Raw genomic sequence first — 57,671 nt, forward strand, 5'->3', positions numbered from 1 at the left:
GGCACGCCAGCGAATTTCAACGAAATCCGCATGGAAGACAAGAAAGGCGCCGAGCAGCTGTACATCCATGCCGAGCGCAACCAGGACATCGTGGTCGAGGTGGACGAAAGCCACTCGGTGGGCCATGACCGCAACAAGAGCATCGGCCACAACGAAACAGTGACCATCGGCAACAACCGCCTGCGCATCGTCAAGCAGGAGGACATCCTCTCCGTTGGCCAGCGCAAGACCGACAGCATCAGCCAGAGCTACGTCATCGAAGTGGGCGAGAACCTGCGCCTGGTGTGCGGTGAAAGCATCCTGGAGCTCAACGCCAGCGGCCAGATCAACCTGAGCGGCGTGCAGATCAGCTTCTACGCCAGCGGCGATGCCGAGTTCAACACTGGCGGCGTGCTGCACCTGAACAACGGCGGCGGCCCCGGTGCCACGCCGGACGGCCAGGGCGTCAAGGGCAGCATCGACGCCAACATCAGCGCCGCGTTCCCCAAGGGCTAACTTCGAGATTTATGCGCCATGACCTACCGCCTCAATGAATTCCAGCTCCAGCTGCCGCCCAGCGAGTTGCTGGACGCGACGATCAACATCCTCAAGTTCCCCGAACTGGGCACCTCCTTGATCGTCAGCCGCAGCCTGCTGGCCGACGGCGAGACCCTGCAAAGCAACCTCGACGACCAGCTCAAGCGCCTGGAAAAACAGGTCCAGCAACTGCGCTGCCAACCGGGCGCCACCGTGCGCGTGGGCGCCAACCAGGAAGTCGAAGCCATTGAATTGCGCAGCCAGTTCAACAAGGGCAACGAAAAGGTCTTCCAATATCAGCTCGCACTGGTACTGCCCGGCACTCGCAAGATGCTTGCCTTGAGCTACGTGAAAGCCGAGAAGCTGGGTGATGCCGAGGCGGCGCATTGGGCGACGATCAAGGGGTCGCTGGTGTTCGACACCCAACCCTGACCCTTGTGTGCGAGCTTGCTCGCGATAGCGGTGGGTCAGCTTGCATGGATGCCGGATAACGATGATGCAGCCCCGGCTGCTGTCGACGTACAACCCTACCGGCAACACACTGATTCCTTTGGCAGGTTTCAACATGGGACTGGAAGACGAATACGTGGGCGATGACGGTTGGCGAAGTTTTGTACGCTTGTATGAAGAGGATTATCTCGATGACAACGCGCGTACGTTGGCCAAGGCCATGGATGAGCACCTTGATTTGGCCGTCGTGCTTTATGGTAAAAGAGGGCTCGAAGAAGGGTTGTGGTGGATGGAGCAAAAAGTGCCCGCGCTAGGTGATCTACGCCCCACCGATTGTCTCAAGAAACCAAAGCTGATCAAGCGCCTGAAAATGGCATTAATGGGCATGCCGTAACCCACAAGGACACCGGCGCAATGGAAGGCACCAAATTGCTTGAACCCACGATCATCCGCCCCCCTACCCGCCTGAGCAACGTGCATGTCTGACGCGCTCTGGGCCGCCCGCCTGGGCGATGCACTCAACCACACCTCAATGATGGCCGACATCCTAGGCGGCGTGCTGGAGGTGGCGGCCAATATCGCGATCACCGCCCTGGCGACCGCCGCAGTGGTCGCGGCCACGGGCATCACCGTCGCCACCGGCGGCCTGGGCTGCTTCGTCCTGGGCCTGGTGGTGGGCACCGTCGTCGGCCTGGCCATGAGCAAGACCGGGGCCGACAAAGGCCTGAGCAATTTATGCGAGGGCATCGGCAACGCCCTCTTTCCGCCCACGGTGCAGGCCAACATCCTCACCGGTTCCAAGGACACCTTCACCAACAACATCCCCTCGGCCCGCGCCGCTGGCGCTGTGGTTTCCCATGTGGCGCCAGCCGGCACCGAACTGGAAATGCCCGAGCCGGAAGAAGAAGCCGAAGCCAGTTACCTGGACATGGCCGGGAATTTCTTCTCGCAGATGTGGCGCCCCACTGTCGCCTCGCCCGCCCCCGGTACGGAGACCCGACCGGAAGACCTGGTGATCTGCACCAAGCACCCACCCATGCCACCGCAGTTCATGGCCGAAGGCTCGGAGAAGGTCACCATCAACGGCCAGCCCGCCGTGCGCAGCGGCGACCGCAGCACCTGCGATGCGACGGTGGTGTCGGCTGGACTGATCTCGCCCAACGTAACCATTGGCGGCGGCTCGGTGGTGGTGCGCGAGATCCGCAGCGGCAAGACCCCGGGCGTGGGCCTGGCGGTCACCGCGCTGCTGATGCTCAAGGGTGGCAAGGGCAAGTTCTTCAGCAAACTGCCGTGCATGCTGGTGGGCGGCGCGGTGTCCATGGCCGCCAGCAGCGCGGCGAACGCGGCCGCCAACGCCGCCATGGGTTCGTCGAACCCGGTGCATGCCGCCACCGGGGCCAAGGTGCTGGGCGCTGACGAGGATCTGGATTTCGTCTTGCCCGGCATCCTGCCGATTGACTGGCAGCGCGTCTACAACAGCCGTGACGAACGTCGCGACAGTTTGTTCGGTGCCGGGTGGAGCGTAGCCTACGAAGTCCAGGTGGAAATCCAGCCTCATCCCGAGGGCGGCGAAACCCTGATCTACACCGACGAACAGGGCCGGCCCATCGACATGGGTTCCATCCCCTTGGGCGGCGCGGTGTTCAGCGCTGGCGAAGGCCTGGCCGTGCGCCGCCATGTGAACGGGCAATTGCTGATCGAAAGCGAAGACGGCCTGTACCGCTTGTTCGAACCTTCGCCAGCCAACCCATCACACTTGCGCCTGAGCCAACTGGGCGACCGCAACGACAACCGCATCCACCTCGACTACGACGACGCCGGACGCCTGGTACGGCTGCGCGATACCTTCGACTTGGTGCACGTCGAGCTGATCCGCGCAGGCGAACGCGTCACCCACATCGAGCGCCTCTACCCCGACCAATCGCGGGAAGTGCTGGTCAGCTACGCCTACGACGCGGCGAACATCCTCGCCGAAGTGCGCGACGCCAGCGGCCAGGTGCAACGGCGCTTCCGCTACGACGCCGGGCAGAGGATGGTCGAACACCAATTACCCAGCGGCCTGCATTGCTTCTACGACTGGGCCCTGATCGACGACCAGGAATGGCGCGTGGTCCGGCACTGGACCGACGAAGGCGACGCCTACCAGTTCGACTATGACCTCAAGGCCGGCATCACCCGCATCAGCGACAGCCTGCAACGCGTCAGCACCCGGCAGTGGAACAGCCAGCACCAGATCACCCAATACACCGACAACCTCGGCCAGACCTGGCTGTTCGAATGGAACGATGAGCGCCAGATGCTCAGCGCCACCGATCCACAAGGCGGCCAGTACCAATTCAACTACGACGACGCGGGTAACCTGATCAGCGAAACCGACCCATTGGGCCGCAGCGAATCCACCCTCTGGCTCGAACACTGGGCCCTGCCGCTGGTGGACACCAACGCCGCCGGCCACAGCTGGAAGTACCGTTACGATCAACGCGGCAACTGCACGACGGAAATCGACCCGCTGGGCCACGTCACCCGCTACCGCTACGACACCCACGGCCAGGTCGTGGAGATCATCGACGCCACCGGCAAAAGCAAAAAACTGCGTTGGAACCCGTTCGGCCAACTGGTGGAACACATCGATTGCTCGGGTTACCCGACGCGCTTCAGCTACGACGCGCGCGGTTACCTGCACACCATCACCGACGCCCTCGGCGAGCGCACCCAGTTCAGCTACGACGCCCAAGGGCGGCTGCTCGGCAGCCAATTACCGGACGGCCGCACCGAACACTACCAGCGCGACACCGCCGGCCACCTCATCGGCTACACCGACCCGGCCGGGCACACCACGCTTTACCAACACAACCGCCGCGGCCAGGTCCGCCAACGCACCGACGCCCAGGGCCGGCAAGTGCAGTTCACCTACGACAGCTTCGGCCGGCTGCAAGCGCTGACCAACGAGAATGGTGAAAGCTACCGGTTTGCCTGGGATGCAGGGGATCGGTTGGCCGAACAACAAGACCTGGATGGTAGCGCCAAGCGCTACGACTACGACCGCCTCGACAACGTCGCGGCAGTGACGGCGATGCCCGCGCCCTACGGCACAGGCCTGGCGCTCGTTCCCGAAACACCGCCGGCACCCATCGTCCATCGCCTGGAACGCGACGCCGTAGGCCGGCTGATCGCCAAGGTCACCGACGATGGCCGCACCGAATACAGCTACGACCCGCTGGACCAACTCACCGCCGTCACTTTCACCGACCTGCAGGGCAACGCCCAGACCCTGAGCTTCGCCTACGACGCCCTCGGTCAATTGCTCGCCGAAAACAGCGCCGCCGGCAGCCTGCAGCACCACTACGACGAACTCGGCAACCTGATCCAGACCCAACTGCCCGATGGCCGCTGGGTCAACCGCCTGTACTACGGCAGCGGCCATCTACACCAGATCAACCTCGACGGCCAGGTCATCAGCGACTTCGAACGCGACCGCCTGCACCGCGAAGTGCTGCGCACCCAAGGCCAGATCAGCACCCGCAGCGAATACGACCGCAGCGGCCGCCTGCGCACGCGACAACGCCGCCACAGCAGCCAACCCTCGCTGCTGCCGGCGGCGGTGCAAAAACACTTCGAGTACGACCCCGCCGACAATCTCATCGGCAAACTCGACCAGCAACCCGCCGCACAACAGCGCCAGCTACTGCACTACGACGCCACCGGCCGCATCATCGCCAGCCAGGACAGCCTGCACGGCCAACGCGAGACCTTCACCTACGACGCCGCCGCCAACCTGCTGGACGGCCCGGCCCCCGGCGCCGGGCTGGTGGTGCACAACAAACTGCTGACCTACCAGGACAAGCGCTACCGCTACGACGCCTTCGGCCGGCTGATCGAAAAACGCAGCGCCAAACGTGGCGTGCAACACTTCGCCTACGACGCCGAAAGCCGCTTGATCGAGGTGCGCAACGACGACGGCAGCGTGGTCAACATGGCCTACGACCCGCTGGGCCGGCGCATCGCAAAAACCGAGCACGACAACCACGGCTACCCGCTGGGCGAAACCCGCTTCACCTGGGACGGCCTGCGCCTGTTGCAGGAACACCGCCACCAGCAAACCAGCCTCTACCTCTACGAAGACGACGGCTACGAACCCCTGGCCCGCGTCGATGGAAGCGGCCCGCTGCAAAAGATCCGCTACTACCACAACGACCTCAACGGCCTGCCGGAACAACTCACCGAAGCCGACGGGCACAACGTTTGGCAGGCCACGTATCGGGTGTGGGGCAATACGCTGGAGGAAGTGCGCGAGCCGTATTACATCGAAGAGCAGAATTTGCGGTTCCAAGGGCAGTACCTGGATCGGGAAACCGGGCTGCATTTCAATACGTTCAGGTTTTATGATCCGGATGTGGGGCGGTTTACTACGCCGGATCCGATTGGGTTGGAAGGTGGGCTCAATCTTTACCAATACGCTCCGAACCCTATCGGTTGGGCGGATCCATGGGGCTGGGCGTATGCCGGGGTAGATTTCACTGGAAGCAGTGATCTGTATCCGATTAAAGGCGCACAAAAAAATATCGTGACTATCAAGATGCAAGGCTCCAGGTCGCGTGACTTTACTCAAGCCTATAAAGAATCTGGTATTCCAAGGAGTGCGAAGAAGGACTACACCTGGCACCACGTTGATGACTTCGACCCTAAAACGGGTACTACAACGATGCAGCTTGTCAGGAAATCTGCACATGAAGCCACCTATCCCCATGGCGGCTCAGTTGCGCAATATGAGAAACATTTCAAGGTTAATTACAACAGCAGCGAATCAGTCCTAGCAGCGTCTAAGAAAGGCTGGCTCGCCAACAAAGTTCCCAACACCAAAGTCAAACCTGGGCGCTGCTCATGATTGGAGATTTCGATGCTTGAAAACAAATTCTCAGAGTACGAAAAGGCCATTACCCCAGCGGATCTGGACCAGCTGGAGTCCGTCATCGGCAAGAAGCTACCGGCTCCCTTTCGAAACCATTACCTCAAGTACAACGGCGGCATGCCGGAACGAGCTTATTGGGTCAGCGAAGACTTTTTCGACCCCATCGAAGTCGCCTCTTTCAGGCCGATTACCTATGGTGAACCCACGCTGCTGTCCACCTACCAGTTGATGCTGAAGAAACAAGTACTTCCTGCACATCTCCTTCCTTTCGCAGACGACCTGGGCGGCAATTTCTTTTGCTTGAACCTTGATTCGGGAGCCATCAGTTATTTCACGACTGACACATTTGATAGTGACCTTAGCCCAGAAGAGAACCAGGCTGAATCCGAGAAGCCTATTTGCTCGAACTTCCTCCGTTTTGTTCAAGGACTAATCGATGAGGACGATTTGGACGAGGAATAAAGGAGCGAACGCCACAGGGTTTGATCGAAACGCAGATCCCGTGGCGAGGGAGCTTGCTCCCGCTGGGCGGCGAAGCGGCCCCAAAAGGAACGTCACATGAAAGACTTGGCAGATGAAAGCCCGGCGCTGGCAGACGAAATAATGCGCATCATGGCGTCGGGTAATGAGCTCGATGAGCAAAGCAAAAAAAATGAAGCTCAAGCCCTGTACCAAAAAGCTTGGGACCTGCTTCCTGAACCGAAGCTGGAGTGGACACCTTTGTCAGCCTGGGTCACAGGTTCTTTTTTCAACCTGCATTTCGACAATGGGGATTTCGCGGCTGCTAAAGACTGGGCACAAAAGACCTTGGATGGCCGGGAGTCGGACATCGATACAGGGCCGCTGATTAACTTGGGAATGGTCTATTTTGAGCTGGGAGACCACGCGCAGGCTTATCGGTACTTTGATGACGCCTACAGCTTCGGCAAGGCTCGCGCCTTTCAAGAAAGACCCAAAAAATATCTGAAGTTTTATTTGGAAAAAAAGGCCTGACCAAAGCATGGCTCTAGAGCCCTCACGGCCATTCGGCGAAACCTCAAGCCAGTGGGGCAAGGTCGAGCAGGATTTAAAGAAGCGCGGCTATGCGTTGTACTTCGGGGTGTGCGAGGGCGAAGAGAGTTTCTACAACATCACGCGGGTCCCGTCGGACAACCGTGTGCTTGCAAGATATCTGCGGGATGATCCTTGCGGCGGAGAAAAGGGCAAGGCATTGCTCGAAGGGTTTCGTTAACGAATCGTCTCTCCCGCAGCATGGGCTAGCCGATCCAGTCGGTACTCCCAGGGTCGCACCTCTGCGTCCACTCAATCCAAAACGAAGAAACAAAACGAAGCAGAAAAGCACGCCCTGGATTACTACCTGCTACCGAAGCCGGAAAAATCCGAAAATGCATCCAAACCGGGCCAGCTATTCACCGTGGCAAAAAACACCGACAACGAATGCCTGCTCGCCAACCTCAGCGAAAACCTGGCATCCGCCGACGCGATGATCAGCAACCTGGCCTTCGACCTGGAAGGCCCCGCCGCCACATCGCCCTCGGCGTCCAACAACTGATTGAACTGAGGTCATTGCTGGCCAGCCGTGTGCTGGATAACGTCGACCCACGCTAGCCGCTCCAGCATCAATCCCGCTGGGTGGCGAAGCCGCCCCAAAACGGCCGGCGCATTCCTACAGACAAACCGCATCAGCCGATTTACGACGGCTGCGCCGCCGAGCGGGAGCAAGCTCCCTCGCCACGGATCCTGGGGCATTACGAAGGTTTGTTTATTCTCCCTCCGCAACGCTTCCACCCAGCTACGAATCCTTGCGCCATTGCCTACAACTACGCCAGAATCCGCCCGCTTGTGCGCCTTGCCTATGGGTTCTATCGTTTCCCTGCCACTGCCCATCAGTGGTCGGGTTTAGTAGCCCGAGGTTGTGTCAGTAGGATGCATAAGCTCTCCATCCAAGCAGGTTCCTAACCTGTCCTTGATGGTGGCTGTGCGCAGGGCGCTTCGGCGCGCCGGCAATGCTGATCTCCCCGGTCTACTAACCTGCGTACAGCCGCCACCCTTCTTTTAGTAGGGAAGAGGTTGCGGCTTAACCATGGAGTATCAGCACATGTTCAAGCCTACCCCGAATCCTCCCGAAGCAGATCGCAGCTCTGCGCCCACCAAATCCAAAACGAAGAAACAAGACGAAGCAGAAAGGCGCGCCTTGGATTTTTACCTGCTACCGAAATCGGAAAAATCCGAAGATGCATCCAAACCGGGCCAGCTATTCACCGTGGCAAAAAACGCCGACAACGAATGCCTGCTCGCCAACCTTAGCGAAAACTTGGCATCCGCCGACGCGATGATCAGCAACTTGGCCTTCGATCTGGAAGGCCCCCGCCGCCACATCGCCCTCGGCGTCCAGCAACTGATTGAACTGAGTTCATTGCTGGCAAACCGAGTGCTAGATAACGTCGACCCACGCTAGCCGCTACAGCATCAATCCCGTGGCGAGGGAGCTTGCTCCCTCGCCACGGATCGCCTACACCTCAAAAGCAAGCATGTAACCCGCTGCTCCCCACGATGAATCTCTCTCTAGCCACAGACAGCAACCGGCCAGAAGCGGACGGTCTGGCCTTTAAATAAATACGTCGCCTTTTTCGAGTTGGTTGAGTAAAGACCTAATGCGGCGCATTGCTGATTGGGCTTCAAAAAGAAATGGACAGTTCAGATTGCACTCTCCTCCAAAGCATCGTTACCAGACGAACAGAACTCAATAAAAGGCCCGCAGAATTTCTTGAGTTGGCAGCGTATTGATCTACGCTGATCTCTGCACGTATGCATCGCCATTCCACTCGCAATATCCGCACGGACACTACACCTGTATGGCGGCGCATTCGATCGTTAACGGCGTATGGGGGGAATCGGTGATGGCGAAAAACGTCTTGGTGACAATTTGGGAGCGCAATACGAAAGAAACGCAGTGTCGGCTTTCTGATGACCAGACGCTGCAGGTAAAAATTCAAAATCGGATGGCCTGTATTGAAGGAATGATTGGTCAGGCCGAGAAGACATGGCCGTCATACCATAGTTGGCTTGAATCCTTACCAAACCAAGCTGGTCTGTCTCCTGCAGATTTCGATCTACACCTCTTTGTTGCGCCCGAGTATTTGTTCGCTAAATCGGCTCCACGCCCCTACATCAATGAGATGGACAAGGAAATAGTCCGAGCCTGTAGTACCGCTTTGGCGAGCTCCAACAGCAAATTGATTTTGATCCCTGGCACTGTGCTGTGGGCAAAGTCCATGATTAGACCCGAAGGTCGTAAGTTTAGACGCGGTACTGAGGAGGAGAAGACCACTCCGCGGGATTTCTCAAAGCACCGTGAGCCAACAGATTTTGGGCTGAGGTTTGCTCCGCAATCAGCACAGCGGCAGTACCAGAAGTACCGAAATCAGGTGTTCAATGCCATTGACCAATGGACCTTAGAGGACCCTTCTCCAGAACGGCATATGGCGCGCAACACTGCATTTGTTTGTATGGGGGATCAGGTCGTAACCCAGCATAAACGCTTTGAAAACATCGGGCTCTATGGTCTGGAAGAACCGGATAATCAGTCCGATTGGACCGACCTTATTTTCGTTCCGGGAACCAGCGCGCCAATTCCGCTCAAGGAAGGTTTGAGGCTGGGGTTGGAAATATGCGCTGAGCATGCTTGCAAACCTGCGCTTATGTTTTCAGGCGGTGGCTTGGATTTCCATGTATTGATATCTGCCAGTATTGAAGTGAATCCTGCGGCGGTTGCTGCAAAAAGGGGAGGCTACGTGATCCACGCCGACTCTTCAGGGGCAACCGTATACGAAGTCGGAGCCGGAAAGGCATTGAGTACTGTTGGATGTAGCTACCAAGTGGACGTTTATGATTCAGGCGCGCCGGCGGGGACTGCAAAAACTTACATGTGCATGGTGTGATACTTAGACACTAATACGGTGCCTAAAGGGGGGGGCAGTTAATAGTTACTTTGCGAGAAATTAAGTTTGTCACCTTTACCCCAGGATAACTGCTATCGGCCGATAGCGGCCTTAGGGTAAGGGCAGCAGTCGGCCAATAGCGGACAGTCGTGACCGTCAACTTTTGTCCGGAAGCGGGCGTTTTCGAGCGATTGCCTTCCCCTGATTGCAGCGTCATAACGGGTAGTGATTCCAGTGATTCGCCTTGGTTAGCCAGAAGGGATCCACAACAGCGCCCCAGCGATTTAGCTGCCCGGCCTATGTTCAGCCTACGTTTCGCCACGCCACATAGTTTCTGAGGTTCGATGGTTTACCTAATTGAAGGCTTGCCAGACCAACTTATTTTCGCCAGTAATTTCTGAGCAATCGCGTCAGTGAGGACGCACCATGTCCGCTAAGACTTTTGTATGGCATTATGATGGCAGAGCCGGCAGCCACGGCAGCTTTTCGGGTAGGAAACACTGCAGCGTCTACAACGGGGGTCAGGACGCTGCTCGCTGCCGCCTTATCTTGAAAGGCCATTATTAAGCGCATTTAACTCGGACGTTAAAAAGATGCCATCAGCTCCACAAATTGAAGCTCGAGATTTCTACAAAAATATGCCCAGCTTAAATCACGAGACTGGCGACATATGGCACAACCTTCCGGGATTCGGTCTTCCGAACAAGGTAAAGGTTACCGGGATCGTAATTTCCCCAGCATGCGACCTAAGCCAAAAAAAAACTGAAACAGCTACCGTCATCCCGATCATCCCAGTTAGCGAATATCTTTACAGTAAAGCGTTTTATGGCGAGATTTGGAATGAGGTATTTAATCGCTTAAAACCTTATGGTTCAGAAGAACATCCACCTGCTGACCGATTTTCGCACCCGCCAATCCATCTGCTCGAAAAAGCTCTTAAATCTATTGAGGGTGATAAAAAACAAATCGCTTTTCACGCCCGTCTAACCGAATATAAAAAGTACATCGAATATACGCAAGCACCTCTTGACGAAAGAAGTAGTGAGCGACCAAGCGTCGAACTTATACTTTCGGAAAAGAGATATGGCGAGATTCTAAAGAAGATATTCTGTAACTCTTTTAAATCAGATATACATTTCTTTCCCGCCTACGGTAACCTCAGTGACTTCGCAGCCATCCCCTCTCACTCTGTAGCTTTGTTTCGATACGTATATTCAATCCCTCTTGAAATCCTGGACGCTGCACAGTGTTCGCGAGATGAGTGGTGGAGCGAAGATTGTAAGCGCATGAGCGTAACCGCACCTATGATTGAGCACTTTGATGCATGTCCTTTAAAAGTTTCCACGCTGAAAGATGACTTTCTGAGCGATATGATCTCCAGGTATCTTGGCATGTTCATGCGATTGGGGTCGCGAGACTTTACTGCTACCTCGCTTGATAACTTTGTTAAAGAAATAAAGGAGCTTTAATTATGTACCTGGCTTTAACTCAAGGCATGGCGGAATGGTTACTTCCTAAAATCGGGGTAATTGAAAAAATTCACAACGCTTTATTAGAAATAGCTCGAAACCCTAAAGCCCTCGCGGGTGCAATTTTTCTGGAAGGCCCCTTTCGATTAGCGGCGAATTCGGAGGGAACACTTCTCTCCCTATGGCACTCAGACTATCTTAGTGGAACTGGTGAAGAGTCACTTGCGCTAATAAAGCTATCCGGTGATACGTCTATTTTTTCAGAGCTTGAAATTAGTAAAGAGTCGTTTGAGCGCTCCATATATCTTGCAAATCAGCGACTACAAGGGCTCCTCGTTGAAGGTGCATTCATGCACCGAAAGCATGATGAGAATATACACACTATTTTAGCCGGTCGCGGAACAGATGCCCGACAGTATAGCCTTGGATATTACGATATTATCAGCGGGGGGGATGAATCCTCTACTCGCACTTTGATTTCGGCCGGTCCGAGCGACAGTTTCCGCGCCGTAGTAAAATGCATCAATATTGAAATGAGGTCTTTAGAAGCACTTAGACAACAAGCCAATGCCCTAATAAACAACAGCAAGCTCGAAAAATCTAACGCATATGATACTCTTGATCTACTGGCTGCGAGCGTCAAAGGTTATTTTGAAGAAACCATAAAGCAAGATGACTTTTTTCATGCGCAAGTGAACACAAGTGAATCCTCCATTACGAGCGATGAGGTCTATAAAACTTTAAATTTTACCTTCAAAGACTGGGTCAAGATAGATAGCCCGTTAACCGAGGCCCAACGAAAAATACTAACCCCCGACGCACTTGACAAAAATCCAATTCGAATACTGGGTCCGGGCGGATCCGGAAAAACACTACTAATGCAGCTGCTTGCGTTATTCAAAGTTATCAACTCCAAAGTTCAGGGAAACGCATGTAAGATACTTTATATCGTCCACAGCGATGCGATGCGAGCCAAAGTCATCCAAAAGTTTGATGTGCTATCAAGTGAAAATCCTGAGCTTTATAAAGAGCACATAACCGTTACCACTCTTTCAGAATACTGCAGGATTAAACTTGGGTTAGAGTTGGAATCTATTTTAGATCCTGATGCCACAGATGCTAAGCTGTACCAACTCCAGCAAATACTTGAGGCGTTAGCCTATGAAAAATCCTCATATGAGAAACAGATCGCTTCCAGCAGCCTGTTAACCACAGTCTACCAGAACAAAAACTTAACTGATGTATTTGCCAAACTTGTCCTTGCGGAGATCTCAATTGCCATTAAGGGTCATGGATATGAGCAAGATCGTCGTCGCTACGTAGAGTCCGAACGCAGTCTTAGTCGATTTCACGGAATTCTCACACGCGACGAGAGAGATTTCGTATTCAGCTTATTCGAATGGTACCATCGTGAAGTTTTTGAGAAATATGGGGCGCTTGATCCTGATGATATTGCGCTCTCACTATTTGGTTCTATCAAAACCCCAGTCTGGAGGCTGCGTCGAAAAAGCGAAGGCTTCGATTATATCTTTGTAGATGAAGCACAATTATTCAACGAAAATGAAAGACGTCTATTCTCCCTTCTTTCTAATGAAAAGATGTCCCACGTCCCTATAGCCCTAGCTTTAGATGAGGCTCAGTCTTTTTATGGACAATCAAACGCAGGGCTCGCAACACTTGGCATTAAAGACATTTCAAATCAGAGCCTTGATTCAATAAGACGCTCTACAGTAGAAATTGCCAAATTAGCATTTTTTGTCATCCAGAGAAGCACCAATCTTTTCAGCAGTGATTTTCCTGACTTCACGTCAATTGAAAGCTTTCACACGCCCGCCAAGGATAAGAAATTTGGAAGACCTGCTCTCGAAAAAGAGACTCCCGACTCCCGAGACTTCGGACGATTTATTTTCCGCCGCGTACGTGAAATGCGCGCCGACAACATTCGACAAATCGCAATCATCAGTCACACTGAAAGTTACTGGAGCGCGATTGAAGATGAACTATCCAAGTCCGACTTACCATTTCAAGTGCTTCGTGAGAGAGGAGAGAAGATCAAGACGGATCAGCCAGTAGTAGTGCTCTGTCGACCTGCCCAGGTTGGCGGACAGGAATTTGACGCTGTCATTATCGTTGGATTGGAAAAAGGAGCTCTTACAGTTAAGGAGAATCCAGCCCTTGAATCTGCAATCGAGCAACAGATGATCCGAGAGACTTACCTGTCAATCACTAGGGCAAGGTATAAGGTGATATTCGCAATCTCAAAATCTGCAACAGAAAATGAGATCCTTAGCGACGCAGTGACAGCTGGATTAATTACAAAAAAATAAGACCGCTGAAGCAACACTCAGCTCTTTGTGCATGAGAGCTGGGTGGTTGTTAAAAGATGAAGGATTCATCTAGGTAGTATCCGAGCTACTAAAAGTGTTCGAATAATCTCGGGACCTCGTCTTCCATGGGGCGAATCTGCCGTTAGCGAGTGGCTGGTTTTGGCCGACAGCGGTCGCTTGCCGAGGTCCGCTTCTGGCCGGCTAGCGACGGCCTGACTTCGACCGTCGCTATGCATGATCAAACCTCAGTCTGTTCCGCTATCTCCAGTGCGTCATCAACCTCAATCCCCAGATATCGAACAGTGCTCTCCAGCTTCGTATGGCCGAGCAGCAACTGAACCGCCCGTAGGTTCTTCGTTCTGCGATAGATTAGTGATGCCTTCGTACGTCTCATTGTGTGAGTGCCATACATGGCTGAATCAAGGCCTACGGCTTTCACCCAGCCTTTGACGATACGAGCGTATTGACGAGTGGATAGATGGTCTGAGGTATGCAGCCGGCTAGGAAAAAGGCAGTCCTCGCTGCGTAGTTGTGCCTGATGTATCCAGGCCACGAGAGCTGACCGTGTTTGCTCAGTGATCTCAAACTGCACTGGCCGCTGCGTTTTCTGCTGCATCACCATGGCTCGTGATGATACGTGCTCGCCATGGGCGACATCGCGCACGCGTAGCTTGGTTAAGTCGCAGGCTCGAAGCTTACTGTCGATGGCCAGATCGAAGAGGGCCAGATCCCGGGTTCTTTTCGCAATTTGAAGTCTTACTCGGATGGCCCAGATATCTCTCAGTCGGAGTGGGGCTTTCTGCCCGACTAGTTTTCCTTTGTTCCAGGGCTGACAGCTGCGGGTAGCGATGATGTTCATGACAAGTCCTCCACGTGTGGAAAGACAAGGATGGCTAATCAGAGCGACGGCCGCTAACCGGGGGGACCGGTCATTTATTTACTCTCCCGCCCTTCCCCCCTGGGTACTCTGATAGCTGCTACTTTTTCCAAACGTCCTAAGCCAGCCTCTTCCGGGCAAACCGCATTCACCGACCTGCGACGGCTACGCCGCCGAGCGGGAGCAAGCTCCCTCGCCACAAGATCACCGCCTCGCCATTGAAACAGCCCATGCCCCAACCCCGCGCACACCCGCGCCAACAAGGGGCGATTTACGGTCAAACCTTTTGGCCATTTCGATCCCCTTTTGGCCTCTCCTGCCGTTCTCTGAAACGTCGCGCGCCGCAAGACTGTGAGCAACCGAATCAGCCTTGCGGAGAACAAAAACATGCTGACGATCTACTCAGACGACCACCACCTTCACCACGGGCGCTGCGAGTTGATGGATGGGCAATTGATGCCCTGCTTCGAGATGCCGTCCCGGGCCGATCATGTGTTGCAGCGGGTCAAGGCGCGGGGGCTGGGGCCGGTGGAGGCGCCGCAGGATTTTGGGTTGGGGCCGATCCAGCGCATTCACAGCGCGGCGTATCTGGAATTCTTCAAAGGCGCCTGGGACCGTTGGGCCAAGTACAACCGCGACGGCGATTTGTTGCCCTTCACCTGGCCGGCGCGAACGCTGCGTTCGGTCATCCCCACGAGCCTGCACGGCCAGTTGGGTTATTACAGTTTCGACGGCGGTGCGCCGATTACCGCCGGTACTTGGCAGGCGGCCTACAGCGCCGCGCAAGTGGCCCTCACCGCCCAGGCGGACATCCAGCGCGGCGCGCGCAGTGCCTTTGCGTTGTGCCGCCCACCGGGGCACCACGCCGCTGGCGATTTGATGGGCGGTTATTGCTACCTCAACAACGCCGCCATCGCCGCCCAGGCCTTTCTCGACCAGGGCCATCAGAAGGTCGCGATCCTGGATGTGGATTACCACCACGGCAACGGCACCCAATCGATTTTCTATGAGCGCAGCGACGTGTTGTTCGCGTCGATCCACGGTCACCCCGAGGCGGAGTTTCCGTTCTTCCTGGGGTATGCCGACGAGCATGGCGAGGGCGACGGCGAGGGCTTCAATTTCAACTACCCTTTGCCAGCCGGCTCCGGCTGGGACACCTGGAGCGCGGCGCTGGAGCAGGCCTGCGGGCAAATCCGGGGTTACGACGCCGATGTCATCGTCGTGTCCCTGGGTGTCGACACGTTCAAGGACGACCCCATCTCGCAATTCAAGCTCGACAGCCCGGATTACCTGGCGATGGGCAAGCGCATCGCGGCGCTCGGCAAGCCGACGCTGTTCGTGATGGAAGGCGGCTACGCGGTGGCAGAAATCGGCATCAATGCCGTGAACGTTCTTGAAGGTTTCCAAAGCGCCCCATGAGGAATCACAGCATGAATAGACTCAAGCGTTTTATGGCTCCAGCCGTGTGCGCCGCGCTGCTTTGCGGCGCTGTCCAGGCCGAGGAGCGCACCCTGCGCGTCTACAACTGGTTCGACTACATCACGCCCAAAGCCTTGGAGGATTTCAAGGCCCAGAACAGCCAGGTCAAGCTGGTCTACGACATCTTCGACACCAACGAGGCCCTGGAGGCCAAGTTGCTGACGGGTAACTCCGGCTATGACGTGGTGGTGCCGTCCAACGTGTTCCTGGCCAAGCAGATCGAGGCCGGGGTGTTCCAGCCCCTGGACCGCAGCAAGCTGCCGAACTGGAACCACCTCGATCCGAAGCTGATGAAGCTGATCGAAGCCAACGACCCGGGCAACAAGTTCGCCGTGCCCTACATGTACGGCACCATCCTGATCGGCTTCAACCCGGACAAGATCAAGGCCGCCCTGGGCGACAACGCGCCGGTGGACAGTTGGGACCTGATCTTCAAGGACGAGAACATCAGCAAGCTCAAGCAGTGCGGCGTGGCGCTGCTCGATTCGCCGTCGGAGATTCTGCCCCTGGCCTTGCAGCACTTGGGCCTGGACCCCAACAGCAAGAAGCCGGCGGACTACGCCAAGGCCGAAGCGCTGATGATGAAGATTCGCCCGCACATCACCTATTTCCACTCGTCCAAGTACATGGCCGACATCGCCAACGGCGACATTTGCGTGGCAGTGGGTTACTCCGGCAGCTTTTCCCAGGCGGCCAACCGCGCCAAGGAGGCCAAGAACGGCGTGAAGGTGGACATGCGCCTGCCCAAGGAAGGCGCGCCGATCTGGTTCGACATGCTCGCCATTCCCAAGGGCGCCGCCAACCCAGGGGACGCCTACGCCTTCATCAACTATTTGCTGCAACCGCAGGTGATCGCGCCGGTCAGTGACTTTGTCGGCTATCCGAACCCGAACAAAGACGCGACCGACATGGTCGACCCGGCGATCCGCAACAACCCCAACCTGTACCCGACCGAGGCGGCGATGACCACGCTCTATACCTTGCAGCCGTTGCCAAGGGACGCCGAACGGGCGCGGACGCGGGCCTGGACGCGGATCAAGTCCGGCCAGTAGCTCTGCCTGTAGCAAGGTTTGTCTGGCCCGGGGATAGGGTGGCCTCTTACCCGGGCTGACACTGCGCCCTATACATAGTTACCACCCTCCCTGTTTTGCCGCGCCCTAGCATGGCGTTCCCGAAGCGTTCGGCTTTGGGCATGCCATGTATCGCGAGACAGGGAGACTCAGATGACCCAACCCTTAACCCCTACACCCGCCGCACCCGACGCCAGCGTTGGCGACGCGGTGCTCAACCAGTTGCTCGCCGGCCCGACCTCGCCGGAGGTAGCCGCCGCCCTTCTGCGCAGTGCGCTCAAGAAGCTCTATCCCCATTTGCATCTGGACCCGAACAATACTGTGATCGGTGAACCGGACTGGGAAATCGTCGACGGCCAGATCGTTGAGCGGCCCACGCGTTACCAGACACTCAGCAACATGCTGGCGGCACGGATGAACGAGGACTATGCGACGCTGCTGATAGAGGGCTTTCACTTTCTGACCCACCTGCCACTGACGACCCCCGAGGTGCACCTGCCGGTGCGCATCGCTCAGATCGGCAGCCTGATCAATGAACTCGCGCCCGTCATGGTGTCCGCCTGCCAGGAACAGCAACTGGCGTACTGGAACGCCACGATCGGCACCGCGCCGCCGCGCTGGCATGAGCTCTCCAGCCTGCTGCACAGACTCTGGGACGTTAAGCAGGTCAAGGGCTGGACGGACTCCGACTGTGCCATGGCCAGGCAACTGTTCCTGTACCCCGACCTGCAGGACCGCAAGGCCAACGACCCTTATGACACCCATGCGTACCTGATCGACATCGATGAGGTGGATGGCGACAAGTTGACACGCATGGTCGACAACTCCCTGGTGGTGCTGATCGGAACCGTCGACAAAAAACAGACCATCCTCGCCTACTCGCTGCGTCGCAGCTACGAGAAGTTCGACTCGCTGCAAGCATTCGGACAGACCCTGCCTGATCATCTGGGCAACGTGGAGGGCAAGAGGATCCAGTGGCGCTTCTTTGAGCCCGAAGGCAACATTTTCGATCACAAGGCCTGCGGCTTGATTGCCACCCAGGTACAGATCCTGGGCTCTCCCGAGATCCTGAAAGGGTTCATGACCGACGAAAGCGAGCAGCCCGCGCTCAGAGGCACACAGACCGACACCGGTCCTGATGCGGCCTGGTACGAGAAGCAGATGCCTGACTGGCTCCAGCAAGCATCGACGTCCGACCAGATCCTGTTCGCCCAACACATGAAGAACCTGTCCGCGCTGAGCAGCTCCCATGCCGGCAAGACCTACCTGGACGATATTCCCCCCATCAAACACTATGCGCTGAACGCGTTGAAACAACAGATGCAATCGGAGCATGCCGACGCCGCGACGCTCGACCCGCAACGGATCGAACTGCAAATCCGCAGCCCCGTCGTCTGGGGCACCTTCGTTGTTCCCGGCAAAATCGAGATCACGCGGCTCAACCTCGTCGACCTGGCGCTACAGAACCTGATTGCGCTGCCCCTTGGCGACAAGGTGGTCCGGTCTCTCGACGGCGACAAGCTGCCCGGATGGATGACGGTCGATTACGTCGAAAATCTGGTGACCAAGGTCGATATCGGTCGCGTTTATCCCGAACTGGTCAAGAGCAAGCTACTGGGCGATACCGTCGAATCGACCCGCCGGGAAAATCTTTACACGGCTCAGCTACGCATCCAGTTACCCATGCTGGCGCTGGAGAGCAAGATTCGCGGCGATTGCAACATCGACGAGCGCGGCTACCGTTACATCGCCGCCGTGATGGAGACCGACGAAGCCGAGCGCAAGGTCGACGGGCAGACGATCGTCATGCGCGAGCTGGCTTTCGTCTCCGGCCAGTCCCAGGGCACTGCGGGGGACGTCGTGACCAACATGTTCGTGATCGGTCCGCAGGATTTCGATGCAGGTCCCTGCGTGCTCTATCGCCCGCTGCTGGAACCGCAGCTGTGCCAGTATCCGACGCCGAGCAATCTGATCTACGCCATCCGGCAGACGCCCTCCTTGCGTCAATCGGTGCTGGCCTGGCTGCCCGACGGAGTACGCGAGAACTACAGCCGATACCTCTTTTCCGGGCCGATCCCCTCGCCCTGGATGATCGTCGAATTCGCCACCGACCCCTTCTCTTCGTGGACCAACAGCGCCCCCGTCAGCTTGAGCAACCAGACTCTGGGGGCGGATTTCCTGCCGCGGTTGTTCAGGTCCAATGCCGAGGCCTTGACCGCCCTCGCTGATCGTCAGTCTGTGTCCAATAGCGAGAACCGCTGGGAAACCTTCAAACAGGCCAGTTGGTTGATTTTCAACCTGGCCCTGCCCTACCTCGGGGCTGCGGCAGGCACCGCCATCTGGCTTTGGCAAATCCTCGACGACGTTGAAACGATGACACAAGGCGACGAAGAAACCGACAGCCAGGCCACGTGGGAAGCGTTTGTCGACCTGTTGCTGAACATGGCCATGGCGATTACCGCACACGCCATCGAGCGCGCCCGGGAGAATACTGGCAGCCGCCTGACAGAAGCCCCCCAGGTCGTGCCCGAGCTGGAAAAACTGGCCAAGCCTGCGCCCATCATCGAGCAATTCATACCGCCCAAGGACACCAGGCTGCCCGCCGAGCACTACGACACCATTCATTCCAGTGGCGCCTTGGCGGGCAAGTCCGGCGAGCATGCCAAGCTGCTCAGGCCCTTGAGCGTCAACAAGCCCGAGCACGCCGAACAGCTCAAGAGCGAAGGCCCGCTCAAGGGCCTCTACCAACAGGGCGATGACTGGTTCGCCAAAATGGCCGACAAGTGGTTCAAGGTAAAAGTGGAAGGGGACCATGTGTCCATCGTCGACGAAAAAGACCCCTCCCACCCAGGGCCGGCGCTGATGCGCCATGCCCACGGCGAATGGCATGTCGACACGCGCCTGCGTCTGCGCGGTAGCGGATCGAAAGGTGCCCGGCAGGAGGTCATCGCCGATGCCAGGCGCCGTGGCACTCAGCTGCTGGCGCAGTTGACTCGCTTCGAAGAAAAGAAAATCGAAGGCCAGAAGTTGCTGACCATGGATGCCAAGGAGCTGGGTAAGGCCTCCGGCTCTGCCAAGGAGCTCAAACGCATCATCTATTTGAGTACGTTGAAGACCCAACGGGAAAGCTACGAAGAAGCGTTGAAGATCCTGACCGAATGGCCGGTCTTTCAATCAAGGCCCGACGCGCCTCAAGTCCGACTCGGCTACTTGAACGCGCAGATCAATTTCACGTTCGAGGAAATAGACGCGCTGAAGGCTCGCTTCACCCCCGCCCTGAGAGAAGCCCTGGACATGGCCACTTCGACAATCGAGGAAATCGAGCAGCAACACGTCGATGCTGCCGATGCCATGATCCGGGTCGGTGACGACATGATCGAGCGCCTGGATTACATGGAAACCCGCTTCTACCGACTCAAGAAGCAGGGGCGCGAAGGCTTTGAATTCCTGCGCCAGCACCGCGGGAAAATGCCGGCCTACAAAAGCGATGCGATCCGCCTGATCCAGTTGGACATGTATCGCCACCTCTGCCTGTCGCTCGACAGCATCCACACCGTGCCTGAGGGGTGGGCAGATCTCAACCAAGTGGTCGATAACATCACGGTTGCGTTCCAAAGCCTGCACGACGCCATCGAGGAGCGAAGTGTGATCAGGCTGGACGAACAGATCGATGCATTTGGCAGCCTGACGGAACAGTTCACCGCCATCGAAGAACATCTCGAATACCTGGGCGATGAATATAAGGCCAGTGTGCGCCCGGCAGAACTCAATCGACTGATAAAGCAGATTGGCCAGACCAAGAAACGCGCAGTCCGTCACCTGGCCTGGGCCCTCGATGAGCGAAGCAACCGGCGCAGCCTCGGCAACCCGTACGAGCAGCGCCCCCGGCCTCGGAAAAAGTTCATCAGGGCGCGTTTCTGGGGTCTGGTCAGTGGCGAACCCCGGCTCTCGAAAACCAAGGAAGAGACGGGCTGGGTCGATGTGAAAAACCCGCTTTCAGAAAAAATCATTGCCACGTTTCATCGCAAGGAAACCGGTGAGTGGGTGCCTCACGTCATCGCCGAAGCGCCGGCGCCCGTTCCTGCGTTGGCAACCAGCATCACCAAGGGCAAGGCCCTGATTGACGGGCTGGCAGCGTTCAAGACGCAAATCCAGGAATACGCCAACAAACCCAGTCGATCACCCACCGGCATCGGGATGATTCTGAATGCACACGCAGGCCGCATGGAGAAAGTCGCCGTGGCGATCACCAAGGCGCTGGACAATGCCTCTAACGAAACGGTGGGTGTGTCGGCCCAAGAGCGGCAGTTGGCCGAGTCCACCCGCAAAGCACTCAAGCAGGCGTCCAAGACGCTTTATGAGGAAGGGTTCGAAGGCATCCTCAAGGTCATCAAACAACGGCCACCGACCATGAGTGGCTTGATATGGCTTAAAAGCCGGAACCAGATTTCCATCACTCGGCAAAAGAACCGGCAACGCCTCCGAGGTCCTGTTTATGGCTATCTGGACCGGTACGAGATCAAGGACCTGAAAGAGAACAAAACGCTGTGGTTCGCCGACTTCCGTTATTCCACTGACTGGGCGCCTGCCCATGCTTATCTGTCGGCGCGTTTGAAAACACCGGAACAAGTCAGCCTGGGCCGGGCCGCCGACTCGACCAAGGAGTTGACCCAGCGGCAACTGATCGATCTTTACCGCAGCGAAATCGCCGTGGACCAGGCCAAGGAGGTATTCTTTCCAAAACGACTGTCGTGACGGACAAAGCCAGGCGTCTGTCGACGCCCGGCACTCATGTCGGCCAGGCCTTCGCCAGACGCGCCAGCGCGGCATCGATCGTCGCAGGTGGGACCGCCGCGAACCCCAGCACCAGCCCCGCCCGTACCTGCGTCGGGGCAGTGGCAGGCAACCAGTAGCTGCTCAAGCCATTGACCTCGACGCCGGCTTCGGTGGCCCGGGCGATCAGCTCGCGCTCGCGCTCGATGTTGTCCACCGGCACCGTGACGTGCAATCCGGCGACGACCGTGGGCATGGCGCCGACGCCGTTCAACGACTTCGGCCAACCGGCCAACAGCGCATCACGCCGGGCCAGCGCAGCGCGGCGCATGCGCCGGATGTGCCGCTGGAAATGTCCGGCGGCCATGAACTCGGCCATCACCGCTTGGGTGCTGACTTCCGAATGGCGCACATCCACCGCGCGGCGGCGGGCGAACGCATTGACCAGGCCCGGCGGCAACACCAGGTAGCCCAGGCGCAAGGCCGGGAACGCCACTTTGCCGAACGTGCCGACGTACAGCACGCGCCCCTGGCGATCCAGCGCCGCCAAGGGTGCCAGCGGCGCACCGCTGTAGCGATATTCACCGTCATAGTCGTCCTCGACGATCCAACCATCGTTGCGTTCAGCCCAGGCCAGCAGCTCCAACCGCCGTGCGAGGCTCATGACCACCCCGGTCGGGTATTGATGGGACGGCGTGACGTAGGCCAACCGACAATGGCTCAACGTATCGAGCGCCGAGCAATCGAGGCCTTCGCTGTCGACCGGCACGCCTTTCACCTCGGCACCGGCCACGGCGAACGCATGCCCGGCCGCGCGGTAGCCCGGGTTTTCCACAGCCACGACGTCGCCGGGGTCCACCAACAGCTGTGCACAAAGGCTGATGCCCTGCTGCGCGCCGCTGGTGATCACAATTTGTTCAGCGGTACAGTGCAGGCCACGGGAGCTGCGCAGGTAGGCCGCGATCAGGCCGCGCAAGCGTGCGTCACCTTGCGCGTCGCCATAACACAGTTGCTGCAGATCCGGCTTGCGCCAGAAAGCCGCATTCAGCTTGGCCCAGACGTCGAATGGGAACAAATCGAACGCCGGAACGCCGACCCTGAACGCCTTGGGTGGGCCACTGGGCGGCTGGGGCAAATGGTGTTTTTCGACGCGGTTCAAGGCATCGCTGTGGATAACTTTACTGGATGGGCCCACAGGCAAATCGAGCCAATCTGTGGATAAGGCTGTGGGTAAGCCTGTTGAAAACCCTGTGGGTACTTTTGTGGATATGTTTTTCAGCGGCAGTGTCGTCGAAGACAGTTTCGCCACATAAGTCCCATCGCCCACGCGCCCTTCGATGAAGCCCTCGGCATAGAGCTGGTCGTAAGCCCGCACCACGCTGTTGCGGGAAATCGCCAAGGCCGCCGCCAGGTCACGGCTGGCGGGCAGACGCGTGCCACTGGCCAGGCGCCCGTCCAATACTCGCGCGCGTAACGCCTGATACAGCTGACGACTGAGCCCCTGACGGCGGTCCAGCTCGATTCCGGCGGGGTTGAACGACAGGGGTGGCACGGCGGTGTTCATGATGATCCTCGCAAATGGACCTATCGAATTGGTCATAAGTGGCTCTTACAACAGACCAATAGCCTGCCTAGGATGCTCCCATTCGCCAAGGAAAATCGTCATGTACAACCCAAAAGCCTTTGCCGTCGAAGACCTGCCCCAACTGCATGGCATGATGAATGATTGCCGTCTGGCCGTATTGATCACGCACGGTGAACACGGCTTGCAGGCCAGCCACTTGCCGCTGTTGCTGGACACCCAGCAAGGCCCCAATGGCAGCCTTTACGGGCACATGGCCCGGGCCAATCCACAATGGCGCGACCTGCAAGCCGGCGCCGAAGCCTTGGTGATCTTCGCCGGGGCCGATGCCTATGTGAGCCCGGGTTTCTACCCCAGCAAGGCCGAACACGGCAAAGTCGTGCCAACCTGGAACTACGTGGCGGTGCACGCCTACGGCACGGCCGAGGTGTTCAGCGACCCTCATCGTCTGCGCGACCTGGTCGGCGCCCTCACCGATCGCCACGAAAGCGGTCGCGCCCAGCCGTGGACAATCGATGACGCACCGGCCGAGTACATCGACAGCATGCTCAAGGCTATTGTCGGTTTCGCCCTGCCGATCCAGCGCCTGGAGGGCAAACGCAAACTCAGCCAGAACCGCAGCCCGGCGGATGTCGCCGGCGTGCGCAACGGCCTCGCCGCCAGCCCCGACCCGCAGGACCAGACGCTCGCGCGGCTGATGCCTGATCCATCGTCCAAGGAGTGAATATGAGCCAGACCGAAATCCGCCTCGTCAGCGCTGACGATCACGCCGCCTGGCTGCCGTTGTGGCAGGCCTACTTGCGTTTCTACAACACCGAATTGCCGGACGCGGTCAGCCAAAGCACCTGGAAACGTTTACTCGACGACCGCGAGCCAACCCACGGCGCCCTGGCCTGGAATGGCGACACGGCGGTGGGCCTGGTGCATTTCATCTACCATCGCTCGAACTGGAGCATCGAAAACTCCTGCTACCTGCAAGATTTGCTGGTGACGCAACAGAGCCGCGGCACCGGTATTGGCCGCCAGCTCATCGAGTTCGTCTACCGCACGGCCAAGGCCGATGGTTGCTGCAAGGTGCACTGGTTGACCCATGAAACCAACGCCACCGCGATCCAGCTCTACGAGCGCATCGCCGAGCGTCCAGGCTACATCCAATTTCGCAAAGCCCTTTAAGGAGCGCAGCATGTCGACTTCACTCGCCGATTGGAAAGGTGTCCCGGCGCCGTCTACGCAACTGATCGAAGGGCGTTTCATCCGCCTGGAAAAACTCGACCCGGCCCGCCATGCCGACGGCCTGTGGCAAGCCCTTGAAGGTCCCGGGGCCGACCCGAAGCTCTGGGATTACTTGCCTTACGGCCCGTTCAAGGACCGCGGCGCTTTCGATGCCTGGCTGGACAATCATGCGGCCAATACCGACCCGTACTTCTTCAGCGTGATCGACCGTGCCAGTGGCGACGTGCAGGGCATTCTCAGCCTGATGTCCATCGTCCCGGCCCAGGGTCGCATCGAGATCGGCCACGTGACCTTCGGCGCGCCGATGCAGCGTTCGCCGAAGAGCACCGAGGCGGTGTACTTGTTGGCCAAGGAGTCTTTCGCCCTGGGTTATCGCCGCCTGGAATGGAAGTGCAACAACGGCAACGCCCGCTCCAAATATGCCGCCGAACGGTTGGGGTTCACCTTTGAAGGTGTTTTCCGCCAGCACATGGTGGTCAAGGGGCAGAACCGCGACACCGCGTGGTACTCGATGCTCGACTCGGAATGGCCGGCGATTGGGGCGGGATTCGAGCGGTGGCTGAGTGAGGAGAACCAGCGCGAGGGTGGGCAGGTGCTGGGGTTGGTGGAGTGTCGGTCGTCGGTTGTGGGGGACTGAGGGTCCGCTATCGCGAGCAAGCTCGCTCCCACAAGGGATCTGCGGTGAACGCTGGATCTGTGGACACTGAAGCCCCCCCTGTGGGAGCTTGCTCGCGATGGCGGCGGCACAATCAACATCACCGCCCGACCATCACGAGCACCTCACCGTCACTCAGGTTTAGGCTTCACCTCACCAATCTTCTTGAGTGACTCTGGGGTCACGCCCCGCCTTGCGTACTGCCAGGCCCAGTCCGGAATGGCCAGGTGGCTTTCCACGTACACGGCAAAATCCAGGCGGCTATGGCCCAGGCGATCGGTCGGGAAATCGAAGTTGTACAGATACTGCTGGGCCCGCCGTTGGCCGATGGACAGCAGCCGCTGGATAATCTGGTTCGCGCGGAACTCTTCCGGTGCAAGGCTGCCTCTCAAGGCCAAGGCAAGATGCAACTCGGAATTCAGCGCCCGGGGTTCGGCCAGTGTCTTTCGGATGGTGGCGTCGCTGAAGTGCGGCCCGATCAGGTCGGCCCAGATCTGGCTGGCGTAATCCTTTCGGAGTTTCTGCAGAGAGCTCCACAGATTCGGGGTCTCGAACAACAGGGCAACCCTGGCGTTGGACGGCGGCTGTCCCGCAAAGCTGAACAGTTTTGCGACCGCGGGGATGTCGTTGTCCATGATGTTGCCCCACGCGCCCCCCAGGAACACCAGGAAATCCGCCAGTTCTTCCTGACGCGTGACGATGTTCTCCAGGTTCCGGTCGTCAAACAACTGCATCCAGTCGACATCGATGCTTTCGGTGCGCTGCAATTCGGTGTAGCGGGTGCTCGCATACTCCGCAAGAAGCTGGAAACGCCTATCGGACAAGGCCGGGTTACGTAGCCACCGGGCCACTTCGCCCACCCGCAACAAACCGCCCAGGTTATGCGCGATGATCGGCGACCTGAACAGAAAATTCGCCCGTCTCAGCAAGACGGGGAAACGCCCGAGAGCGGTCTTGAACAAGTTGACAGTCCTATCGGCCCTGTCCGTGTAAATGAAATGATCGAACAGCTCCGAAGTATCACTGACGTACTTGCCAGAATCGGCCACCAACAAACTCTTGGCATCATCCAGATCATCGCTATTGACCAGGTAGGCCCCATCGAGCAGGGCTTCAAGCTGGTCTTCGTCCAGATGACCGTGCAGCGCTTCGTCATACAGGATATAAGCCGAACTGTTATTGGGATGGTGATTGACCAGTTGCCTTGCGGTCACGCCGTACTCCAGCAGGATATGGGCCACGTCAGGAGTGATCAGGAGGAACTGGTCATCAAGCAGGGCCTGGATCAGTTCAGGCTCAACGGGCCGCTCCAGGATGTCCTGGAACAGTTGGTCCATGGATTGTCTTTCCTGCCCTGTGAAGGGAGCGTTGATGCTTGGCACCAATCTGGCCGGAGGCCGATCAGACAATATACGCCCGACTTGCTCGAGGATTTCTGGCGGCAACCTGGTTCCAGGGTGTGCAGTGATCGCCGTGCGCACCGAACTGTTCGCATACAAGTCCAGATAACGCAGGACCGGTTGAAACAGGCGAAGCGGATTGGGCGCGCCATAAACAATCCGAGTGAGATCGAGCATCGCCGCCTGCCCCATCAGGTTGACCAGCGAAGGCGCATTTTCAAAAAGCGCTTCCTGGATCCGGGTGGCTTGCGGCGGCAGGTAATGGCCTAGCTGCGGATGCTGATCGACATAATCGGCCACTTCGTTTCGCAAACCTTGCATCGAAAACGTTTCCTGCGCTTGCCCTTCATTCAAGCCACGCGTCATAGCATTGAAGAAACAATCGCCGTCGGCAGGAATCTCGACGATCTCTTCGCCCAGCACCACGCTGTAATGATTCTGCGCCGTTCGACGCAACACCACATCGGTGTCTGCTCGATCCGGATGGCCATCCATTGGAAAAATGGTTTCGTCCTGCCCAGGGCTATAGCGCACCGACCAGACACGCTCAGGCGTCAACTCATCGATGATCAACAGGCTACGGTTCTGTGGCCAACTCGCCAGACGCGTCATGATCGACGGGACCAGGTCCATGACCTGGGTGTTCCAGGTACCCGGGGTCCGAATCGAAGCGGCAACGGTAGAGAGCGCCATGGCCGGGATCTTGGGCTTGGATGGTCCGGGCTGAGGCGATGAGTCCGCCGGTCGTTTACCGCCTCCCCGACCAAATCCCACGGTGCGCCATTCTCCGTCCGACATTCGCGCCACCGTACTTCTCATGACGCCGCTGGAGCGGATGTTCAACCCTGTCAGCGGATCGACGAGCACGGCCTCGGTGGCGTTCAGCTTCGTCTGGTCGTGCACGCGGAACACCGTGCCATCGGGTTGGCGTACGTACACGGGGCGGGCTATCACGCGACCTGTCGCCACGTCGCTGACCGTCGCACGATAGAAGCCCCGGGCGTCCGCTGCCAGACCTTGTATCACCGAGGTATCCGCCACGGCATAACGGCCGTAGATCGCGCTATCCAACGGCAATCCGGTCAGCGCCTCCTCCGGACTCTGGCGTGCCGTCACCGCGCGGAAAAACGACTGGCTTCGCGTGGGCACCGCCACGCCTGCGGACAGGCGCCATCCGCCGTGGTTCGCTATGGTGTGCACCAGCGCCAGGGTTCTCAAGTTCAGCGGAATGGCCCCGGTCCTGAATATCAGCAAACCGGTCTTGATGGCGCTCTTGAGCATGTGGATACCGGGCGCCAGGAACAGCCCGGCCAGCTCCAGGACAATCTCGATCACCATCTGTCCGAACCGGCCATAGGTTTGATGGCGAACATCCCGGTTGCTGTTGGAGCGGTGATCGGCATGGGCGCTGTGAAAGTACACGTGCGCTCGATGCAGCGCCTCGAACAGGTCGTCGGTGATCAACGCGCCGCGAATCAACGGACGACCACCCTGCTGCCCCAGTGTCCGCTTGATTTCCGCCGGGTTGCTGGTGGAAATGCGTGCCCGGAAATATTCTTGCCAGTCCTCACGGGGCAACAGCTGCGCAATGCCATCGCTCAGATCGGCAAACTCATGGAAGTCTTCCCCCTCGGGCGCATCCGGGAAATAAACGCCAACGGTGCCCTTGATATCCGGCCCCGCCTGATCGGAAAAGATCAGCGCGCCATCGATGCTGGTCGCATTGCTCTGCCTGGCCTGCTGCCCGCCCGCCGCCATGCTGCCACCCAGCAAAAGACCGTAGACATGAACCGCGCGCCCCATGACCGGCGCGCGGTGCCTGGCTGATGGCGAGCGCAGGACGGCGTCGAGCCAGAGGGCGAGCTTCTTTGCCGGTTTCGGAGGATTGAAAGCCTTATCGATCAGGCTGGCCTTGAACACCTCGTCGCCCTTGAGCGAGGCCTCGTAGCCTTTGAATTTCAAATTGGCGAGGTACGCGGTCTGCCAAGTCTTTTTATAGTCCGGTTTATTCATCTCCTCCTTGAGCATGGCTTGATAACTGCCACCGGCATCGATGCTCGTCACCATCCGCGCGAGTTCGCGCCCGGTCAACGTGATGAAATAGCCGTTGGCCGGATTCCGGATGCGTTGGCCGTCCCCATCGACCAGGTAAACGCTCAACACTTCGCGCATGCCGTTCGGGTATTGAGCCGGGCGCAGGTTGTCGAGCAACAGTTGGGTCAGGCTGGTGCTGCGCGACTGCCTTGGATTGGCGCGTTGGCCATAGAAAAACGTGACCAGGCTCTGGTCAGGGTCGGGATCGATGCCGGGGTGCACGGTTTTTTTCAGGTACTCCTTGACCTTCTGGCGGGTGAACTGCAACAAGGTCTGGATATCGCTACTGCCCAACTGATAGGCCGCCTCCAAGACCTGGGTTTCCAGGCTGCGATAGGTCGATTTCTCCGTACGCGTGGCGGTCTTGTAGAAATCGCCACGGCTGTTTTCAACCAGGATTTCCTGACGGACCGCCAGCGGCCCGGCCAGCGACAACATGGGCAAGTCCAGCGCATCCTCAACGTTCAGGGCAAAAGCGGTCAAAGCGACCGTCTCGTTTCCCGGAGCATTCAAATACCTTTCCAGGGCGGTGCTTTGAATCTGCAACAGGTCATCTGCCGCCACTTCAAACACAGACCCGGACAATTCAGAGGCAATATCCCGGATCGCACGTTTCTGCCCTTCGTAGATGGGGCTCACTTTATTGATCAGGTCTTGGACAGAACTGAATCGCCGTATTCCGCCTTCCAGGGAGTACAGGAACAGATAGGGTTGATCGGTCCGTTTGATCACCATCGCCGCCGGCCATTTTTTCGGCGCTGCAGTGCCCATATCGAGCATGACGGCGTACACATGGGGAATCGGGGCCCGCAGCAAGCGGTTTCTGTCGGCCATGGAAGGATGGGTGGTGATGAGGTCCAACAGGCGATCTTCCTCAGCCTGCCGGGTTCGTGCGTCCGGGCTCGATTGGGTGCCTGGATCGCGATCGATTTTGTACAGGTCGAAGAGATGCAAGAAACGTCGTGAAAGCAGATGAGCGAGTGCCGCGTGCGTGGTGGACGCCGGGGTTGGCGTATCGAGAACGTCTGCGCCGCTGCTGTTACGGAAGCGCGTGAGATCGTCGCGCCATTGCTGTTTCAATTCTTCATTGCCGGTGGGCTGGGCGATATAGAACACGGCCTCCAGGGTCGCCGCCGTTTTCGTGTCCAATGGGCTGGCGAAGACGCTGTCGGCCTCTTCCACCGAGTCTGGGCGGCTGAAGAACCCTACGCCGCCGACCGTATAAGTGGGCGGTGTATCCGACACCAGGCAGTCCAGCATCACGTCGGAAAAACGCTGCGACGAGGTCAATGAACGGCTGCCCGTCGCGTCAACAGTAAAGTGGTTCACGTACCAATGATCCGGGTCGATGTCTTGAAGCAGCGATCCACGGAATTTTTTCTGCGGGATCTTCGCCTTGATCCGGCTGGCCAGCAGATTCTTGAGCACCGAGTCGAACGTTGGAAGAGCGGCAAACAAGCGCGCCAGTTTCACCTGATTGGTGTCCAGCAACGCCAATTGCCTGGCCTGTTCCTTTTCACGGGCACCGAGCAGATTGCCCTGGGCATCCACCTCAGTCATGACGGGCTGGCCGATGCCCTGGTAGCCGGGTGCAATGCCGGCGCGCAATTGCTGCAGGACGTCTGGCGCAAGAGCCTTGCCGTTGGCCCGCAGTGCCGAGAAGTCCAGGGACATGTGACTGATGTGGGGATAAATCCAGCCCTCGCGGGGGGAGTGACCAGAGGAAGATCCGCGGCTTTGATGAGCGATCAGAAAGCCTTGGGTCACGGCGTCACGCAAAGGCACCGAGGTGCTCTGGGTGACGGCGGCCGAGTCGATAGTCTCGACTTCTTGATACGTGACGTTGACCTGTGTATCGCCGGTCAGGCCCCATTGACCTAGCCATTGATCGGCGAATACATGCGGTTGAAAGCGAACCCCGTTGGCCAACAGGCTGATGGGTTTCAAGCGCGCGGCAGGAAGAGGCGACGGCGCGCTAGGTTCATGTTCGGAGAAGACAGGCATTGAAGTGTCCCGGTTGTGATGAGGACTGGGACCCTATCGCGCCGTTCGACCGGAAATGACATACATATGTATAGGAGTGGCTGGCGGGCTCGGAGAAAAGCGTAAGGCGGGATGTCCTCGCCACAAAGGCAGTCCAGTGCGTCTCAATGGATGCAGGCGGCAGCTTCTACTTTTGTGGCGAGGGGATTCATCCCCGCTGGGCTGCGCAGCAGCCCCAAAGACGCTGAATGCAATCAACCTGACACACCTCAGCGGCAGGTTTCAGGGCTGCTGCGCAGCCCAACGGGGATGAATCCCCTCGCCACAGGGGTACCGTGTCCCCGGCCCAAACAGGTGATTCCATCGGTTCAGGGTAGCTGTTGCGCCAACACCGCAATATGCTCCGGCCCGATCCCGCAGCAGCCGCCCAAATGGCTCGCCCCGCGCTTCTGCCAGTCAGCCGCCCACTGCAGGTACCCCGGTGGATCGAGGTCTTCGCGCAACGGATCCAGCCCGTCGTTGGCCGTCGCTTCCTTCGGTTGCGGCGGGAAGGCGTTGGCGTACGCACCGATGTGGATCTTCACGCCCAGGCGCTCGAAGGTGTCTCGCGCCGCATCAATGGCCGCGCCGATCACTTCCGGCTGGCTGCAGTTGAACAGCAGGGTCTCGACGCCCAGCTCGGCCGCGACCGCCGCCGCGTCCGCCACCGGTTCGCCGGAGCGCAGGCGCGGCACTTCGTCGGTGTCTTCATCTTTCAGCGTGAACGACAGCCAGAACGGCTTGCCGTCCTGCGGCAGCCCGGCGTGAATCGCCCGCGCTTCGACGGTAGAGCTTTGGGTCTCGGCCAGCCACAAGTCGACATGAGGCGCCAGGCCGGTCACCAGGGGGGCCAACAGTTCACTGGCGCGGGAAGCATCGAAAAGATCGGGGCGATAGGAACCGAACAACGGCGGCAGCGACCCGGCCACCCGTACCGTCTTGCCCGAAGCCTGCACCGCCCGCCGCGCCAGCTCTCCAGCCAGGGCGGCCAGCGCCTGGCCTTCCGCGGCGAAACGCGCCTCGCCAATATGGAACGGCACCACGGCATAACTGTTGCTGGTGATCACGCTGGCGCCGCTGGCGATGTAAGCCGCGTGCACCGCCTCTACCGCCTGGGGCGCTTCGCTCAAGGCCAGGGCCGACCACTCGGGTTGCCGGAACGGTGCGCCACGGCGTTGCAGTTCGCGGCCCATGCCGCCATCGAGAATGACTGTCGTTGCTGCGCCCATATGCGATTCACTCATAAGCTTATGAAAAATACTCACTACCGGAGTTGTTCTTATAACTATTTAATACGCACCATTCAGTTCACTACAACTTATTTTTCTACCCCAGGGATCTCACGTGAAATTACAACCATTGCTGGCCCTGGGCCTGACTCTACTGGCCGCCTCGTCGCAGGCGTTCGCCGGCGCCACGCTGGATCGCATCGAACAGAAAAAAGAACTGGTCGGCGTGTTGATGGAAAGCTATCCGCCCTTCTCGTTCCTCAACGATCAGAACCAGCTCGACGGTTTCGACGTCGACGTGGCCAAGGCCGTGGCGCAGAAACTGGGCGTGAAGCTGCGCCTGGAAACCCCTTCCTGGGACGTCATCGCGGCCGGGCACTGGAGCGGGCGCTATGACATCTGCATCTGCTCCATGACCCCGAGCAAGGCCCGCGCCGAAGTCTTCGATTTCCCGGTGCAGTACTACGCCTCCCCAGCCGTCATCGTGGTCAACGCCAAGGATGACCGTATCCACGGCGCCAAGGACTTGAGCGGCAAGAAAGTCGGCCTCACCAGCGCCTCCAGCTATGAAAGTTACCTGAACAAGAACCTGGTGATCGAAGGCGCCGAGGATACCCAACTGAGCTATCCCTTCGAGGACGTGCAGGTCGCCCCGTACGATACCGATAACGTGGCGTTCCAAGACCTCGGCCTGGGCGCCGGGGTGCGCCTGGACGCGGTGTTGACCAACCTGGTGACCGCACAGCCGCGCCTGACCGAAGACAAGCGCTTCAAGCTGGCCGGCGAACCGCTCTATTCCGAACCGAACTCGGTGGCCATCGAAAAAGGCGATGCCCAGTGGGACAACAAGGTGCGTGAAGTCTTCGCCCAGTTGAAACAAGACGGCACCTTGAGCAAACTCTCGCAAAAATGGATCGGCGCCGACATCACCCAATGACTTCTTTTCCACCCCCTCAGCCACCGCCAACGGTGGCTGAGTCTCGCCTGCAAAAAATCTTCGGTTTTCGCACCCGGTTGTACCTGACCTGGGCGACGATGCTGGTGCTGTTCGCGAGTTTCTTCCTGAGCTTCGACCTGAAGTTCTCCATCATCCTCGACAAACTGCCGAACCTGCTGGGCGTGCACCTGGCGCCCAATGGCTTTTTGCAGGGCGCGGTGCTGACGTTGTTCCTGTGCCTGTGCTCGATCGTCGCGTCGTCACTGCTGGGCTTCATCACCGCCCTGGCGCGGCTGTCCAGCAGCGCGGTGGCGTTCGGCATTGCCAGTTTCTATGCGTCATTCTTTCGCGGCACGCCGCTGCTGATCCAGATCCTGCTGATCTACCTGGGCCTGCCCCAACTGGGCGTGGTCCCGGGCGCCATCGCCGCCGGGATCATCGCGCTGTCGCTGAACTATGGCGCCTACCTGAGCGAAATTTTCCGCGCCGGCATCCTCGGCGTCCCCCACGGCCAACGCGAAGCCTCCCTCGCCCTGGGCCTGAGCGAAACCGTGATCTTCTGGCGCGTCACCCTGCCCCAGGCCATGCGCACCATCATCCCGCCGACCACCAACCAGTTCATCTCGATGCTCAAGGATTCCTCCCTGATCTCGGTGATGGGGGTTTGGGAAGTGATGTTCCTGGCGCAGTCCTATGGTCGTTCCAGCTATCGCTATATCGAGATGCTGACGACGGCGGCGATCATTTATTGGTTGATGTCCATTGCGTTGGAGCTGATCCAGGCGCGGATGGAGCGGCATTATGGGAAGGCGTATCTCAAGCGCAGCTGAGAAACCACGGCTGGTCAAATCGACATTTCCGAGGATGCTGTAGGGCAAAGCTCTCTGTCATGGAAGCCAGCACGACGATACGCTGCCCCCCCGACCCGCAGCCTACAGATTCGATCTGTCGTGTCTTGCCGACGGCCAGGAGATGGCTGGCATCGCCCTCCCGGCTGAATTTTTAAAGTGCGGACTCCTTTAATGAGAGGCCGCATTCGATGTCTATCCAACACCTATACCCACCCCAACGCCTGGCCCTGACAATCGCCCTGGTGCTCGGTTGCGCCGACGTTTCGATGGCAGGGCAACCTGCTGATCCGCCCGTCGTCCCCAAGACAACAGCCGACTTGCAAGCTCAACTCAAAACGTTCGCCGAAGCAGTGGATACCACATCGCCCAAAGTCACCAAGCCCCACAAAGGCGTAGAGAAACTGGATGACACCAACGATCTGGCCCTCGTCGGCGGACGCGGGAAGTTCAACGGCGCTGTTGATGGTGGCGGAGGAACCAACATGCTGCGATTGGAAGCCAGCAAAGGTGGAAAATTGGAAGGAGCCCATAACTTTGAGGCTTTGCATGTTGCAAAAGGCGAATGGGAACACACCGGGAATTTCACTGGCTGGGGAGTGATCGAGCCGGAAACCACGTTGATCAACACCGGCCATATCGACGGACAAATCGGGGTTCTCGGTACATTCGATAACAAGGGCGTTGTCGCCAACAACGTGATCGTCGAGCAAGACGCAGGCATGAGCAACTCAGGTGCCGTGAATGGCGCAGTCCATGTACTTGAGAAGGCCAGCTTCAGCGGCAACGGATCTGTAGGGTTCCTGAGCGTGGCAGGCCAGCTGAAGGTCGGTCCTGAAGTCGGTGCACCCTCGATCAGCGGAAACCTTGAACTGTTTAAAGGCGCTGAATTGATCTACGGCATCGATGCTGCGGGCGCCAGCGCCACGGTCAATGTCGCAGGCACTGCGACGCTGAACGATGCGACCCTGAGAATCGACGCCGTACAGGTTGAGGACATGGGCACAAGCGAGCACACCGTGATCCGTGCGAAGCAGATCGAGGGGGCGTTCGGCACGATCATCAACAATCTCCCCTTCATGACCGCGACCCCGCACTACAGCGGGACGGAGGTTGGCCTGACGTATGCGCGCAATGGCGTTCCACTCAACGCTGCAGCAAAGAACGAAAATGCAGAAAGACTCGCCGGCAGTATCAAAGAACCACAAACGGCCACGCCACTGCCGCCCAAGCCTGTCGACAATGGAGCGGCTGCTGAGGCACCTACAACCCAAGCAAAAGTCGATGATCCGGCACAACGTCCCCGCCAAGCGTCGCCAGTCGTCAGCATTGAACCGAAACCCACCAGCCTGCCGCACAACATCCCCGTCGCGAAACCCAACGCCGCCATCAACGCCCTGCTCGGCAGCAACCTGGTCACCGCCGCCGATGGCCTCGACCAGTTGAGCGGCTACGACACCGCCGACCTGGGCAACGCTACCCTGAGCAGTGTCACGCCCATCAGCACCGGCATGCTCGCGGCCATGGGCCAGAACACTCCGCAGGGCGCCCATGGCAATGGGCAGGTCTGGGTCCAGGCCATCGGCAACAGTGGCCGCGTCGGCAGGCATCTGGACGATTACGCGCTAAAGCACTCGACAACAGGTTTGCTGTTGGGAACCGACTGGGCGATCAACCCGACTTGGCGCCTGGGGATCATCGGCGCCAAGAGCGAGACGCGGCTGGACGGTCATCGATTCGAGGGCCGGCTCGACAGTTGGCATGTCGGCGCCTATGCCCTGCGTCAGGATGGGCCGCTGGCGCTACGCCTGGGCGCGGTGTATGGCGATCACGACGGCAGCACCAAGCGCCACGTGGCTTTCAACGGTTTCAGCGATCGACTCAAAGGTCGTTACGACGCCAACACGCAGCAGGTCTTCGGGCAAGTCGGCTACAACCTGGACATTGGGCATTTCGATATCGAGCCCTACGTCCAAGTGGGCTACCAGCGCTACCAACGCGATCACTTCACGGAGAAAGGTGGCGACGCCGCGTTGCGGTACAACAGCCAGGCACAGGAAAACTACACCAGCGAGCTGGGCCTGCACCTCGCCCGCCCCTTCGTTCTGGACCAGGGAGCGCGGTTGACGCCACGCCTGAATGTCGGCTGGAAACACCTCTATGGCGACGTCCGAGGCAGCTCCCGTCAACGTCTGGTCGACGGCGGCATGACCTATACCGTCGAGGGCATCGAGCTGGACCGGGACAGCTTGCTGCTGGAAGCCGGACTGGACCTGGCCGTTTCGCCACGACACACATTGGGGGTGAGCTACAAAGGTGAAACCGGCCAGGACAACCGCAACGGTGCGCTGATGGGGCAGTGGCGGATGATGTTCTGACAGGCAAAAAAAAGGGGAGCACATGCCCCCCCGAGGTTAAAACGGTGTATCGAGACTGTTAAATCAGCCTTCGATCTCGATCAGGATCTCGCCCGGATTGACCCGGTCGCCCTTGACCACATGAATCGCGGTGACCTTGCCGGCGATGGCCGCCTGCACTTCGGTTTCCATCTTCATGGCTTCGGTGATCAGGACGGCCTGACCGGCCTTCACCACATCGCCCTCCTTGACCAGCACATCGACGATGTTGCCGGGCATGGTGGTGCTGACGTGGCCCGGCGCAGTGGCTTGCTTGCGCTTGCTGCTGCCGCCGCCGACAAATTCATTGAGCGGTTCGAACACGACCTCTTCGGGCATGCCATCGATGGACAGGTAGAAGTGACGCTTGCCTTCGGCCTTGACGCCCACCCCGGTGATGTCGACGCGGTAGGTTTCGCCGTGAACGTCGATGACGAACTCGGTCGGCACGCCTTCACCGCCCACCGAGCTCACGCTACCCGCCTCAGGGATCGGCAAGAGCACTTCCGGAGTCAAGGTGCCGGCTTCGCGCTCTTCCAGGAACTTGCGACCGATGTCCGGGAACATGGCGTAGGTCAGTACGTCCTCCTCGGACTTGGCCAGCGCACCGATTTCACCACGCAGCTTGGTCATTTCCGGCTTGAGCAAATCGGCCGGACGCACATCGATCACGTCTTCGCTGCCGATGGCCTGGCGACGCAATTTCTCGTTCACCGAACCTGGCGCCTTGCCGTAGCCGCCCTGCAGATAGAGCTTCACTTCGTTGGTGATGGTCTTGTAGCGCTCACCGGCCAACACGTTGAAAAACGCCTGGGTACCGACGATCTGCGAGGTCGGGGTCACCAGCGGCGGGAAGCCGAGGTCTTCGCGCACCCGCGGGATTTCCGCCAGCACTTCATTCATCCGGTTCAGCGCGCCCTGCTCTTTCAACTGGTTGGCGAGGTTGGAGATCATCCCGCCCGGTACCTGGTTGACCTGGACGCGGGTGTCCACCGCGGTGAACTCGCTTTCGAACTGGTGGTATTTCTTGCGCACCGCGTAGAAGTACAGGCCGATTTCCTGCAACAGTTCCAGGTCCAGGCCGGTGTCGAACTCACTGCCTTTAAGGGCCGCAACCATCGACTCGGTACCGGGATGGCTGGTGCCCCAGGCGAAACTGGAGATCGCGGTGTCGATGTGATCGGCACCGTTTTCGATCGCCTTGAGCTGGCACATCGCAGCCAGGCCGGCGGTGTCGTGGGAGTGGATAAAGACTGGCAGCGACTGCTCGCTCTTCAGCGCCTTGACCAGCTCGCCAGTGGCATAGGGGGTCAGCAGGCCGGCCATGTCCTTGATCGCCACCGAGTCGCAACCCATGGCTTCCATTTGTTTGGCCTGGGCCACGAACGCATCGATGGTGTGCACCGGGCTGGTGGTGTAGGCGATGGTGCCCTGGGCATGCTTGCCGGCGGCCTTCACCGCTTCGATGGCGACCTTGAGGTTACGCACGTCGTTCATCGCATCGAAAATACGGAACACGTCGATGCCGTTGACCGCCGCTTTTGCCACGAACGCCCTGACCACGTCATCGCTGTAGTGGCGATAGCCCAGCAGGTTCTGGCCACGCAGCAGCATTTGCAGACGGGTGTTGGGCAGCGCCGCGCGCAGTTGGCGCAGGCGTTCCCACGGGTCTTCCTTCAGGAAGCGTACGCAGGCATCGAATGTCGCGCCGCCCCAGACTTCCAGCGACCAATAGCCGACTTTGTCGAGCTTGTCGCAGATCGGCAGCATGTCTTCGGTGCGCATGCGGGTGGCAAGCAGCGATTGGTGGGCGTCGCGCAGGATTGTGTCGGTAACAAAGATCTTCTTGGACATGGTCATACTTTCCTTACAGGCCTGCGTGGGCGGCAATGGCGGCGGCGATGGCCAGGGCCAGCTCTTCGGGTTTGCGCTTGATCGAGTAGTTGGTCAGTTCCGGATGGCTTTCCACGAAGCTGGTATTGAACTGGCCGCTGCGGAATTCCGGATTGCGCAGGATCTCCTGGTAATACGCTGCGGTCGTCTTGACCCCCTGCAGGCGCATGTCATCCAGGGCTCGCAGGCCACGGTCCATCGCCTCTTCCCAAGTCAACGCCCAGACCACCAGTTTCAGGCACATCGAATCGTAGAACGGCGGAATGGTGTAGCCGGTGTAGATCGCCGTGTCGGTGCGCACACCCGGGCCGCCAGGGGCGTAGTAGCGGGTGATCTTGCCGAAGCTGGGCAGGAAGTTGTTTTTCGGGTCTTCGGCGTTGATACGGAACTGCAACGCAAAACCCCGGTGCACGATGTCTTCCTGCTTGACCGACAGTGGCAGCCCGGACGCGATACGGATCTGTTCGCGAACGATGTCGATACCGGTGATTTCTTCGGTGATGGTGTGTTCCACCTGCACCCGAGTGTTCATCTCCATGAAGTACACCTCGCCTTCGGCGAGCAGGAACTCCACGGTGCCGGCATTCTCGTAGCCCACGGCCTTGGCCGCGCGCACCGACAGGTCGCCGATGTAGGCGCGTTGCTCGGGCGTCAGTTGCGGGCTGGGCGCGATCTCGATCAGTTTCTGGTTGCGGCGCTGGATCGAGCAGTCACGTTCGAACAGGTGCACCACGTTGCCGAAACTGTCCCCCAGGATCTGCGCTTCGATATGCTTGGGATTGACGATGCATTTTTCCAGGAACACTTCCGCCGAACCAAACGCCTTGGTGGCTTCGGAAATGACCCGCGGGAAGGCCTGTTCGAGTTCTTCGCGGCTGTTGCAGCGACGGATACCACGACCGCCGCCGCCGGACGTGGCCTTGAGCATCACCGGGTAACCGATCCGATCACCTTCGGTCAGCGCTTCTTCAATGCCCGATACGTTGCCTTCGGTGCCGGGCGTGACCGGTACACCGGCCTTGATCATGCTGCGGCGCGCTTCGGTCTTGTCGCCCATGCGGCGAATCACTTCCGCCGACGGACCAATGAATTTGATGCCGCGTTCAGCGCAGATGTCTGCCAGTTCGGCGTTTTCCGAGAGAAAACCGTAGCCGGGGTGCAAGGCATCACAGCCGGTTTCCACTGCCAGGTTCACCAGTTTGCGCGGGTTCAGATAGCCGGCCAGCGGATCGGCGCCAATGCTGTGGGCCTCGTCCGCACGCTTGACATGCAACGCATGGCGGTCCGCGTCGGAGTAGACCGCGACCGAGCGAATGCCCATCTCGGCGCAGGCGCGCACGATTCGAACGGCAATTTCACCACGGTTGGCGATCAGGATCTTTGTTATCAATTGGAGGTTCCCTTGAGCCGGTGATACCACGGCCTGGGGTCCAGGCCGACGCGTGACCAGATGTAACAATTGGTCGCAGCACCACACTAGTCCTGGCTGTTGATTAACAAAAATGAATATTTATTGGGTCATGCATAAGCAAAGACTTATAGTTGTGCTAATCGTCCCGGTCGAGAGTGCTTAGAAAATGCGTAAGTCATTGATGCGTATGACATTGCGTCAATTGCAGATTTTCAACGAGGTGTGCGACCTGAGGTCCTACAGCCGTGCAGCTGATGAAATGTCTCTCACACAACCGGCCGTTAGCCTACAGATTCGATCCCTTGAAGAGCTGATTGGCCAGCCACTGTTTGAGTATGTAGGCAAAAAACTCTACATGACCGAGGCCGCCGAAGCACTGCAACGCGCCAGCCGGGACATCTTCGGGCGCCTGGAAAACCTCGATATGCAGCTCTCGGACATGCAGGGCTCACTGCAAGGCCAATTGAAGCTGGCGGTGGAGTCCAGTGCCAAGTACTTCGTCCCGCACCTGTTCGCCGCGTTCAAGCGCCAGCATCCGGAGGTCAACCTGAACCTCACGGTGGTCAATCGCGGCCAGGTCATCCGTCGGCTCTCGGACAACCGTGACGACTTGGTGATCATGTCCATGGTGCCTCAGGACATGGGGTTGGAATTCCTACCGTTCCTCAACAATCCGATCGTGGCCGTAGCACCGCCGGATCATCCGCTGTGCCACATGGGCCCGCTGCGCTTGCAGGACCTGGAGCCCTATACGCTGCTGTTGCGCGAACCGGGGTCCGGCACGCGACTGGCCTGCGAGGAGTACTTCAAGGAGAAACGGGTGCATTTCACCCAGACACTGGAAGTGGCCTCGGCGGAGGCCCAGCGCGAGTGCGTGGTGGCCGGGCTGGGCGTGGCACTGTTGACGCGCCACGCCGTGAGCCGGGAATTGTCGTCCGGCGCACTCATCGAGCTGCCGGTGGAGGAGTTGCCGCTGTATCGCAGTTGGTGCCTGGTGCAGGCCCGGGCCAAACGCCTGTCACCGGTGGCTCACGCCTTCCTGGCATTCGTTCGCGGTGAGCGCGCTCAGATCATCGGCCTGGTTGAGCGTTTCGACGGGAAGCCGCCGGCGTTGCCTGCCAGTAATTGAACTCTGCCGCGTCAGGAAATTCGCTGATTTCGGCCAGGAGCTGGCGCTGTTCATAGCGGTCTTCGATGGCACGACGGAACGCCATGCGGCGCTGGTCTTCCTGCTGACGACGGGTTTTGACGGCGCTGCGTTCTTCGTAGGACTGGGTCATGTCGAGACTCCCAAGACGTATACGGGAGCTTTACGATGACGGCGCGGGATGACGGTTTGGCGGCGCGTGCGTTACAGAACGATGAATTCGGGTCGGATGACACCCTGTGGCGAGGGAGCTTGCTCCCGCTGGGTTGCGAAGCGACCCCGAACGATTATCCAGACACAGCAGGTTTGCGACTGCTGCGCAGCCGAGCGGGAGCAAGCTCCCTGCCACAGAAGCCCCAGGACCAGGGCTCAGTCATCCAACGCCTTCACCGACTTGGGCGACAGCCGCAAGCTGCGCAGGCTGCGCTTCACACTCTTGAGGTGGTTGACCAGGCTTGGACCACGAGCCATGGCGACGCCCATCGCCAATACGTCAATCACCACCAGGTGGGCAATGCGCGAGGTCAGCGGCGTGTAGATCTCGGTGTCTTCATGCACGTCGATGGCCAGGTTCACCGTGGACAGTTCCGCCAATGGCGTCTGGCTCGGGCACAAGGTGATCAGTGAAGCGCCGCTTTCGCGCACCAGGTTCGCGGTGATCAGCAAGTCCTTGGAACGCCCCGACTGGGAAATGCAAATCGCCACATCGGTGGGTTTCAAGGTCACCGCTGACATGGCCTGCATGTGCGGGTCGGAATAGGCTGCAGCCGTCAGTAGCAACCGGAAGAACTTGTGCTGGGCATCGGCTGCTACCGCGCCCGACGCGCCGAAGCCATAAAACTCGACACGCTGGGCCTGGGACATGGCCGTGACGGCTTTTTGCAACGCCACCGGGTCGAGCTTCTCGCGAACCTCCATCAGCGTATGCAGGGTCGTGTCGAAGATTTTCAGGCTGTAGTCCGCCACTGAATCGTCTTCGTGGATCGCAAACTGACCGAAGCTCGCACCGGCGGCGAGGCTTTGCGCCAGCTTGAGTTTCAGGTCCTGGAAACCCGAGCAACCGATGGCCCGGCAGAAACGCACGATGGTCGGTTCGCTGATGCCGACGCTGTGGGCAAGATCGGCCATGGAGCTATGCATCACGGCCGCCGGATCAAGCAGTACGTGATCGGCGACTTTCAGCTCCGACTTGCGCAGCAAATGGCGTGACTGGGCGATGTGTTGCAACAGGTTCAAGGGGCTGGACTCTTGTTATGGGCAGGTGCTGGGATGTAGCAAGCTTGTAGTTATACTACAAGAATTGGCTTTTTGCCTGCCCCAATACGTAACCGGGTTAGCCTGCTACCCCTTGTTTTCGCGGAGAACGAGCCATGTAGCCACCCAGGAAGGCTCTGATGCGCGAGAAACCTCACTCATCCCTGAACCAGAGGCCTCCGAAAGTGGCTGACTGGTTAGGGAAACGCTGGAAAGACTTCCAAATTGGGTGAAGCACTTGTCTCACACGCACCGAACGGTTGAATTGCGATGAACCAGAGGGTGGTGCGCAAACGGCAATTGAGCCCAGTCGAGGCGCGTCTCACTTGCTCGACCAACTTAAAATGCTGCCCGCCGCCTATCAATCACACAAAACCCACCTCCCAAATAATATTATTTCCGCTGATTTTTTCCGTTTATCAAACGCATTAAACCCACCTGCCTCGTTCACAAAACAGCTGCGTTTACTTAAACCTCAGATTCTGTTACACAAACTCACCCTCGCATTGATAGTGCTTTTCATTTTGTCTTGCTAGCATAAAAATTCCTTACCTTACTCAAAAATTTAATAAACACCAAACAGAAGACTGATAATGGAATACAAACACATATACCTTGCAGGGCTTTTTTTTCTCAACACTCAAGCTTTTGCTGTGTCTCAAGAATTTTGCCCGGAAGCACAAAATATTCATCTTACAGGCGCATACTATTCGGCCGAAGGTGGATGGTTAGGCCAAGCACAAACAGGTGACAATAGTCCATTGCAGCGCTTTGTCGGCGGTATCTACCAGCCCAAGGATGGCTCTTCCAGCCCAACGGGTGGACATATAGCGAGGTGTACCTACACGACCCAAAACGGCAACGAGGTCAATCTACTATACCCACTGAACGCACAGGGAAAAACTGCAGTGGTAAAGCTTGAAAAACTGGAAAACTGGAAAACCGCAGAAGGTTATTTCGGAACAACTATCTATGAGTGCACAACCCAAGCGAAAGGAGCCTGTGCGTTCTCCCGACTCGAAGAATAAACCGCTAACCAAGGGGCTTACCTGCGGTGAGATGCAACTGCCTTGCACCTCACCGCAGGTACACGTTTAAAATTACTGGGAGCTCTTTCACAAGTCTAATTCGGGCGAAACCAACTTATTAGCAGCAGAGAACCACGGACCATTTAGTTCCGCTCAAGCAACAATATTCAAACAGTAGAAACAAGCCCCCTCCTGACAACCAACTTTCGCTTACAATATCAACCACAACAACCCTCACCACTCTCAGTCAAATCCGATATATTGGCCTCGCAGGACGCAATCAACTTAACGTACAGGAGTTACCCACTATGAGCATTACTACTAAAGATTGGACCGCACAAATTGACCGTATGCCCGGCGCCGCTTCGTTCCGCGTCTATGGATCGGTAGAGGTATCGAACAGTGGCATCACACCAAAGTTGGTACTGAGTGAAACACAAGACAAATCCTTCGATCTACGCCTGGATTTGCAACTGGAACAAAGTGATGAAGTTGCACTGCAAGTTATCACGCACAAACAGGTCGAATACAAAGTGCTTGGCGACTCGAACGTAACCGGAGTCAGCATCTTCTTCAACAATCAACTCGTTCATCACATTGATGAAGTCATGATTACCCATTAATACCTCATCATGTTCCCGTCGGAGCGACACCGTGCGTGCCACTCCGACGGGACGTTTCACTCCTGGCGTTGCTCCCGCAGCAGTTGGGCCAGGCCCTCGGCCTCGACCGGCCGGCTGATGAGATAGCCCTGGACCTCGTCGCATCGCTCGGCTTCCAGGAACTCAAGCTGCCCCTGCCGCTCCACGCCTTCAGCCACAACCTTGAGCGACAAGCCATGAGCCATTGCAATGATTGCCCGGGTAATTGCCGCATCCACGCTGCCCTCACCCAGCCCGCGAATGAACGCCTGGTCGATCTTCACGTAATCCACCGGGATGCGCTTGAGATAACTCAGGGATGAGTAGCCAGTGCCGAAATCGTCGATCGCCAGCTTGACCCCAAGGTCACGCAATTGCTGGAACGTAGCGATGATGTGTTCAACGCTGTCGAGCAACTGGCTCTCGGTCAGCTCCAGTTCCAAGTATTGAGGGGCCAGACCGGTTTCCTCCAGTACCTGTCGCACCAGGCTGACCAGCTTGCCCTGGCGCAATTGATGCACCGACAGATTGACCGACACCCTGATCGGCGCGAGCCCCTGGCGCTGCCATTCGCATGCCTGCCAACAAGCCTGGCGCAATACGAATTCGCCGATCGGCCCGATCAACCCGGTCTCTTCGGCCAGGCCAATGAAATCCCCCGGCGGTACCCGACCCATGGCCGGATGATCCCAACGCACCAACGCCTCGGCGGCGTTCAGGCGTCCGGTCGCCAGGCACAGTTTTGGCTGATAAAAAACCTTCAGTTGCTGCTCTTCCAAGGCCTTGCGCAGCTGATTCTCCAGTTGCAGGCGCTCCAGCGTGCTGGCCTGGAGGCTGTCGGTGTAGAACTGGAAATTGTTGCCGCCCAAATGCTTGGCATGTTGCATGGCCATGTTCGCCTGGCTGACCAGCATGGCAACTTCTCGCGTGTTGTCGGGCAACAGGCTGATGCCGATCGAGGCACTGAGCACCAGTTCATGGCCCTCTATGGTCAGTGGCACACGCAGCTTGGCGGCCAGCCGAGTCGCCACCCGCGCCAGGCTCGAAAGGTTGCCATAGGCATCGAACAACACCGCAAACTCATCGCCCGATAGCCGCGCGATGGTATCCGCCTCGGGCAGCGCATTGATCAGGCGTCGTGCCATTTTCTGCAGCAACTGGTCGGCGATGTCATGGCCGAGGCTGTCGTTGAGCAACTTGAAACGGTCCAGGTTGATATGCAGCAACGCCAGGCTGCGCCGTCCGCCCTGGCGCACACGCTGATGAGCTTCGTGCAGGCGCTCACGAAACAGCGAGCGATTGGCCAGCCCGGTCAATTCGTCGTAATGGGTCAGGTAGCGCATCCGCTCTTCGGATTCGCGTCGCGCCGAAAGATCGGCGAAGAAGCCCACGATATGACTGACATTTCCCCGCGCATTGCGCACAACGTTCAGTTGCAGCCATTGCGGATACAACTCGCCGTTGGCCCGCGCCTCCACCAACTCACCCTGCCAGGTGCCGTGCTGCTTGAGCGCTTGGCGAATGATCGGGTAATGCCGGCGCGCGTCGCGACTGCACGGCAGGTCCACCACGTTGCGCCCGAGCATGTCATCGATATTGAAACCGGTGACCCGCGTGAACGCCTGATTGGCAGCGAGTAGTACGTAGTGGGGGTCGAAAATCACGATACCTTCGCTGGCGGCTTCGAACACCGTGGCCGCCAGTTGCCGTTGCTGCTCGAGTTCCTTGCTGGTGCTGATGTCTCGCCGGGTACCGACCATACGCAGCACCCGTCCGCTGACGCTGCGCTCCACAGCCCGACCGCGGTCTTCGATCCAGACCCAGTGGCCATCGCCGTGGCGCACACGGTATTCGATCTGGTAATCCTCGCTGCGGCCCTTGAGGTGTTCGACCAAGGCCCGCTTGAGCGCCGGCAGGTCCTGAGGGTGCAGGCGCGGAGTGAGGTGAGTGAGCATCGCCGTGATGTATTCGGGCTCAAGGCCGAAGAGCTCCTTGAGCTGAGTGTGATGGACTTCGTCAGTCTGCAGGTTCCAATCCCACAACCCCAGCTCACTGGCCTTGAGCGCCAGGGCCAGACGCGCCTCACTCTTGCTCAGGGCCTGGCTGGCGACCTCCAGTTCAAGACTGCGCTGCGCGACCCGCGCCTCCAGGCCAACCTGGGCCGCTCGCAGTTTTTCCTCGGCCGAACGGCGTTGCTCGACCTCCCGGGCCAGCGCGTCGTTGAGCTGGGCACTGCGGGTTTGTGCTTGCTGCAGATGCTCGATCAGCGCCTGGTTCTGGAAGCGCCGCAACAGGCCGCTTTGGATCAAGCGGTTGACTTGCCAGGCGACCACGCTCAGCGAGACCAGCACGATCAGCCCAAGCCAGCCCCACCCGCGTTGCTGCTCGTCGCCGCCCCAGAAGAGGTAGCCGATGGCCGGTAACAGGCAGGGCAAGGTAAAGGACAGGAATGCGGGAAGGCTTACCGCGTAGGCCACGCTGGCCGACAGGGCGGCCGCGCCAATCAGGCCGAACACCCAGGCCTGCTGCTGGAAACTGTCAGCCGGGACCAGCGCGATACCGGCCCCAGCCAGCGTCAGGCCGGTCATCGCCGAGCCCAGCAAAAACATACGCAACCAGATCGGGTGTGCCTGGCGGCTCGGCATCGCCGAATCGAAAGCCGCCACCTGGATCACCCGTAAGGCCACCAGCGACAACAACCAGACGAGCCAGACGCTGACCAGAAAATAGCGCCGCGGCTCCCATAACAGCGCGGCGCAGACCAGACCATTGAGCAGCATGAACAGCGTAGGCAGCAGCGAGCCTTGATACAACAGACGTGTGCGCTCGACCGCCATCTCCATGGCGTACTGCTTGCAGATGACCCGCGGCTCCACACAGGGGCCCGCCGGATCGGAATTGAGGGTCATTGGCACTGTTTTTGTTCTTATTCAGTGGAGCGTGGAGAACCCGAAACAAGCACCGAGCATACACAAGCCACGGGGCATCCCACACTGCCCCAGCTCATAAAAAAACGGAAAAAAGTCGCTGTTTCATTGGGTGGCGACCCTTTCGAGCGAGTCCCGCCAACGCCTGTAGCCCATGACCCACCGGTCATCATCAAGCGGTCTTTTATCGGCTGATGCAAAGCTCGGTTTGCCCGGGATGACGCCGCCCCCTAGAATGCCCCGATGCGCGATGATCTCTCCCTTCTGCTGAACTCCCTCAACGATGCCCAACGTCAGGCCGTAGCTGCCTCCGTGGGTCGTCAGTTGGTCCTGGCCGGTGCCGGCTCCGGTAAAACCCGAGTGCTGGTGCACCGTATCGCCTGGTTGATCCAGGTCGAGAACGCCTCGCCCCATTCGATCCTGTCGGTGACGTTCACCAACAAGGCCGCGGCCGAGATGCGCCATCGCATCGAACAACTGATGGGCATCAACCCTGCCGGCATGTGGGTCGGCACCTTTCACGGCCTGGCACACCGCTTGTTGCGGGCGCATTGGCAGGAGGCCGGGCTGAGCCAGACCTTCCAGATCCTGGACAGCGACGACCAGCAACGTCTGGTCAAGCGGGTAATCCGCGAACTGGGCCTGGACGAGCAGCGCTGGCCGGCCCGCCAGGCCCAATGGTTCATCAACGGCCAGAAAGACGAAGGCCTGCGCCCGCAGCACATCCAGGCCAGCGGCGACTTGTTCCTGGCGACCATGCGCAGCATCTATGAGGCCTACGAGGCGGCGTGCCAGCGTGCCGGAGTGATCGACTTTTCCGAGCTGCTGCTACGGGCGCTGGACCTGTGGCGCGACCACCCAGGCCTGCTGGCCCACTACCAGAAGCGCTTCCGGCATGTACTGGTGGACGAATTCCAGGACACCAACGCCGTGCAATACGCCTGGTTGCGCCTGCTCGCCAAGGGCGGCGACAGCCTGATGGTGGTGGGTGACGATGACCAGTCGATCTACGGCTGGCGCGGTGCCAAGATCGAAAACATTCACCAGTACTCGGCGGACTTCCCGGACGCCGAAGTCATCCGTCTGGAACAGAATTACCGCTCCACCGCCGGCATCCTCAAGGCCGCCAACGCCCTGATCGCCAACAACACAGGGCGTCTGGGCAAGGAATTGTGGACCGATGGCGGCGAAGGCGAAGCGATCAATCTCTACGCCGCCTTCAACGAACACGATGAAGCCCGCTACGTGGTGGAAACCATCGAAAGCGCGCTGAAAACCGGCCTGGCCCGCAGCGACATCGCCATCCTGTACCGTTCCAACGCCCAGTCGCGGGTATTGGAAGAAGCCTTGTTGCGCGAACGGATCCCGTACCGCATCTACGGCGGCCAGCGCTTCTTCGAGCGTGCTGAAATCAAGAACGCCATGGCCTACCTGCGCCTGATCGAAGGACGCGGCAACGACGCGGCCCTGGAACGGGTGATCAACGTGCCAACACGGGGCATCGGTGAAAAAACCGTTGAAGCGATTCGCGATCACGCGCGCCACAGCCACGTGTCCATGTGGGAAGCCATGCGCCAACTGGTCGTCAACAAAGGCATGACCGGTCGCGCCGCTGGCGCCCTGAAGGCCTTCATGGACCTGATCGAGGACCTGGCCGCCAAGTGCGGGGAAATGCCGCTGCACTTGATGACCCAGACCGTCATTGAGCAGTCCGGCCTGATCGCCTACCACGAAGCGGAAAAAGGCGAGAAAGGCCAGGCCCGGGTGGAAAACCTTGAGGAACTGGTCAGCGCCGCGCGCAACTTCGAAAGTACCGAAGAAGACAAAGACCTGACACCGCTGTCGGCCTTCCTGGGTCACGCCTCCCTGGAAGCCGGCGACACCCAGGCCGACGAACATGAAGACAGCATCCAGCTGATGACCCTGCACAGCGCCAAAGGCCTGGAATTCCCCTACGTGTTCCTCGTGGGTATGGAAGAAGGCCTGTTCCCCCACAAGATGAGCCTGGAAGAACCGGGACGCCTGGAAGAGGAACGGCGCCTGGCCTACGTCGGTATCACCCGCGCCATGCAGAATCTGGTACTGACCTACGCCGAAACCCGACGTTTGTATGGCAGCGAGACCTACAACAAGGTGTCGCGCTTCGTACGTGAAGTACCGAAGGGCCTGATCCAGGAAGTGCGGCTGTCCAACAGTGTCAGCCGTCCGTTCGGTGGCGGCCAGCAGCAAAGCACCAGCAGCCTGTTCGGCGGCAGCGACATCCCGGAAACCGGCTTCAGCCTCGGCCAGACCGTACGGCATTCGGTATTCGGCGACGGCGTGATCCTCAACTTCGAGGGTGCCGGCGCCCAGGCGCGGGTGCAGGTGAACTTCAGCGAAGGCAGCAAGTGGCTGATGCTGGGGTATGCCAAGCTGGAAGCGATCTAAAGATTTCGTAAGAAGCACCTTGCTGTGGGAGCAAGGCTTGCCCACGAGGCGGTGGCACATTCAACACAGGTGCGTCAGACCGATCGCTATCGCGGGCAAGCCTTGCTCCCACAAGTATTTCTCCCATCCCACATTAGTTTCCGACCGAACTTATTTACTTTTCCTACAGCCCAAATCGAACAAGCCCTCTTGCGCGGTTGAAGCTGAACCTAACCTGTCACGCAAAAGCCCGAAACACTCTGCCGCTAGCCAGCAACACTTCACCTGTGCAACATGGCCCGCGTGCTATCCACAAATGGGAATGCCTTTATATGAAACGTTTTCTTAGCATCGCCATGGCGCTGTGCATTGGCCTGACGATGGCCATCGACGCCAATGCCGCCAAGCGCTTTGGCGGTGGTAAAAGCTCGGGGGCAGCCCCGACTCACCAGACCAGCCAGATGGCGCCGTCCTCTGCCGCCGGCTCTACCGCTGCCACCGCAGGCGCTGCCGGTGCCGCGGGCGCTGCCACCAAGGCAAGCGGTGCTTCGCGCTGGCTCGGCCCCCTGGCCGGCATCGCCGCCGGTGGCCTGCTCGCCTCCATGTTCATGGGCGACGGCTTCCAGGGCATGCAGATCTTCGACATCCTGATCATGGCGGTCATCGCCTTCCTGGTCTTCCGCTTCATTGCCGCTCGTCGTCGCAAGCAGCAGGAGCAATTCGCTCCAGCCGGCCATGCGCCGATGCAGCGTGAGGTGTTCAACCAGCAGCCTGCTGCCAGTGGTTCGATCTTCGGCGGTTCGGCAGCGCCTGCGGCCGCTCGTCCGGTCATCAATGCGCCGGCCTGGTTCAACGAGCAACGCTTCATCGAAGCCGCGCGCAACCACTTCATGGCCCTGCAGCAGCATTGGGACGCGAACGAAATGGACAAGATCTCCGAGTTCGTGACTCCGCAACTACTGGAGTTCCTCAAGCGCGAGCGGACCGAGCTGGGTGATGGCTTCCAGTCCACCTACATCGACAATCTGCACGTGCAGCTGGACGGCGTCGACGATCGCGCCGACAAGACCATCGCCACCCTGACCTTCAGCGGTGTGTCGAAGGATTCTCGCTTCGACAAGGGCGAAGCGTTCAGCGAAAGCTGGAACATGGAACGTGCCCAGGGCGATGACCAGCCTTGGCTGGTGGCCGGTATCCGCCAGAACGGTTGAACCTTTGCCCGTTTTGCATGTTGAAATAAAAGAACCCCGGCTCAGGCCGGGGTTTTCTATTTCGCGGTTGCATCTATAGCGAGCTACTGTATAAACCGCTCCATATAAAACCGCGCCATCGAGAAAGAGGATCCCCGGACGTGGAAGAAATCATCGAACAATTGCGTGAAGCCAACGAGCCCGTACCGGTCCCGCTGGAGTTGCCCGACGAAGACTTGCTGGTAGAGATCGAAGAGCAGCTGTTCATCGATATTCCATTCGTCTTCAGGGAGTTTTTGCTGACCGTCAGCGATGTCGTCTATGGCAGCCTGGAGCCAGTGACCGTCACCGATCCACAATCCCACACCTACCTGCCGGATGTGGCCGCCAATGCCTGGGATGCCGGTGTCGACCGCAGCCTGATCCCGATATGCCAGGACGGCGACGATTACTATTGCGTCGAAGAAGACGGCACTGTGGTGCTGTGGCAGGCCGACGAAGAGCTGATCGCCGAAGAAACCTGGGAATCGGTCTGGCACTGGGCGCGGGACGTCTGGCTGGAAAGCTGAGCCCCATGGCCGGTCAATGCCCGGACGACTCCTTGTGGTTGTCCAGGGTTTCAAGCAAGGCCACCTGCATCCGCGTATGCAGGCGGATGAACCAGCGCCAGAGCAGTGCCGCCACGGCAGTCGCCACCACGGCGATCAGTACGAGCAACTTGTTGGTCGGCAAAATGCTGGCCGACAAGGCTGCCAACAGCAGGAAAATCACCAGCAACGAGAGAATCGGGATCACTTCGGCGATCACCCGACGCACGCGCTGGGTGTGGCGGCCAGCCATCTCCGTCTTCACGCCCATCTCCGCCAGCAGCATCGATAGCGCCTTGAGCTTGCGATAGGCGGCGATCAGGAACGGTAGCGACACCAGCAATGCCCCGCCCCAGATCAATGCCTTGTGCCAGCTCGGGTCGCTGATCCACGCTTGCAGGTAAGCCGATATTCGCTCGGCGAAATAACCGCTCGAGACAAAAATCGCGATGACCAGCGCCAGGTTGACTCCAACCTGCAGCAAAATCCGCCTGATCATCGACGCCATCATCGCTCCTTCGCCGTGGGGCTGGATGCTGCGCAGCCATTCGCCATACATCCCCAGCACACGCGTCAACCGTTGCGGCATGACCGTCGCCAACTTGACGGACAGCGGGTCGGCGGCCCGGATCAGGTACGGCGTCAGCAGTGTGGTCAACACCGAGACGGCGACCGCAACCGGATAGAGGAAATCGCTGGTGACCTGCAGGGTCATCCCCAACGACGCGATGATGAAGGAAAATTCGCCGATCTGCGAAAGGCCCATCCCAACGCGCAGCGAGGTGCGTCCGTCGTTGCCGGCGATAAAGGCACCGAGGCCGCAGGACAACATCTTGCCGAGCACCACTGCACCCGTGATCACCGCAATCGGCCAGGCGTATTGCAGCAAGATCGCCGGGTCGAGCATCAGCCCGATGGCGACGAAGAAGATCGCGCTGAACAGATCGCGCACCGGCTCCACCAGCCGCTCGATTTTCAGCAGTTGCCGGGACTCAGCCATGATCGCACCGATCAGGAACGCCCCGAGCACCATGCTGTATTCCAGCTTCACCACCAGCAGGCAGAAGCCGAAACACAGGCCCAGCACGGTAATCAGCAACATTTCGTTGCTGTCGAACTTCGCCACGTAGGCCAGCACCCTCGGCACCAGCAGAATGCCGATAACCAACGCGACGATCATGAACAACGACAACTTGCCCACGGTGGAAAACACCTCGCCGGAACTCACGGTGCCGCTGACGGCAATGCTCGACAGCAAGGCGATGATGCCAATACCCAGAATGTCCTCGACGATCAACACCCCGAAAATCAGCTGCGCGAAGCGCTCGTTCTTCATTTTCAGGTCGTTGAGGGCCTTGACGATGATGGTGGTGGAGGAAATGGCCAGGATCGCGCCGAGGAACAGCGAGTCCATGGTGCTCCACTCGAACCAGCGGCCGATTTCATAACCGATCCAGATCATCAGCACGATTTCGAGGAACGCCGCGATGAAGGCGGTGGCCCCGACCTTGAACAGTTTGCGCAGACTGAACTCCAGGCCCAGGCAAAACATCAGGAAGATCACCCCGAGCTCGGCCAGGGTCTTGATCGTGTCTGCGTCGTGGATAAAACCGAACGGCGGCGTATGCGGGCCGATGATGAAGCCGGCCACGATGTAGCCCAGTACCACCGGTTGCTTGAAACGATGAAAGAGTACGGTCACCAGTCCCGCAGCCATCATGATGATCGCCAAGTCTTGAATGAAACTGATGGCATGCATGTCGAGGCTCCCTGTTCAAATGACGCACTGCAGAGCTGGAGAAATCCGGTTCCCCTGTAGGAATTGCCCTCACAACGGGCTTTTGAAGGGTAACACCGCGACTTCCGACAAAAAGACAGTGCAATATATGGAAACAGATCCATCGGTGCGTGACGGCAACCACAAGCGCAGCGTCCCGATATCGGTGGTTTTTAAAACCTGGTGACCTGTTGCAGGCCACCCACCAGCACCCGCAGAGGTGCACTCCCGAATTGCTGCCTTGAACCGTGAGTACGTTATGGAACCTGGAAACGCCCAGCTGTCGATGACGGTGTTGATGACCCCCGATATGGCCAACTTCTCTGGCAATGTCCATGGCGGCACCTTGCTCAAATACCTCGACGAAGTCGCTTACGCCTGCGCCAGCCGCTATGCCGGGCGCTACGTGGTGACCCTGTCGGTTGACCAGGTCATCTTTCGTGAGCCGATTCATGTCGGCGAACTGGTGACCTTCCTGGCGTCGGTGAACTACACCGGCAACACGTCGATGGAAGTGGGCATCAAAGTCGTGACCGAAAATATTCGCGAACGCTCGGTGCGCCACACCAACAGTTGCTTCTTCACCATGGTTGCGGTGGATGACCTGCGTAAACCCGCAGCCGTGCCGCCCTTGCAGCCGCAAAACAGCGAAGAAAAACGCCGCTACGAACAAGCCCAGCAACGCCGGCAGATTCGCCAGGAGCTGGAAAAGCGTTATCAGGACATCAAGGCAGACGGGCCTTAACCGACATGTGGGAGCTTGCTCGCGATGGCGATGTCACGGCCAACCTCTATGTTGAATGTGATGCCCTCATCGCGAGCAAGCTCGCTCCCACAAGGGGCTTGCATTGATCAGAGACTGATTGGCACAGCCTCGAACCGCACCCGTGGATGGGCGATCCGGTCCTGGGCACGGACCAGTTCCAGCTCATAGCTGGTGCAGGCCTGGGTTTCCAGCAGCACTTCATGCACCGCCGCCGCGGTGAATTCGAGTGCCGCCACCAGGCTGTCCCCCAATAATATCCGCGCCAGGAACAACCCCGAGGTCAGGTCACCCACACCCACCGGCTGGCGCGGGAAAGCCAGCAGCGGACGGCGCAGGTGCCAATTGCCATCGGCGGTCACCAACAGCATCTCGAAGCTGTTATCCGGCTTGCCAGGGTAGGCCAGGTGCTTGACCAGCACCGCCTTCGGCCCACGGGCCAGCAACGCCCGGGCCATGGCCAGGCAGTCGAGCAAAGACTGCGCCTTGCGTCCCGAAAAACTGTCCAGCTCCAGTTGGTTCGGGCACATGAGGTCCGCCACGGCAGCGGCTTCTTCCAGGAGAAATTCACTCACCTCGGGCGCCACGATACAGCCCTTCTCTGGATGCCCCATAACCGGGTCACACAGGTACAGCGCCTTCGGATTGGCGGCCTTGATCCGCGCCACGCCCGTCAGAATCGCCCGCCCCTGAGCCGCGCTGCCCAGGTAACCGGACAACACCGCATCGCAATGCCCCAGCTCACCGATAGCGGCAATGCCTTCTACCAATGCCGGTATCTGCTCCGGCGCCAGCACCTCACCGGTCCATTGGCCGTACTGGGTGTGATTGGAAAACTGCACGGTATTGAGCGGCCAGACGTTCACGCCGACCCGCTGCATCGGAAACACCGCGGCGCTATTGCCAGCGTGACCGAACACCACGTGGGACTGAATGGCAAGCAGATGAGGCGTACGTTTCATGCGGGAAGTTTCCGTAAAACGATTGAAATTCAAGCCGCGCAGTATGCGACTAAACGCAGCCTGTACGACAGACCGGCGAGGCAGTTAAGCTGACAGCAACTTGTTGGAGCACTTCGTTCATGCTGACCCTTGGAAACATCTTCGTGCTGATGCTGCTGGCTACCGGCGGCGCCTGGCTGTGGCACAACCATGGCTTGCGCGAACGGGCGTTGGCGAGGGTCATGCAGCATTGCACCAACCTCAAGATCGAACTGCTGGACGGCAACGTGGCGCTGAAAAAAATCGGCTTCATGAAGGACGCCAATGGTCGGCGACGCCTGGCTCGCGTCTACACCTTCGAGTTCACCGTCACCGGAGAAAGCCGCCATTCGGGCACCATCACCCAATTTGGTGCCCACAGCGCACACATAGAGCTGGCACCCTACCCGATGCCCTTTGAAGAAACACCGCCAACGCCCATCGAACCGGTCCAGACCAGGCCCAGGGCTGAAGTTATCGAATTGAGCCAGTGGCGCCAGGAACACAACAAGTGGAAGCCTTGAAACAGCGTTGACTCAGCGACACCGACAGTTCGCCAGCTCGGCCTGCAGGCGATCGACGTCTTGCACCTGATCGAAAATCAGCTCGATCCGAGAATCCTGGCGCCACTCGCTGGTTTGCCAACCCGACACCGCCCCTTCCAGCGCATTGGCTGAAATCCAACCGTCGACGCTGTGGATAACCATTTTCGCCCGTTTCCAGTCTTGGCCTTGTAGCCATCGCGTCAATGCCGCTGCGTCGAATTGCTGGCTGGGATGCCAGCGCCAACCAATACTCCAACCACCGTCCTGCTGCTGATACAAGCAGATCGGCAGCGTCGGGTCGGACCAAATGGCCGGCATCTGGCCCAAGCGCTTTGGTAGATTCAAGTTATCCACAGCCCCACTGCCCCGAGCCGCAAGGCCTGGCAATCGATCGATCGGCAACGCAGCCTGTTGCGTCCAGTACAACGCACGCCCTGGCAGCTGCGCCGTCAGCCATTCACGATCGGCTTGTGTGAGGGACTCGGACTTGTTCAGCACCAGCAGTCCGGCAGCCGCCAGGGTTTGTTGCTGCGCGTCGGGCAAAGGCTTGCCGTCCGCCATCGCCCGGGCATCCAGCACCAGCACACAGGGTTGCACCGCCAGCACGCCGAGCCATGGCGCTTCACTCAGTTGTCGCATCAACTGTGCCGGATGCCCCAGGCCCGAGGGTTCGATGAATAGCCGATCCGGCCGGGCCTTGCGCAGCAAACGCCCAAGACCGATCTGAAACGGCGCACCGTTGACACAGCACAAGCAGCCGCCGGCCACTTCGCCCAGTGCGATACCATCGCCAGCCTGGGTCAGCAACGCGGCATCCAGGCCGATCTGGCCAAACTCATTGATCAGCACCGCCCAGCGCTCATTGGCCGGGCGCTGCGCCAGCAGATGCCTGATCAGGCTGGTCTTGCCGGCGCCCAAGGGACCGGCGATGACATGGGTGGGAATGTGCTGCAACATAATCGACGACTTTCGATGGAGGTGAATATGCGAATGATCGGCTGGTTATTACTGGCACTGACTTCCAACCAGGCACTGGCCCAGGCCTGTGTGGTGCACAGTCAGGCGGAACGGCTGGATGTGAAGGTCTGCCAGCAGAACCGCAACATCCCGCAGAAGCTGTTTGCCGATGGTTTCTGCCAGCCAAACCTTGCCGGCCAGAAAGTCGAGGTGCAATACGTCGATCAATGCCCTGGCGGCGCGTTCGGCATCTGCAGCAACGCCCAGGTCGCCAATATGCCTTACCGCCAGGATATTCACTATTACGGCGTGGCGACCGATGCCGCGTACCTGCAGCCATTTTGCGAAGGGCAAAGCCAAGGCACCTGGCTCAAGCCTTAAGCCAGCCAATCCAGCGTTAGAATCAATCGACGCTCTCCCGGCGCCGGCTCCGGTGATCGATGAATCAGGCCAAGGCCTTCGTTACCGCGCCATTTTTCGCCTTTAAGCAAACCCACATCACCGCAACGAAACTGCTGGATCACGCGTGGGTCACTGGGCTCAGCCTCAGGCTCGGCAAGTCGTCGACGGTCCATGACACCTTCCTCGAGCCACTGGCTGCCGACACCCGCATAGGTGGTCAGCAGCCGCACCGGTACGTGGTCAACGTGGAAGCGTGGGCACATCGCCTTGTCCAACGTGCGCAGGCGCAGGCCGACACGTTGGGCACCCAATAGGCAGGCAAATGCACTGACGAGCCAGGAGACATCGGCGATAAAGCCTTCATAGCCTTGCAGGTCGCTGAAACCTGCAGCCAGGCCCTGCAACGCCGGCTGCGAGTCTTCCTCCGGCAACTCAAGCACGCGTGATTCGGCCAAGGACTGGTCCATCGCCAACACCATGACCGCAAAATCGCTGATGTGCGCAGGAAGCTGACGCTGCCAGACCGCCAGGTTGGTGCCGTCGTCCAGGATCTGCGTGAATACCCCTGGCGTATCACCTTGGACCTGTCGTGCCTGCGTAGCCTTTTTCAGACTGGGCGCCAGCATCACGCCGCGACCTCGTCATGCCACGGGCCGAACGGATCCGGCAACAGCCGCCAGTTTTCGACCCCGAGGGCCATTTCCGCATCGGTGAGCAGGCAAGCGTCCAGTTCAGCGGCGAGTTGGCCAAAATCAATGTCCTGACCAATGAAGACCAGCTCCTGACGGCAATCGCCTGTGGCGGCCAGCCAGTTCTTCATGATCACCGCTGTGCTCTCTTCATCCTGCGGCCATTGGTTTTTCGGCACGAACCGCCACCAACGCCCGGCGAAGCCATGTCGCATCAAGCCGCCAGCCTGGGACCAGCTGCCCGCTTCTTCAGGTTTGCTGGCCAGCCAGAAGAACCCCTTGGAGCGCAGGAGTTTACCATTGGGCCACGGACGGTCGATAAAATTGAAGAACCGCTCGGGATGAAATGGCCGGCGTGCTCGGTAGGCGGTCGAGGCGATGCCATATTCCTCGGTTTCTGGCACGTGCTCGCCACGCAGTTCCTGTAGCCAGCCAGGTGCCTGGGCGGCGCGTTCGAAGTCGAACAGGCCTGTGTCGAGGATTCTGCCCAATGGCACCTGCCCCATGACCATCGGAATGATCTGCGCCTGGGCGTTGAGACGCTGCAGAATCGCAGTCAACTCTTCCCGCTCATGCTGACTGATCAGGTCGATCTTGCTGATCAGAATCACGTCGGCGAACTCGATTTGTTCGATCAGCAGGTCTGTGATTGAGCGCTCATCCTCCTCACCCAGGGTTTCGCCCCGTGACGCCAGGCTTTCGGCAGCCTGGTAATCCAACAGGAAATTCACCCCATCGACCACCGTGACCAGGGTGTCGAGTCGCGCCACATCGGCCAGGCTTCGGCCTTCTTCATCACGAAACGTGAAGGTTTCCGCCACTGGCAACGGTTCGGAAATACCGGTGGATTCGATCAGCAGGTAATCG

The 57,671-nt window shown here is 58.9% G+C and carries 42 protein-coding genes and 2 pseudogenes (1 of these 44 running past the window's edge); 30 read left to right on the forward strand and 14 right to left on the reverse strand.

Translation table 11 applies throughout. The features are described from left to right. The 12 genes and pseudogenes from BLO97_RS18840 to BLO97_RS18890 all read left to right on the forward strand — a co-directional run. Nucleotides 1-495 (forward strand): annotated as a pseudogene (locus tag BLO97_RS18840) (type VI secretion system tip protein VgrG); the annotation flags it as partial. 18 nt (nt 496-513) lie between these two features. Beyond that, nucleotides 514-948 carry a DcrB-related protein gene (locus tag BLO97_RS18845; RefSeq protein ID WP_092221224.1) on the forward strand — a complete coding sequence of 145 codons (435 nt, stop codon included), beginning with the start codon at nt 514-516 and terminating at the stop codon, nt 946-948. A gap of 61 nt (nt 949-1,009) precedes the next feature. Next, complete coding sequence (locus tag BLO97_RS18850) at nt 1,010-1,360, forward strand: hypothetical protein (RefSeq protein WP_256572063.1); 351 nt, start codon at nt 1,010-1,012, stop codon at nt 1,358-1,360. Nucleotides 1,361-1,444: 84 nt separating this feature from the next. Next, nucleotides 1,445-5,851: an RHS repeat-associated core domain-containing protein gene (locus tag BLO97_RS18855; RefSeq protein WP_092347304.1), complete on the forward strand. Its 4,407-nt coding sequence runs from the start codon at nt 1,445-1,447 to the stop codon at nt 5,849-5,851. Between the two features lie 12 nt (nt 5,852-5,863). Beyond that, on the forward strand, nt 5,864-6,337 hold the full coding sequence (locus BLO97_RS18860) for an SMI1/KNR4 family protein (RefSeq protein ID WP_092347306.1): 474 nt from the start codon (nt 5,864-5,866) through the stop codon (nt 6,335-6,337). A 96-nt stretch (nt 6,338-6,433) separates the two neighbouring features. Next, the gene (locus BLO97_RS18865) at nt 6,434-6,868 is read left to right on the forward strand and encodes a tetratricopeptide repeat protein (RefSeq protein WP_092347308.1); all 435 of its coding nucleotides are present in this window, start codon (nt 6,434-6,436) and stop codon (nt 6,866-6,868) included. Between the two features lie 7 nt (nt 6,869-6,875). Continuing rightward, on the forward strand, nt 6,876-7,106 hold the full coding sequence (locus BLO97_RS18870) for a hypothetical protein (protein WP_175456268.1): 231 nt from the start codon (nt 6,876-6,878) through the stop codon (nt 7,104-7,106). A gap of 3 nt (nt 7,107-7,109) precedes the next feature. Further along, a pseudogene (locus tag BLO97_RS18875) lies at nt 7,110-7,483 on the forward strand (DUF6124 family protein). 490 nt (nt 7,484-7,973) lie between these two features. Beyond that, nucleotides 7,974-8,333: a DUF6124 family protein gene (locus BLO97_RS18880; RefSeq protein WP_092151179.1), complete on the forward strand. Its 360-nt coding sequence runs from the start codon at nt 7,974-7,976 to the stop codon at nt 8,331-8,333. A gap of 442 nt (nt 8,334-8,775) precedes the next feature. Beyond that, nucleotides 8,776-9,816 (forward strand): hypothetical protein, encoded by a 1,041-nt coding sequence (locus tag BLO97_RS18885; RefSeq protein WP_139197706.1) that lies wholly within the window; start codon nt 8,776-8,778, stop codon nt 9,814-9,816. A gap of 593 nt (nt 9,817-10,409) precedes the next feature. Beyond that, complete coding sequence (locus tag BLO97_RS31100; RefSeq protein ID WP_139197707.1) at nt 10,410-11,285, forward strand: hypothetical protein; 876 nt, start codon at nt 10,410-10,412, stop codon at nt 11,283-11,285. Between the two features lie 2 nt (nt 11,286-11,287). Beyond that, entirely contained in the window at nt 11,288-13,612 is a 2,325-nt protein-coding gene (locus tag BLO97_RS18890) for a UvrD-helicase domain-containing protein (protein WP_092225119.1), read from the forward strand. A 238-nt stretch (nt 13,613-13,850) separates the two neighbouring features. Here the strand turns inward: BLO97_RS18890 and BLO97_RS18895 are convergent, their stop codons facing one another. Next, the gene (locus tag BLO97_RS18895; protein WP_092347311.1) at nt 13,851-14,471 is read right to left on the reverse strand and encodes a tyrosine-type recombinase/integrase; all 621 of its coding nucleotides are present in this window, start codon (nt 14,469-14,471) and stop codon (nt 13,851-13,853) included. A 405-nt stretch (nt 14,472-14,876) separates the two neighbouring features. Between BLO97_RS18895 and BLO97_RS18900 the strand changes: the two genes are divergently transcribed. The 3 genes from BLO97_RS18900 (at nt 14,877) to BLO97_RS18910 (ending at nt 21,793) form a co-directional block, all read left to right on the forward strand. Then, nucleotides 14,877-15,908 (forward strand): histone deacetylase family protein, encoded by a 1,032-nt coding sequence (locus tag BLO97_RS18900; RefSeq protein ID WP_092347314.1) that lies wholly within the window; start codon nt 14,877-14,879, stop codon nt 15,906-15,908. Nucleotides 15,909-15,919: 11 nt separating this feature from the next. Further along, nucleotides 15,920-17,020, forward strand: a complete 1,101-nt coding sequence (locus tag BLO97_RS18905; protein ID WP_092347317.1) for a polyamine ABC transporter substrate-binding protein — start codon at nt 15,920-15,922, stop codon at nt 17,018-17,020. Between the two features lie 171 nt (nt 17,021-17,191). Beyond that, complete coding sequence (locus tag BLO97_RS18910; RefSeq protein ID WP_092347320.1) at nt 17,192-21,793, forward strand: dermonecrotic toxin domain-containing protein; 4,602 nt, start codon at nt 17,192-17,194, stop codon at nt 21,791-21,793. Between the two features lie 34 nt (nt 21,794-21,827). Here BLO97_RS18910 and BLO97_RS18915 read toward each other — a convergent pair whose 3' ends face one another. Beyond that, nucleotides 21,828-23,375: a MocR-like pyridoxine biosynthesis transcription factor PdxR gene (locus BLO97_RS18915; protein WP_092347323.1), complete on the reverse strand. Its 1,548-nt coding sequence runs from the start codon at nt 23,373-23,375 to the stop codon at nt 21,828-21,830. Nucleotides 23,376-23,475: 100 nt separating this feature from the next. Here BLO97_RS18915 and BLO97_RS18920 point away from each other — a divergent pair, with 100 nt between their 5' ends. The 3 genes from BLO97_RS18920 to BLO97_RS18930 are packed head-to-tail and all read left to right on the forward strand — an operon-like array spanning nt 23,476 to nt 25,263. Then, on the forward strand, nt 23,476-24,117 hold the full coding sequence (locus BLO97_RS18920) for an FMN-binding negative transcriptional regulator (RefSeq protein WP_092347326.1): 642 nt from the start codon (nt 23,476-23,478) through the stop codon (nt 24,115-24,117). A 2-nt stretch (nt 24,118-24,119) separates the two neighbouring features. Further along, nucleotides 24,120-24,566 carry a GNAT family N-acetyltransferase gene (locus BLO97_RS18925; protein WP_092221203.1) on the forward strand — a complete coding sequence of 149 codons (447 nt, stop codon included), beginning with the start codon at nt 24,120-24,122 and terminating at the stop codon, nt 24,564-24,566. Nucleotides 24,567-24,576: 10 nt separating this feature from the next. Then, on the forward strand, nt 24,577-25,263 hold the full coding sequence (locus tag BLO97_RS18930) for a GNAT family N-acetyltransferase (RefSeq protein ID WP_063323726.1): 687 nt from the start codon (nt 24,577-24,579) through the stop codon (nt 25,261-25,263). A gap of 149 nt (nt 25,264-25,412) precedes the next feature. Here the strand turns inward: BLO97_RS18930 and BLO97_RS18935 are convergent, their stop codons facing one another. Both BLO97_RS18935 and BLO97_RS18940 read right to left on the reverse strand, forming a co-directional pair. Continuing rightward, nucleotides 25,413-30,779, reverse strand: coding sequence for an OTU domain-containing protein (locus BLO97_RS18935; protein ID WP_092347329.1), 5,367 nt, complete (start codon nt 30,777-30,779; stop codon nt 25,413-25,415). 347 nt (nt 30,780-31,126) lie between these two features. Beyond that, nucleotides 31,127-32,026, reverse strand: coding sequence for a homocysteine S-methyltransferase family protein (locus tag BLO97_RS18940; protein ID WP_092221197.1), 900 nt, complete (start codon nt 32,024-32,026; stop codon nt 31,127-31,129). A 115-nt stretch (nt 32,027-32,141) separates the two neighbouring features. Here BLO97_RS18940 and BLO97_RS18945 point away from each other — a divergent pair, with 115 nt between their 5' ends. From BLO97_RS18945 to BLO97_RS18955, 3 genes are all read left to right on the forward strand, one after another. Then, nucleotides 32,142-32,963, forward strand: a complete 822-nt coding sequence (locus BLO97_RS18945) for an ABC transporter substrate-binding protein (RefSeq protein WP_063323723.1) — start codon at nt 32,142-32,144, stop codon at nt 32,961-32,963. Next, nucleotides 32,960-33,793 (forward strand): amino acid ABC transporter permease, encoded by an 834-nt coding sequence (locus BLO97_RS18950; protein WP_072343546.1) that lies wholly within the window; start codon nt 32,960-32,962, stop codon nt 33,791-33,793. The genes BLO97_RS18945 and BLO97_RS18950 overlap by 4 nt, the downstream gene beginning before the upstream one ends. 209 nt (nt 33,794-34,002) lie before the next feature. Further along, nucleotides 34,003-36,189: an autotransporter outer membrane beta-barrel domain-containing protein gene (locus BLO97_RS18955; protein ID WP_092347333.1), complete on the forward strand. Its 2,187-nt coding sequence runs from the start codon at nt 34,003-34,005 to the stop codon at nt 36,187-36,189. 63 nt (nt 36,190-36,252) lie between these two features. On the opposite strand, the gene oadA is transcribed toward BLO97_RS18955, so the two are convergent. Continuing rightward, nucleotides 36,253-38,061 (reverse strand): sodium-extruding oxaloacetate decarboxylase subunit alpha, encoded by a 1,809-nt coding sequence (oadA, locus tag BLO97_RS18960; RefSeq protein WP_092147661.1) that lies wholly within the window; start codon nt 38,059-38,061, stop codon nt 36,253-36,255. Nucleotides 38,062-38,074: 13 nt separating this feature from the next. Beyond that, complete coding sequence (locus BLO97_RS18965; RefSeq protein ID WP_063323719.1) at nt 38,075-39,490, reverse strand: acetyl-CoA carboxylase biotin carboxylase subunit; 1,416 nt, start codon at nt 39,488-39,490, stop codon at nt 38,075-38,077. A 187-nt stretch (nt 39,491-39,677) separates the two neighbouring features. Here BLO97_RS18965 and BLO97_RS18970 point away from each other — a divergent pair, with 187 nt between their 5' ends. Next, the gene (locus BLO97_RS18970; protein ID WP_013694598.1) at nt 39,678-40,640 is read left to right on the forward strand and encodes a LysR family transcriptional regulator; all 963 of its coding nucleotides are present in this window, start codon (nt 39,678-39,680) and stop codon (nt 40,638-40,640) included. Here BLO97_RS18970 and BLO97_RS18975 read toward each other — a convergent pair. After that, nucleotides 40,582-40,791, reverse strand: a complete 210-nt coding sequence (locus BLO97_RS18975) for a PA3496 family putative envelope integrity protein (RefSeq protein WP_018613928.1) — start codon at nt 40,789-40,791, stop codon at nt 40,582-40,584. The genes BLO97_RS18970 and BLO97_RS18975 overlap by 59 nt on opposite strands. A gap of 236 nt (nt 40,792-41,027) precedes the next feature. Continuing rightward, entirely contained in the window at nt 41,028-41,894 is an 867-nt protein-coding gene (gene hexR / locus BLO97_RS18980) for a transcriptional regulator HexR (protein ID WP_003187110.1), read from the reverse strand. 611 nt (nt 41,895-42,505) lie between these two features. On the opposite strand from hexR, the gene BLO97_RS18985 reads away from it, so the two are divergent. Next, on the forward strand, nt 42,506-42,940 hold the full coding sequence (locus BLO97_RS18985) for a DUF3757 domain-containing protein (protein ID WP_092147656.1): 435 nt from the start codon (nt 42,506-42,508) through the stop codon (nt 42,938-42,940). Between the two features lie 308 nt (nt 42,941-43,248). Then, nucleotides 43,249-43,563, forward strand: coding sequence for a hypothetical protein (locus BLO97_RS18990; protein WP_092147653.1), 315 nt, complete (start codon nt 43,249-43,251; stop codon nt 43,561-43,563). A 56-nt stretch (nt 43,564-43,619) separates the two neighbouring features. Here the strand turns inward: BLO97_RS18990 and BLO97_RS18995 are convergent, their stop codons facing one another. Then, nucleotides 43,620-46,490 carry an EAL domain-containing protein gene (locus BLO97_RS18995; protein WP_092221191.1) on the reverse strand — a complete coding sequence of 957 codons (2,871 nt, stop codon included), beginning with the start codon at nt 46,488-46,490 and terminating at the stop codon, nt 43,620-43,622. Between the two features lie 261 nt (nt 46,491-46,751). On the opposite strand from BLO97_RS18995, the gene uvrD reads away from it, so the two are divergent. The 3 genes from uvrD (at nt 46,752) to BLO97_RS19010 (ending at nt 50,673) form a co-directional block, all read left to right on the forward strand. Next, on the forward strand, nt 46,752-48,935 hold the full coding sequence (gene uvrD, locus BLO97_RS19000; protein ID WP_092347336.1) for a DNA helicase II: 2,184 nt from the start codon (nt 46,752-46,754) through the stop codon (nt 48,933-48,935). Between the two features lie 311 nt (nt 48,936-49,246). Further along, nucleotides 49,247-50,125: a Tim44 domain-containing protein gene (locus BLO97_RS19005; RefSeq protein ID WP_092147647.1), complete on the forward strand. Its 879-nt coding sequence runs from the start codon at nt 49,247-49,249 to the stop codon at nt 50,123-50,125. 140 nt (nt 50,126-50,265) lie between these two features. After that, nucleotides 50,266-50,673: an SMI1/KNR4 family protein gene (locus tag BLO97_RS19010; RefSeq protein WP_030139083.1), complete on the forward strand. Its 408-nt coding sequence runs from the start codon at nt 50,266-50,268 to the stop codon at nt 50,671-50,673. 13 nt (nt 50,674-50,686) lie between these two features. Here the strand turns inward: BLO97_RS19010 and BLO97_RS19015 are convergent, their stop codons facing one another. Further along, nucleotides 50,687-52,450: a cation:proton antiporter gene (locus BLO97_RS19015; protein ID WP_092147644.1), complete on the reverse strand. Its 1,764-nt coding sequence runs from the start codon at nt 52,448-52,450 to the stop codon at nt 50,687-50,689. Nucleotides 52,451-52,727: 277 nt separating this feature from the next. Here BLO97_RS19015 and BLO97_RS19020 point away from each other — a divergent pair, with 277 nt between their 5' ends. Further along, nucleotides 52,728-53,213, forward strand: a complete 486-nt coding sequence (locus tag BLO97_RS19020; protein ID WP_003206993.1) for an acyl-CoA thioesterase — start codon at nt 52,728-52,730, stop codon at nt 53,211-53,213. A 107-nt stretch (nt 53,214-53,320) separates the two neighbouring features. Here the strand turns inward: BLO97_RS19020 and pdxY are convergent, their stop codons facing one another. Continuing rightward, nucleotides 53,321-54,193, reverse strand: a complete 873-nt coding sequence (pdxY, locus tag BLO97_RS19025) for a pyridoxal kinase PdxY (protein ID WP_092221187.1) — start codon at nt 54,191-54,193, stop codon at nt 53,321-53,323. Nucleotides 54,194-54,312: 119 nt separating this feature from the next. Between pdxY and BLO97_RS19030 the strand changes: the two genes are divergently transcribed. Then, on the forward strand, nt 54,313-54,735 hold the full coding sequence (locus tag BLO97_RS19030) for a DUF3301 domain-containing protein (protein ID WP_092347339.1): 423 nt from the start codon (nt 54,313-54,315) through the stop codon (nt 54,733-54,735). 12 nt (nt 54,736-54,747) lie between these two features. Here the strand turns inward: BLO97_RS19030 and BLO97_RS19035 are convergent, their stop codons facing one another. Continuing rightward, nucleotides 54,748-55,713: a CobW family GTP-binding protein gene (locus BLO97_RS19035; protein WP_092347342.1), complete on the reverse strand. Its 966-nt coding sequence runs from the start codon at nt 55,711-55,713 to the stop codon at nt 54,748-54,750. Between the two features lie 27 nt (nt 55,714-55,740). Here BLO97_RS19035 and BLO97_RS19040 point away from each other — a divergent pair, with 27 nt between their 5' ends. Beyond that, a complete protein-coding gene (locus BLO97_RS19040) occupies nt 55,741-56,094 on the forward strand; it encodes a hypothetical protein (RefSeq protein WP_063323710.1) in 354 nt (117 codons plus the stop codon). Here the strand turns inward: BLO97_RS19040 and BLO97_RS19045 are convergent. Beyond that, nucleotides 56,091-56,741, reverse strand: a complete 651-nt coding sequence (locus tag BLO97_RS19045) for a DUF1826 domain-containing protein (RefSeq protein WP_092221181.1) — start codon at nt 56,739-56,741, stop codon at nt 56,091-56,093. The genes BLO97_RS19040 and BLO97_RS19045 overlap by 4 nt on opposite strands. Further along, nucleotides 56,741-57,671: the 3' portion of a zinc metallochaperone GTPase ZigA gene (gene zigA, locus BLO97_RS19050; RefSeq protein ID WP_092147629.1), read on the reverse strand. The gene runs 278 nt beyond the window's last position; only the last 931 of its 1,209 coding nucleotides appear in the window; the start codon falls outside the window, past its right edge; its stop codon occupies nt 56,741-56,743. The genes BLO97_RS19045 and zigA overlap by 1 nt, the downstream gene beginning before the upstream one ends.

Origin of the sequence: Pseudomonas sp. NFACC05-1, from assembly GCF_900100135.1 — a bacterium.
Lineage (GTDB): Bacteria > Pseudomonadota > Gammaproteobacteria > Pseudomonadales > Pseudomonadaceae > Aquipseudomonas > Aquipseudomonas fluorescens_Q.

Bases quoted from the DNA above. Each gene is read 5' to 3' on its own strand.
- BLO97_RS18950 (WP_072343546.1), top strand. From the start codon at position 32,960: ATGACTTCTTTTCCACCCCCTCAGCCACCGCCAACGGTGGCTGAGTCT.
- BLO97_RS18935 (WP_092347329.1), bottom strand. From the start codon at position 30,779: ATGCCTGTCTTCTCCGAACATGAACCTAGCGCGCCGTCGCCTCTTCCT.
- BLO97_RS19035 (WP_092347342.1), bottom strand. From the start codon at position 55,713: ATGTTGCAGCACATTCCCACCCATGTCATCGCCGGTCCCTTGGGCGCC.
- BLO97_RS18890 (WP_092225119.1), top strand. From the start codon at position 11,288: ATGTACCTGGCTTTAACTCAAGGCATGGCGGAATGGTTACTTCCTAAA.
- BLO97_RS31100 (WP_139197707.1), top strand. From the start codon at position 10,410: ATGCCATCAGCTCCACAAATTGAAGCTCGAGATTTCTACAAAAATATG.
- BLO97_RS18975 (WP_018613928.1), bottom strand. From the start codon at position 40,791: ATGACCCAGTCCTACGAAGAACGCAGCGCCGTCAAAACCCGTCGTCAG.
- uvrD (WP_092347336.1), top strand. From the start codon at position 46,752: ATGCGCGATGATCTCTCCCTTCTGCTGAACTCCCTCAACGATGCCCAA.
- BLO97_RS19030 (WP_092347339.1), top strand. From the start codon at position 54,313: ATGCTGACCCTTGGAAACATCTTCGTGCTGATGCTGCTGGCTACCGGC.
- BLO97_RS18940 (WP_092221197.1), bottom strand. From the start codon at position 32,026: ATGGGCGCAGCAACGACAGTCATTCTCGATGGCGGCATGGGCCGCGAA.
- BLO97_RS18895 (WP_092347311.1), bottom strand. From the start codon at position 14,471: ATGAACATCATCGCTACCCGCAGCTGTCAGCCCTGGAACAAAGGAAAA.
- BLO97_RS18925 (WP_092221203.1), top strand. From the start codon at position 24,120: ATGAGCCAGACCGAAATCCGCCTCGTCAGCGCTGACGATCACGCCGCC.
- BLO97_RS18865 (WP_092347308.1), top strand. From the start codon at position 6,434: ATGAAAGACTTGGCAGATGAAAGCCCGGCGCTGGCAGACGAAATAATG.
- BLO97_RS18850 (WP_256572063.1), top strand. From the start codon at position 1,010: ATGATGCAGCCCCGGCTGCTGTCGACGTACAACCCTACCGGCAACACA.
- BLO97_RS19015 (WP_092147644.1), bottom strand. From the start codon at position 52,450: ATGCATGCCATCAGTTTCATTCAAGACTTGGCGATCATCATGATGGCT.
- BLO97_RS18905 (WP_092347317.1), top strand. From the start codon at position 15,920: ATGAATAGACTCAAGCGTTTTATGGCTCCAGCCGTGTGCGCCGCGCTG.
- oadA (WP_092147661.1), bottom strand. From the start codon at position 38,061: ATGTCCAAGAAGATCTTTGTTACCGACACAATCCTGCGCGACGCCCAC.
- BLO97_RS18900 (WP_092347314.1), top strand. From the start codon at position 14,877: ATGCTGACGATCTACTCAGACGACCACCACCTTCACCACGGGCGCTGC.
- pdxY (WP_092221187.1), bottom strand. From the start codon at position 54,193: ATGAAACGTACGCCTCATCTGCTTGCCATTCAGTCCCACGTGGTGTTC.
- BLO97_RS18920 (WP_092347326.1), top strand. From the start codon at position 23,476: ATGTACAACCCAAAAGCCTTTGCCGTCGAAGACCTGCCCCAACTGCAT.
- BLO97_RS18955 (WP_092347333.1), top strand. From the start codon at position 34,003: ATGTCTATCCAACACCTATACCCACCCCAACGCCTGGCCCTGACAATC.
- BLO97_RS18995 (WP_092221191.1), bottom strand. From the start codon at position 46,490: ATGACCCTCAATTCCGATCCGGCGGGCCCCTGTGTGGAGCCGCGGGTC.
- BLO97_RS18860 (WP_092347306.1), top strand. From the start codon at position 5,864: ATGCTTGAAAACAAATTCTCAGAGTACGAAAAGGCCATTACCCCAGCG.
- BLO97_RS18970 (WP_013694598.1), top strand. From the start codon at position 39,678: ATGCGTAAGTCATTGATGCGTATGACATTGCGTCAATTGCAGATTTTC.
- BLO97_RS18910 (WP_092347320.1), top strand. From the start codon at position 17,192: ATGACCCAACCCTTAACCCCTACACCCGCCGCACCCGACGCCAGCGTT.
- BLO97_RS18985 (WP_092147656.1), top strand. From the start codon at position 42,506: ATGGAATACAAACACATATACCTTGCAGGGCTTTTTTTTCTCAACACT.
- BLO97_RS19020 (WP_003206993.1), top strand. From the start codon at position 52,728: ATGGAACCTGGAAACGCCCAGCTGTCGATGACGGTGTTGATGACCCCC.
- BLO97_RS18880 (WP_092151179.1), top strand. From the start codon at position 7,974: ATGTTCAAGCCTACCCCGAATCCTCCCGAAGCAGATCGCAGCTCTGCG.
- BLO97_RS18855 (WP_092347304.1), top strand. From the start codon at position 1,445: ATGTCTGACGCGCTCTGGGCCGCCCGCCTGGGCGATGCACTCAACCAC.
- BLO97_RS19045 (WP_092221181.1), bottom strand. From the start codon at position 56,741: ATGCTGGCGCCCAGTCTGAAAAAGGCTACGCAGGCACGACAGGTCCAA.
- BLO97_RS18930 (WP_063323726.1), top strand. From the start codon at position 24,577: ATGTCGACTTCACTCGCCGATTGGAAAGGTGTCCCGGCGCCGTCTACG.
- BLO97_RS18885 (WP_139197706.1), top strand. From the start codon at position 8,776: ATGGCGAAAAACGTCTTGGTGACAATTTGGGAGCGCAATACGAAAGAA.
- BLO97_RS19040 (WP_063323710.1), top strand. From the start codon at position 55,741: ATGCGAATGATCGGCTGGTTATTACTGGCACTGACTTCCAACCAGGCA.
- BLO97_RS19005 (WP_092147647.1), top strand. From the start codon at position 49,247: ATGAAACGTTTTCTTAGCATCGCCATGGCGCTGTGCATTGGCCTGACG.
- BLO97_RS18845 (WP_092221224.1), top strand. From the start codon at position 514: ATGACCTACCGCCTCAATGAATTCCAGCTCCAGCTGCCGCCCAGCGAG.
- BLO97_RS18990 (WP_092147653.1), top strand. From the start codon at position 43,249: ATGAGCATTACTACTAAAGATTGGACCGCACAAATTGACCGTATGCCC.
- BLO97_RS18870 (WP_175456268.1), top strand. From the start codon at position 6,876: ATGGCTCTAGAGCCCTCACGGCCATTCGGCGAAACCTCAAGCCAGTGG.
- BLO97_RS18915 (WP_092347323.1), bottom strand. From the start codon at position 23,375: ATGAACACCGCCGTGCCACCCCTGTCGTTCAACCCCGCCGGAATCGAG.